This window comes from Pseudomonas saponiphila, assembly GCF_900105185.1.
In the GTDB taxonomy this organism is placed as follows: domain Bacteria; phylum Pseudomonadota; class Gammaproteobacteria; order Pseudomonadales; family Pseudomonadaceae; genus Aquipseudomonas; species Aquipseudomonas saponiphila.
Genome location: NZ_FNTJ01000001.1, coordinates 4,247,011 through 4,303,311, shown reverse-complemented (window position 1 = coordinate 4,303,311; position 56,301 = coordinate 4,247,011). Strand labels below are relative to the sequence as shown.

The 56,301-nt window shown below is 61.3% G+C and carries 47 protein-coding genes, 11 tRNA genes and 3 pseudogenes (2 of these 61 cut by a window edge); 45 read left to right on the top strand and 16 right to left on the bottom strand.

Annotated elements, in window-relative coordinates:
• Window positions 1–370, bottom strand: partial view of an MFS transporter gene (locus tag BLV47_RS20250; protein ID WP_092316497.1) — the start only. It extends 788 nt beyond the left edge of the window; only the first 370 of its 1,158 coding nucleotides appear in the window; it begins with the start codon at window positions 368–370; its stop codon lies beyond the left edge, outside the window.
• A gap of 571 nt (window positions 371–941) precedes the next feature.
• Window positions 942–1,017, bottom strand: a tRNA-Asn gene (locus tag BLV47_RS20245).
• Between the two features lie 270 nt (window positions 1,018–1,287).
• Here BLV47_RS20245 and BLV47_RS37100 point away from each other — a divergent pair.
• Window positions 1,288–1,519 (top strand): annotated as a pseudogene (locus BLV47_RS37100) (hypothetical protein).
• Between the two features lie 6 nt (window positions 1,520–1,525).
• Here the strand turns inward: BLV47_RS37100 and BLV47_RS20240 are convergent.
• Together BLV47_RS20240 and BLV47_RS20235 are read right to left on the bottom strand one after the other, a co-directional pair.
• Window positions 1,526–1,723 (bottom strand): hypothetical protein, encoded by a 198-nt coding sequence (locus BLV47_RS20240; protein ID WP_060841907.1) that lies wholly within the window; start codon window positions 1,721–1,723, stop codon window positions 1,526–1,528.
• Window positions 1,724–1,854: 131 nt separating this feature from the next.
• Window positions 1,855–3,051 (bottom strand): amino acid aminotransferase, encoded by a 1,197-nt coding sequence (locus BLV47_RS20235; RefSeq protein WP_092316495.1) that lies wholly within the window; start codon window positions 3,049–3,051, stop codon window positions 1,855–1,857.
• A 336-nt stretch (window positions 3,052–3,387) separates the two neighbouring features.
• Between BLV47_RS20235 and uvrB the strand changes: the two genes are divergently transcribed.
• Window positions 3,388–5,403, top strand: a complete 2,016-nt coding sequence (gene uvrB / locus BLV47_RS20230; protein WP_092316493.1) for an excinuclease ABC subunit UvrB — start codon at window positions 3,388–3,390, stop codon at window positions 5,401–5,403.
• 113 nt (window positions 5,404–5,516) lie between these two features.
• On the opposite strand, the gene BLV47_RS20225 is transcribed toward uvrB, so the two are convergent.
• Window positions 5,517–7,067: an MDR family MFS transporter gene (locus tag BLV47_RS20225; RefSeq protein ID WP_092316491.1), complete on the bottom strand. Its 1,551-nt coding sequence runs from the start codon at window positions 7,065–7,067 to the stop codon at window positions 5,517–5,519.
• Window positions 7,057–8,103 carry an HlyD family secretion protein gene (locus BLV47_RS20220; protein WP_092316489.1) on the bottom strand — a complete coding sequence of 349 codons (1,047 nt, stop codon included), beginning with the start codon at window positions 8,101–8,103 and terminating at the stop codon, window positions 7,057–7,059. The genes BLV47_RS20225 and BLV47_RS20220 overlap by 11 nt, the downstream gene beginning before the upstream one ends.
• A 233-nt stretch (window positions 8,104–8,336) precedes the next feature.
• On the opposite strand from BLV47_RS20220, the gene gltX reads away from it, so the two are divergent.
• The 12 genes from gltX (at window position 8,337) to BLV47_RS20160 (ending at window position 14,632) form a co-directional block, all read left to right on the top strand.
• Window positions 8,337–9,818 carry a glutamate--tRNA ligase gene (gene gltX / locus BLV47_RS20215; RefSeq protein ID WP_016965547.1) on the top strand — a complete coding sequence of 494 codons (1,482 nt, stop codon included), beginning with the start codon at window positions 8,337–8,339 and terminating at the stop codon, window positions 9,816–9,818.
• Window positions 9,819–10,095: 277 nt separating this feature from the next.
• Window positions 10,096–10,171 (top strand) — tRNA-Ala (locus BLV47_RS20210).
• Window positions 10,172–10,250: 79 nt separating this feature from the next.
• Window positions 10,251–10,326, top strand: a tRNA-Glu gene (locus BLV47_RS20205).
• A gap of 52 nt (window positions 10,327–10,378) precedes the next feature.
• A tRNA-Ala gene (locus BLV47_RS20200) sits at window positions 10,379–10,454 on the top strand.
• A 78-nt stretch (window positions 10,455–10,532) separates the two neighbouring features.
• Window positions 10,533–10,608 (top strand) — tRNA-Glu (locus BLV47_RS20195).
• A gap of 52 nt (window positions 10,609–10,660) precedes the next feature.
• Window positions 10,661–10,736, top strand: a tRNA-Ala gene (locus tag BLV47_RS20190).
• Between the two features lie 77 nt (window positions 10,737–10,813).
• Window positions 10,814–10,889 (top strand) — tRNA-Glu (locus BLV47_RS20185).
• A 183-nt stretch (window positions 10,890–11,072) separates the two neighbouring features.
• Entirely contained in the window at window positions 11,073–11,612 is a 540-nt protein-coding gene (locus tag BLV47_RS20180) for a TetR/AcrR family transcriptional regulator (protein ID WP_092316487.1), read from the top strand.
• Between the two features lie 29 nt (window positions 11,613–11,641).
• Window positions 11,642–12,475, top strand: a complete 834-nt coding sequence (locus tag BLV47_RS20175) for an alpha/beta fold hydrolase (RefSeq protein WP_092316485.1) — start codon at window positions 11,642–11,644, stop codon at window positions 12,473–12,475.
• Between the two features lie 46 nt (window positions 12,476–12,521).
• The gene (locus tag BLV47_RS20170) at window positions 12,522–12,956 is read left to right on the top strand and encodes an acyl-CoA thioesterase (RefSeq protein ID WP_092316483.1); all 435 of its coding nucleotides are present in this window, start codon (window positions 12,522–12,524) and stop codon (window positions 12,954–12,956) included.
• A 155-nt stretch (window positions 12,957–13,111) separates the two neighbouring features.
• Entirely contained in the window at window positions 13,112–14,071 is a 960-nt protein-coding gene (locus BLV47_RS20165; RefSeq protein ID WP_092316481.1) for a tRNA dihydrouridine synthase, read from the top strand.
• A gap of 114 nt (window positions 14,072–14,185) precedes the next feature.
• Window positions 14,186–14,632, top strand: coding sequence for an Hsp20 family protein (locus BLV47_RS20160; protein WP_060838399.1), 447 nt, complete (start codon window positions 14,186–14,188; stop codon window positions 14,630–14,632).
• 48 nt (window positions 14,633–14,680) lie between these two features.
• Here the strand turns inward: BLV47_RS20160 and BLV47_RS20155 are convergent, their stop codons facing one another.
• Complete coding sequence (locus tag BLV47_RS20155) at window positions 14,681–17,959, bottom strand: EAL domain-containing protein (protein WP_092316479.1); 3,279 nt, start codon at window positions 17,957–17,959, stop codon at window positions 14,681–14,683.
• 84 nt (window positions 17,960–18,043) lie between these two features.
• Entirely contained in the window at window positions 18,044–18,934 is an 891-nt protein-coding gene (locus BLV47_RS20150) for a LysR family transcriptional regulator (protein WP_092316477.1), read from the bottom strand.
• 153 nt (window positions 18,935–19,087) lie between these two features.
• On the opposite strand from BLV47_RS20150, the gene leuC reads away from it, so the two are divergent.
• From leuC to BLV47_RS20055, 19 genes are all read left to right on the top strand, one after another.
• Window positions 19,088–20,506: a 3-isopropylmalate dehydratase large subunit gene (leuC, locus tag BLV47_RS20145; protein ID WP_092316475.1), complete on the top strand. Its 1,419-nt coding sequence runs from the start codon at window positions 19,088–19,090 to the stop codon at window positions 20,504–20,506.
• Window positions 20,507–20,516: 10 nt separating this feature from the next.
• Window positions 20,517–21,161 carry a 3-isopropylmalate dehydratase small subunit gene (gene leuD, locus BLV47_RS20140; RefSeq protein ID WP_092316473.1) on the top strand — a complete coding sequence of 215 codons (645 nt, stop codon included), beginning with the start codon at window positions 20,517–20,519 and terminating at the stop codon, window positions 21,159–21,161.
• 99 nt (window positions 21,162–21,260) lie between these two features.
• Entirely contained in the window at window positions 21,261–22,025 is a 765-nt protein-coding gene (locus tag BLV47_RS20135; protein ID WP_092316471.1) for a class I SAM-dependent methyltransferase, read from the top strand.
• Window positions 22,026–22,076: 51 nt separating this feature from the next.
• Complete coding sequence (leuB, locus tag BLV47_RS20130) at window positions 22,077–23,159, top strand: 3-isopropylmalate dehydrogenase (protein WP_092316468.1); 1,083 nt, start codon at window positions 22,077–22,079, stop codon at window positions 23,157–23,159.
• A gap of 54 nt (window positions 23,160–23,213) precedes the next feature.
• Window positions 23,214–24,326, top strand: a complete 1,113-nt coding sequence (gene asd / locus BLV47_RS20125; protein ID WP_092316466.1) for an aspartate-semialdehyde dehydrogenase — start codon at window positions 23,214–23,216, stop codon at window positions 24,324–24,326.
• A 178-nt stretch (window positions 24,327–24,504) separates the two neighbouring features.
• Window positions 24,505–25,515 carry an aspartate-semialdehyde dehydrogenase gene (locus BLV47_RS20120; protein WP_092316464.1) on the top strand — a complete coding sequence of 337 codons (1,011 nt, stop codon included), beginning with the start codon at window positions 24,505–24,507 and terminating at the stop codon, window positions 25,513–25,515.
• Between the two features lie 202 nt (window positions 25,516–25,717).
• On the top strand, window positions 25,718–28,315 hold the full coding sequence (locus BLV47_RS20115; RefSeq protein WP_092316462.1) for a FimV/HubP family polar landmark protein: 2,598 nt from the start codon (window positions 25,718–25,720) through the stop codon (window positions 28,313–28,315).
• A 282-nt stretch (window positions 28,316–28,597) separates the two neighbouring features.
• Window positions 28,598–29,422 carry a tRNA pseudouridine(38-40) synthase TruA gene (gene truA / locus BLV47_RS20110; RefSeq protein WP_060838408.1) on the top strand — a complete coding sequence of 275 codons (825 nt, stop codon included), beginning with the start codon at window positions 28,598–28,600 and terminating at the stop codon, window positions 29,420–29,422.
• Window positions 29,423–29,486: 64 nt separating this feature from the next.
• Window positions 29,487–30,119, top strand: a complete 633-nt coding sequence (locus BLV47_RS20105; protein WP_092316458.1) for a phosphoribosylanthranilate isomerase — start codon at window positions 29,487–29,489, stop codon at window positions 30,117–30,119.
• Between the two features lie 259 nt (window positions 30,120–30,378).
• Window positions 30,379–31,299 (top strand): acetyl-CoA carboxylase, carboxyltransferase subunit beta, encoded by a 921-nt coding sequence (gene accD, locus BLV47_RS20100; protein ID WP_060838410.1) that lies wholly within the window; start codon window positions 30,379–30,381, stop codon window positions 31,297–31,299.
• Window positions 31,296–32,603, top strand: a complete 1,308-nt coding sequence (gene folC / locus BLV47_RS20095; protein ID WP_092316456.1) for a bifunctional tetrahydrofolate synthase/dihydrofolate synthase — start codon at window positions 31,296–31,298, stop codon at window positions 32,601–32,603. Before accD ends, folC begins: the two co-directional genes overlap by 4 nt.
• The gene (locus BLV47_RS20090) at window positions 32,587–33,246 is read left to right on the top strand and encodes an SPOR domain-containing protein (RefSeq protein ID WP_092316454.1); all 660 of its coding nucleotides are present in this window, start codon (window positions 32,587–32,589) and stop codon (window positions 33,244–33,246) included. The genes folC and BLV47_RS20090 overlap by 17 nt, the downstream gene beginning before the upstream one ends.
• 98 nt (window positions 33,247–33,344) lie before the next feature.
• On the top strand, window positions 33,345–33,902 hold the full coding sequence (locus BLV47_RS20085) for a CvpA family protein (protein WP_016968003.1): 558 nt from the start codon (window positions 33,345–33,347) through the stop codon (window positions 33,900–33,902).
• A 41-nt stretch (window positions 33,903–33,943) separates the two neighbouring features.
• Entirely contained in the window at window positions 33,944–35,449 is a 1,506-nt protein-coding gene (purF, locus tag BLV47_RS20080) for an amidophosphoribosyltransferase (protein ID WP_060838413.1), read from the top strand.
• A gap of 36 nt (window positions 35,450–35,485) precedes the next feature.
• Window positions 35,486–36,697 carry an O-succinylhomoserine sulfhydrylase gene (locus tag BLV47_RS20075; RefSeq protein ID WP_016968005.1) on the top strand — a complete coding sequence of 404 codons (1,212 nt, stop codon included), beginning with the start codon at window positions 35,486–35,488 and terminating at the stop codon, window positions 36,695–36,697.
• Window positions 36,694–37,470 (top strand): SDR family oxidoreductase, encoded by a 777-nt coding sequence (locus tag BLV47_RS20070; protein WP_092316452.1) that lies wholly within the window; start codon window positions 36,694–36,696, stop codon window positions 37,468–37,470. Before BLV47_RS20075 ends, BLV47_RS20070 begins: the two co-directional genes overlap by 4 nt.
• 176 nt (window positions 37,471–37,646) lie before the next feature.
• Window positions 37,647–37,722, top strand: a tRNA-Val gene (locus tag BLV47_RS20065).
• Window positions 37,723–37,780: 58 nt separating this feature from the next.
• Window positions 37,781–37,857, top strand: a tRNA-Asp gene (locus BLV47_RS20060).
• A gap of 101 nt (window positions 37,858–37,958) precedes the next feature.
• Window positions 37,959–38,035 (top strand) — tRNA-Asp (locus BLV47_RS20055).
• A 196-nt stretch (window positions 38,036–38,231) separates the two neighbouring features.
• Here the strand turns inward: BLV47_RS20055 and BLV47_RS20050 are convergent.
• Entirely contained in the window at window positions 38,232–39,515 is a 1,284-nt protein-coding gene (locus BLV47_RS20050) for an NAD(P)/FAD-dependent oxidoreductase (RefSeq protein WP_060838416.1), read from the bottom strand.
• A 187-nt stretch (window positions 39,516–39,702) separates the two neighbouring features.
• Here BLV47_RS20050 and BLV47_RS20045 point away from each other — a divergent pair.
• Window positions 39,703–39,779, top strand: a tRNA-Val gene (locus BLV47_RS20045).
• A gap of 602 nt (window positions 39,780–40,381) precedes the next feature.
• On the opposite strand, the gene prfH is transcribed toward BLV47_RS20045, so the two are convergent.
• Window positions 40,382–40,999, bottom strand: coding sequence for a peptide chain release factor H (gene prfH / locus BLV47_RS20040; protein ID WP_092317332.1), 618 nt, complete (start codon window positions 40,997–40,999; stop codon window positions 40,382–40,384).
• A pseudogene (locus BLV47_RS20035) lies at window positions 40,999–41,979 on the bottom strand (RNA ligase RtcB family protein); the annotation flags it as partial. The gene prfH and the pseudogene BLV47_RS20035, both read right to left, overlap by 1 nt.
• 221 nt (window positions 41,980–42,200) lie before the next feature.
• Here BLV47_RS20035 and istA point away from each other — a divergent pair.
• Window positions 42,201–43,886 (top strand): IS21 family transposase, encoded by a 1,686-nt coding sequence (gene istA / locus BLV47_RS20030; RefSeq protein ID WP_062838241.1) that lies wholly within the window; start codon window positions 42,201–42,203, stop codon window positions 43,884–43,886.
• Entirely contained in the window at window positions 43,774–44,523 is a 750-nt protein-coding gene (gene istB, locus BLV47_RS20025; RefSeq protein ID WP_062838242.1) for an IS21-like element IS1474 family helper ATPase IstB, read from the top strand. Before istA ends, istB begins: the two co-directional genes overlap by 113 nt.
• A 93-nt stretch (window positions 44,524–44,616) precedes the next feature.
• Here istB and BLV47_RS35630 read toward each other — a convergent pair.
• Window positions 44,617–44,778: pseudogene (locus BLV47_RS35630) on the bottom strand (RNA ligase RtcB family protein); the annotation flags it as partial.
• A 382-nt stretch (window positions 44,779–45,160) separates the two neighbouring features.
• Between BLV47_RS35630 and BLV47_RS20020 the strand changes: the two are divergent.
• From BLV47_RS20020 to BLV47_RS20005, 4 genes are all read left to right on the top strand, one after another.
• Entirely contained in the window at window positions 45,161–45,511 is a 351-nt protein-coding gene (locus BLV47_RS20020; RefSeq protein ID WP_092316448.1) for a hypothetical protein, read from the top strand.
• 329 nt (window positions 45,512–45,840) lie between these two features.
• On the top strand, window positions 45,841–46,470 hold the full coding sequence (locus BLV47_RS20015; RefSeq protein ID WP_092316446.1) for a lytic polysaccharide monooxygenase auxiliary activity family 9 protein: 630 nt from the start codon (window positions 45,841–45,843) through the stop codon (window positions 46,468–46,470).
• 45 nt (window positions 46,471–46,515) lie between these two features.
• Window positions 46,516–47,982 (top strand): carbohydrate-binding protein, encoded by a 1,467-nt coding sequence (locus BLV47_RS20010; protein ID WP_092316444.1) that lies wholly within the window; start codon window positions 46,516–46,518, stop codon window positions 47,980–47,982.
• A gap of 271 nt (window positions 47,983–48,253) precedes the next feature.
• Entirely contained in the window at window positions 48,254–48,694 is a 441-nt protein-coding gene (locus tag BLV47_RS20005; protein ID WP_092316442.1) for a VOC family protein, read from the top strand.
• A gap of 236 nt (window positions 48,695–48,930) precedes the next feature.
• On the opposite strand, the gene csrA is transcribed toward BLV47_RS20005, so the two are convergent.
• On the bottom strand, window positions 48,931–49,125 hold the full coding sequence (csrA, locus tag BLV47_RS20000) for a carbon storage regulator CsrA (RefSeq protein ID WP_007920550.1): 195 nt from the start codon (window positions 49,123–49,125) through the stop codon (window positions 48,931–48,933).
• A gap of 264 nt (window positions 49,126–49,389) precedes the next feature.
• Here csrA and BLV47_RS19995 point away from each other — a divergent pair, with 264 nt between their 5' ends.
• Window positions 49,390–49,740 (top strand): penicillin-binding protein activator LpoB, encoded by a 351-nt coding sequence (locus tag BLV47_RS19995; RefSeq protein ID WP_092316440.1) that lies wholly within the window; start codon window positions 49,390–49,392, stop codon window positions 49,738–49,740.
• Between the two features lie 51 nt (window positions 49,741–49,791).
• Here BLV47_RS19995 and BLV47_RS19990 read toward each other — a convergent pair whose 3' ends face one another.
• The 3 genes from BLV47_RS19990 to BLV47_RS19980 form a co-directional block, all read right to left on the bottom strand.
• Window positions 49,792–50,481 (bottom strand): endonuclease, encoded by a 690-nt coding sequence (locus BLV47_RS19990; protein ID WP_092316438.1) that lies wholly within the window; start codon window positions 50,479–50,481, stop codon window positions 49,792–49,794.
• A gap of 4 nt (window positions 50,482–50,485) precedes the next feature.
• Window positions 50,486–50,755, bottom strand: coding sequence for a DUF1654 domain-containing protein (locus tag BLV47_RS19985; RefSeq protein ID WP_092316435.1), 270 nt, complete (start codon window positions 50,753–50,755; stop codon window positions 50,486–50,488).
• A 192-nt stretch (window positions 50,756–50,947) separates the two neighbouring features.
• Window positions 50,948–52,036, bottom strand: a complete 1,089-nt coding sequence (locus BLV47_RS19980; RefSeq protein WP_047303134.1) for an asparaginase — start codon at window positions 52,034–52,036, stop codon at window positions 50,948–50,950.
• Window positions 52,037–52,374: 338 nt separating this feature from the next.
• Here BLV47_RS19980 and BLV47_RS19975 point away from each other — a divergent pair, with 338 nt between their 5' ends.
• The 4 genes from BLV47_RS19975 to BLV47_RS19960 form a co-directional block, all read left to right on the top strand.
• Window positions 52,375–52,827 carry a hypothetical protein gene (locus BLV47_RS19975; RefSeq protein WP_092316433.1) on the top strand — a complete coding sequence of 151 codons (453 nt, stop codon included), beginning with the start codon at window positions 52,375–52,377 and terminating at the stop codon, window positions 52,825–52,827.
• Window positions 52,828–53,098: 271 nt separating this feature from the next.
• Entirely contained in the window at window positions 53,099–54,055 is a 957-nt protein-coding gene (locus tag BLV47_RS19970; protein WP_092316431.1) for a sugar ABC transporter substrate-binding protein, read from the top strand.
• 57 nt (window positions 54,056–54,112) lie between these two features.
• On the top strand, window positions 54,113–55,666 hold the full coding sequence (locus BLV47_RS19965) for a sugar ABC transporter ATP-binding protein (RefSeq protein WP_092316429.1): 1,554 nt from the start codon (window positions 54,113–54,115) through the stop codon (window positions 55,664–55,666).
• Window positions 55,663–56,301: the 5' portion of an ABC transporter permease gene (locus BLV47_RS19960; protein ID WP_092316427.1), read on the top strand. 339 nt of this gene lie beyond the right edge of the window; only the first 639 of its 978 coding nucleotides appear in the window; the start codon lies at window positions 55,663–55,665; its stop codon lies off the right edge, out of view. The genes BLV47_RS19965 and BLV47_RS19960 overlap by 4 nt, the downstream gene beginning before the upstream one ends.

Sequence of the window (56,301 nt, the reverse complement as noted above, 5' to 3'; positions counted from 1 at the left end):
CCTCGGCCATTTCATTGACCCAGGTTTCCCCGAGAATGATGATCAGCCCGGCCCCCAGGCCCATGGCGACCCGGGCCAGGCCGAGGCTGTAGAGACTGGCATCGGGCAGTTCCAGAGCCGCCACGCTCAGCGCACAGAGGCTGAAGCACAGCAGATAGATCTGGCGCCGGGTCAGGCGCTGGCCCAGGGCATTGACCAGAAAGGCCGAGAGCATCATTCCCGCCGCAGGCAGTGCCGACATGATGCCGATCTGGTTGTTCGAAGCGCCGGCCTGATACAGGCGCAGGGCGAGGATCGGCACTGTGGAGCCTATGCTCAGGCCGACAATGGAAATGCCCAGGATCAGGGCGGCTAACAAGGCTTTATTCATCTTCAAGACCCGCGCCATTAACTCAGGCGCTAAAAAAATAGAGGTGTCGCGGACGCCGCGTGACAGCATCCGCCGAGATACGGGCGATAACCGGGCCTGGGCCCATGGCGTAGGGCGCGGCTGCAGGCGAAGCGGTCAATGAAGTGGGGGGAGCTTCGAGACTCAGCCAGCTCCGGCCAGCGGCACCGGGCTCAATCGCGGTTAGCGACGGCTCTGGTGCGGGGAGAAGGTGAAGGCGAACAGCACGCTGCGGCGCCGCCGGTTGATCGCGCAATCATGCTGGGCAACCGCCAGGGTTGCCGAAGGGCTCATCGAAGGGGAGAGGCACGGGGACTGTGCTGGCAGGAACATCGTGGTCTGACTGGCCAAAAAAATAGGCGCACAGCCTACGTCAGGCCATTGCGACAAGGCAACCAGACCTTGGCATGAGTCATTCGGCTCGACAAAGCACTTATCCCGCATGCCGGACTGACATGCGGGTCGGAGAATCAATAGAGGAGAAGCGTTTGGGCTGACTTGCCGGAAGAGCAGGGCGCTCTTGTTGGGCTTGAGGCAAATCAGTACAGGAAGATGGCTCCACGACCTGGACTCGAACCAGGGACCCAGTGATTAACAGTCACTTGCTCTACCAACTGAGCTATCGCGGAATGCGCCGTATCTTACTGATTCAAAAAGGGAAGTCAACAAGCTGAGGAGATTTTTTTAAGCACGGCGCGAATCTGCATGATCTGCCGGCATGACTTCGAGGGTTTTGTCGGCTGGCGGGCCAACACGTGATCCGTTAGGGGCTGCCATGGCTGTCAGGAAGTGGTTGCACGGGCTAGCGGCCGCCAGCCGCACAGGTTGGCCTTTATGATCCGCTGCGATTTATCCCAGGTTCCTTCCCGGTTTTTCCCGCCTTGCTGCGGGCTAGCGTGATGGGCATCGAGCAGATCAGCCCGCTCAAAGGGCAGGGCTTCAGCCCAGCAAGCTGCTGGACGCCATCACCCAGGCCGGATCGGCGCCCGATCTGCAGGGTGCCGGCGGCAAGGTCGAGGTTTTGTCCTTGGACTGGAAAGCGCCCAGGCCATCAAGAGCCAGGTGGCCGAGGCGCTGTACGTGGCGTTTGATGCCGCCGCCGGTAAACGCTTGTCTGAGCTGACGAGTTGAGGCTGCTCAACCGCCGAAGGTCAGGCTACCGAGCATCAGTTTGGCCATCAGCGACGTGGCCGCCAGTTGCACCAGCCACAGAGCCAGCCCGCCGAGAAATACGCCGAGGGCGATTTGCAGCACCAGGCTCTTCTCGCGTTTCTGCGAGCGGGGCAGATAGTGCTCAAGTTCGTCGCGGTCGGCCCGCAGGTCATCGTTTTTCATCTGGATTCTCGATTGGCAGGGGAGGCGTGGCTTCAGTCTAGAGGATGCTGGGGGCTGGGCTGCAGAGTAGCGGCGCGCGCACAAAAAAGGGGAAGCACCCTGGCTTCCCCTTTTTGCGCAGCGGTGGTGGATCAGATCACCTGGAGGATGGCCTTGGTCACGACCTCGATGTTGCTCTGGTTCAACGCGGCGACGCAGATGCGACCGGTGTCCAGGGCATAGATACCGAACTCGTTGCGCAGGCGGGTCACTTGCTCAACGGTCAGGCCGGAGTAGGAGAACATGCCGCATTGGCGACCGACAAAGCTGAAGTCGTGCTCAGGGGCGCCTTTGGCCAGCAGGTCGACCATCTGGGTGCGCATGCCACGAATCCGCAGGCGCATTTCCGCCAGTTCCTGCTCCCACTGGGCGCGCAGTTCCGGGTTGTTCAGCACCGCGGCGACGATGGTTGCACCGTGAGTCGGCGGGTTGGAGTAGTTGGTGCGGATCACGCGCTTGACCTGGGACAGCACGCGGGCGCTTTCTTCCTTGGAGCTGCTGACGATGGACAGGGCGCCAACGCGCTCGCCGTACAGCGAGAACGACTTGGAGAAGGAGCTGGATACGAAGAAGGTCAGGCCCGACTCGGCAAACAGGCGCACGGCTGCGGCGTCTTCATCGATGCCGTCGCCGAAGCCCTGGTAGGCCATGTCGAGGAATGGCACGAGGTTTTTCGCCTTGACCACTTCCAGGACGTTTTTCCAGTCCTGCGGGCTCAGGTCGACACCGGTCGGGTTGTGGCAGCAGGCGTGCAGCACCACGATCGACTGGGCCGGCAGGGCATTGAGGTCTTCCAGCAGGCCGGCACGGTTCACGTCGTGGGTGGCGGCGTCGTAGTAGCGGTAGTTCTGCACCGGGAAGCCGGCGGTTTCGAACAGCGCGCGATGGTTTTCCCAGCTCGGGTCACTGATGGCGACCACGGCGTTGGGCAGCAGTTGCTTGAGGAAGTCGGCGCCGATTTTCAGGGCGCCAGTACCGCCAACGGCCTGGGTGGTGACTACACGACCAGCGGCCAGCAGGGGCGAGTCGTTGCCGAACAGCAGCTTTTGTACCGCCTGGTCGTAGGCGGCAATGCCGTCGATCGGCAGGTAGCCGCGGGAAGCGTGTTGAGCGGCGCGAATTGTCTCGGCTTCGACAACGGCGCGCAGGAGTGGAATGCGTCCCTCCTCGTTGCAGTACACGCCCACCCCAAGGTTGACCTTGTCGGTACGGGTGTCGGCGTTGAATGCTTCGTTGAGGCCCAGGATTGGATCGCGTGGTGCCATTTCGACAGCGGAGAACAGGCTCATTTTTACGGCGGCTCTGAATGGAGTGTGGAGGGACGTGTCGCGCTCCAGCCGAATGCACTAGAGCGGTGCACAAACGGGGAGCTAGTATAGAGGCCATCATCGCGGGGGGCGACAGCCGATTGACCTTTTGCGACAAGTTTTTCGCTTTATTTTTTGACCGTTAGTCTTATTGCAATATTCCGGGTGTTATCGGGTGTAAGACCTTTACCTTGAAAGCCGTGGTATCTGTCTCCACATCCAGCTCATTGCGTTTTTTTCCCCGGCGACATCGGTCGTACGCGGTCTTTCTCGTTCCTGTACGGTATCGCCGCGCACGAATGATCCCAGAGGTAGGTTATGTCCGAATTCCAGCTAGTCACCCGCTTTCAGCCTGCCGGCGACCAGCCGGAAGCCATCCGCCTGCTGGTCGAAGGCATCGAGGCCGGGCTGGCCCACCAGACCCTGCTCGGCGTGACCGGCTCGGGCAAGACCTTCAGCATCGCCAATGTGATTGCCCAGGTGCAGCGCCCGACCCTGGTACTGGCGCCGAACAAGACCCTGGCCGCCCAGTTGTATGGTGAATTCAAGGCGTTCTTCCCGAATAACGCGGTGGAGTATTTCGTTTCCTACTACGACTACTACCAGCCCGAAGCCTATGTACCGTCGTCCGATACCTTTATCGAGAAGGACGCCTCGATCAACGACCACATCGAGCAGATGCGCCTGTCCGCGACCAAGGCGCTGCTGGAGCGTAAGGACGCCATCATCGTTACCACGGTGTCCTGCATCTATGGCCTGGGCAGCCCGGAAACCTACCTGAAGATGGTCCTGCACGTGGACCGCGGCGACAAACTCGATCAGCGCGCCTTGCTGCGGCGCCTGGCGGACTTGCAATACACCCGCAACGACATGGACTTCGCCCGTGCCACCTTCCGCGTGCGCGGCGACGTGATCGACATCTACCCGGCGGAATCCGACTTGGAGGCGATCCGCATTGAGCTGTTCGACGACGAGGTGGAAAGCATCAGCGCCTTCGATCCGTTGACCGGTGAAGTGATCCGCAAGCTGCCGCGTTTCACCTTCTATCCCAAGAGCCACTACGTGACCCCGCGGGAAACCCTGCTGGATGCCATCGAGGGGATCAAGGTGGAGTTGCAGGAGCGCCTGGAATACCTGCGCGCCAACAACAAGCTGGTAGAAGCCCAGCGCCTGGAGCAACGCACCCGTTTCGATCTGGAGATGATCCTCGAACTGGGTTACTGCAACGGCATCGAGAACTACTCGCGCTACCTCTCCGGTCGTCCCGCCGGGGCCGCGCCACCCACCTTGTACGACTACCTGCCGGCGGATGCGCTGCTGGTGATCGACGAATCCCACGTCAGCGTGCCCCAGGTCGGCGCCATGTATAAGGGCGACCGTTCGCGCAAGGAAACCCTGGTGGAGTACGGCTTCCGCCTGCCGTCGGCGCTGGATAACCGGCCGATGCGCTTCGACGAGTGGGAAGGTGTCAGCCCACAGACCATCTTCGTCTCCGCCACTCCGGGCAACTATGAAGCGGAACACGCCGGGCGCGTGGTGGAGCAGGTGGTGCGCCCCACCGGCCTGGTGGACCCGCAAGTGGAAGTGCGCCCGGCCCTGACCCAGGTGGACGACCTGCTGTCGGAAATCACCAAGCGCGTGGCGCTGGAAGAGCGGGTGCTGGTTACCACCCTGACCAAGCGCATGGCCGAGGACCTGACCGATTACCTGGCCGACCACGGCATACGGGTGCGCTACCTGCACTCGGACATCGATACGGTGGAACGGGTGGAAATCATCCGCGACCTGCGCCTGGGCACGTTCGACGTGCTGGTGGGGATCAACCTGCTGCGTGAAGGCCTGGACATGCCGGAAGTGTCCCTGGTGGCGATTCTGGATGCCGACAAGGAAGGTTTCCTGCGTTCCGAGCGCTCGTTGATCCAGACCATTGGTCGTGCCGCGCGTAACCTCAACGGCCGGGCGATTCTCTATGCCGACCGCATCACCGGCTCCATGGAGCGGGCGATTGGCGAAACCGAGCGTCGGCGTGACAAGCAGATCGCCTTCAACCTGGCCAACGGCATCACCCCCAAAGGGGTGTTCAAGGACGTTGCCGACATCATGGAGGGCGCCACTGTGCCGGGCTCGCGCAGCAAGAAGCGCAAGGGCATGGCCAAGGCTGCCGAGGAAAGTGCCCGCTACGAAAACGAGCTGCGTTCGCCGAGCGAAATCAGCAAACGCATCCGTCAGCTCGAAGAGAAGATGTACCAATTGGCCCGCGACCTGGAGTTCGAGGCCGCGGCGCAGATGCGCGACGAAATCGCCAAGCTGCGCGAGCGCCTGCTCACCGTCTAACGCCACTCGATCCCTCGTAGGAGCCGGCTTGCCGGCGAAGAGGCCCTCAAATCCTGTGCAAGGGTTGGGGGGGCGATTCGCTGGCAAGCCAGCTCCTACAGGCCATTTGTGGGTCAGTGGGCTTCGCCGGCCTTGATGCCCTTGGGCAGGGCCTTGGTCAACAGCACCGCCAGCATGCTGATGCCCAGGGCAATGCCGACAAAATGGAAGGCGTCGTTGTAGGCCATGATCTGCGCTTGCTGGTGGGTGATCTCGCTGAGCTTGCCCAGGGCCGCGGATTCGCTGTCGAACTTGTCGGTGAGGGTCGCCAGGCGTTCCGCCACTTGCGGGTTGCTGGGCACCAGCGCTTCACGCAGGTAGTCGAAATAGGTCTTGGTCCTGGCATCCAGCAGGGTCGCCAGCAAGGCGATGCCGATGGCGCCGCCGAGGTTGCGCAGGATGTTGAACAGGCTCGAAGCCGAGCCCGCATCCTGGGGCTGTATGTAAGCCGTGGCGATCAGCGAAATGGTGACCATGATCAGCGGCTGGCCTAGGGCGCGGATGATCTGGATCTGGTTGAATTGCGGCCCGGCGAAGTCCGGATTGAGCACGCCTGAAGAGAAGCTCGCCAGCCCGAACAAGCCGAACCCCAGGGCGCATAGCCATTTGGGCGAGATGAACTGCATCAGCTTGGGCACCAGGGGAATCAGGAACAGCTGCGGTATGCCCATCCACATGATCACTTCGCCGATCTGCAGGGCGTTGTAATTCTGGATCTGCGCCAGGTACAGCGGCAGCAGGTAGATCGAGCCGTACAGGCCAACGCCCATGCCCAGGCTGGAAATGCTCGACAGGCCGAAGTTGCGATTGCGCAGGATGCCCAGGTTGATCAGTGGATTGGGCTTGGAAACCTGGACGATGACGAAGGTGATCAGGCTGACCAGGGCGATGCTGCCCAGGGTCACGATCAGGTTCGACTCCAGCCAGTCCTTGCGGTGGCCCTCTTCAAGAAACACCTGCAGGCAGCCCAGGCCCAGGCCGAGGGTCAGGATGCCGGTGTAGTCGGTGCTTTTGAGCAGTTCCCAGTGGGCTTGCTTTTTTTCCAGGCCGTACAGCAGGCCGGCGATCATCAGCAGGCCCGGCGGCACGTTGATGTAGAAGATGTATTCCCAGCCCCAGTTTTCCGTCAGCCAGCCACCCAGGGTCGGGCCGATGGAGGGGGCGAAGGTGGCGGTCATGGCGAACATGGCCATGCCCTTGGCCCGATGGTGCTCGGGGAGCTTGATCAGGGTCAGGGTGAACGCCAGGGGAATCAGCGCGCCGCCGGTAAAGCCCTGCAGGGCGCGGAACACGATCATGCTTTCCAGGCTCCAGGCCATGGAGCAGAGCAGGGAGGCGATCAGGAAACCCACCGAAACCCAGGTCGCCAGCCGCCGGGCCGAGAGCAACTGCACCAGCCAGGCAGTGAGGGGAATCATGATGATCTCCGCCACCAGGTAGGAGGTGGAAATCCACGAGCCTTCCTCAAGGGTGGCGGAGAGGGCGCCCTGGATATCCTTCAGCGAGGAGTTGGTGATCTGGATGTCGAGCACCGCCATGAAGGCGCCGAGCATGGCGCTCATGACCGCTATCCAGTCGCGTCGGCTGGGTTCCGTCAGCGGGCGCAGCAGTTGATCACCGGCCATCGACAGGGTCTTTGACGTTCACTTTGACCGTGACCGACATCCCCGGCCGGATCTTGCCCTGCAGGGGGTTGTCGGGGGCGAAGGTCAGTTTCACCGGAATGCGTTGTACCACCTTGGTGAAGTTGCCGGTGGCGTTGTCCGGTGGCAGCAGGCTGAACTGTGCGCCCGAGGCGGCGAACAGGCTGTCGACCCGGGCCTGGATCGGGGTGTCGCCGTAGGCGTCGAAGGTCAGCTCGGCCTGTTGTCCGGGTTGCATGTGGCCGATCTGCGTCTCCTTGAAGTTGGCTTGAACCCAGATGTCCTGGTCCGGAACGATCGACAGCAGGTAGGCGCCGGCCTGTACCACCTGGCCGCTGCGCGCCGCACGCTGGCCGATGATGCCGCTGATGGGGGCGTGGATTTCGCTGCGGGTCAGGTTCAATTGCGCCTGGGCCAGGTCGGCCTGAGCATTGGCAATCTGAGCGTCGAGGCGCTTGATCTCGGCGTTCAGGGCGTTGACCTGTTGGCGCTGGCCTTGCAGGTCGGCTTCAGCCTTGGCCACCTGGGAGCGGGCGATGTGGTTGTCGGCGGAAAGGGTGGTGACCCGTTCCTCGGAGACATAGCCGGGCTTGCGCAGGGTCTGGGCTCGGGACAGGTCGATCTGCGAGCGGCCGAGGCTGGCCTGGCTCGATGCCACCTGAGCCTGGCTGGCGGCGATCAGGCTGGCTTGTTGGGTCAGTTTGCTCTGGGCCTGCAGGCGTTCGGCTTCACGGGTGGCGAGAGCGGCCTGGGCGCGGTCCACCGCCAGCTGGAAGTCCTGACCTTCCAGGCGTATCAGCAATTGGCCTTTCTCTACGTGCTGGTTGTCCTGCACTCGTACTTCTTCAATCCGTGCGCTCAGTTGGCTGGAAACCCGGGTGATTTCGCCCTGGACGTAGGCGTTATCGGTGGTTTCATAAAAACGGCCGTGGAACCACCAATGGGCGAACAGCCCCAGGGTGATCAGCAGGACCAGAGACAGGAAAACAAACAGGCGACGCTTGAGTTGGGCAGGCATGGGCAGACTGTAGTCGAGAAAAAGTGTAAGGAAATCTATCAGCCGGCGAATCTGGCATATAGCCACTGGGTGGTAAATGCCGCCTGTTGATTATTGGCCATTCAGCGGGCTGGTAGCGGCCTGTAGTCGCAACCTTGGCTTAAATGCCCTCCTCACTGGAGCGGTGCTGGTGTCGCCTGTTACCATTCGCCCCCTGTTTTATTCCTCGTTTTTCTATCTGTTCGAGACCAGCCATGACCACCGTTCGCACGCGCATCGCGCCATCGCCTACCGGGGACCCCCACGTAGGTACCGCTTACATCGCTTTGTTCAACTATTGCTTTGCCAAGCAGCATGGCGGTGAGTTCATTCTGCGTATCGAAGACACCGATCAGTTGCGCTCGACCCGCGAGTCCGAGCAGCAGATCTTCGACGCCTTGCGCTGGTTGGGCATCAATTGGAGCGAAGGGCCGGATGTCGGCGGTCCTCACGGCCCGTATCGCCAGAGCGAGCGCGGTGACATCTACCAGAAGTACGCCCAGCAATTGGTGGACCTGGGGCACGCCTTCCCGTGCTTCTGCACTGCCGAAGAGCTGGACCAGATGCGTGCCGAACAGATGGCCCGTGGCGAAACCCCGCGTTACGACGGCCGTGCGCTGCTGCTGTCCAAGGAAGAAGTGGCCCGGCGCCTGGCGGCCGGCGAGCCTCACGTGATCCGCATGAAGGTGCCGACCGAAGGCGTCTGCGTGGTGCCGGACATGTTGCGTGGCGACGTCGAGATCCCGTGGGATCGCATGGACATGCAAGTGCTGATGAAGACCGACGGCCTGCCAACCTACTTCCTGGCCAACGTGGTCGATGACCACTTGATGGGCATCACCCACGTACTGCGCGGCGAGGAATGGCTGCCTTCGGCGCCGAAACTGATCCTGCTCTACGAATACTTCGGTTGGGAGCAGCCGCAGCTGTGCTACATGCCGCTGCTGCGCAACCCGGACAAGAGCAAGCTGTCCAAGCGCAAGAACCCGACCTCGGTGACCTTCTACGAGCGCATGGGCTTCATGCCCGAGGCCATGCTCAACTACCTGGGGCGCATGGGCTGGTCGATGCCGGATGAGCGCGAGAAGTTCTCGTTGCAGGAAATGGTCGACAACTTCGATCTGTCGCGGGTATCCCTGGGGGGGCCGATCTTCGATATCGAGAAGCTGTCCTGGCTCAATGGCCAGTGGCTGCGGGATCTGCCGGTGGAAGAGTTCGCCAGCCGGGTCCAGACCTGGGCGCTGAACCCCGAATACCTGATGAAGATCGCGCCGCATGTGCAGGGCAGGGTCGAGACATTCAGCCAGATCGCGCCTTTGGCCGGCTTCTTCTTCGCTGGTGGCGTGACCCCGGATGCCAAGTTGTTCGAGTCCAAGAAGCTTTCTGGTGATCAGGTGCGGCAGCTGATGCAGTTGATCCTGTGGAAGCTCGAAAGCCTGCGTCAGTGGGAGAAAGACAGCATCACCGCGACCATTCAGGCGGTGGTTGAATCCCTGGAACTGAAGCTGCGCGACGCCATGCCGCTGATGTTCGCGGCCATCACTGGCCAGGCCAGTTCGGTATCGGTGCTTGATGCCATGGAGATTCTGGGGCCGGACCTGACCCGTTTCCGTCTGCGTCAGGCCATCGACCTGCTCGGTGGCGTGTCGAAGAAAGAGAACAAGGAATGGGAAAAACTGCTGGGCGCCATTGGCTAAGGCGCCTTTGCGGGACGGTTGCGCCAGGGGCGGCGATCTTTTCGGCTACGCTTGAAGTCCAGGCGCAGACGGTTTGATCGTCGCCCTTGGCGTTTTCTGCCGGCTTGTAATGGCCCTTTTGCGGGAGTTGATATGGGCCGGCAAGGCCGCAAAAGCCAGGTTTTTCGGGGCGGGGCGGTAAGTGGTTGTTATCCCGGCAAATTTTTTTTCAAAAAGCGGAAAAAAAATTGACAGCCTTCAGATCCCCCCTTAAGATTCGCCCCGTCCTCACCGACGAGGGGCTATAGCTCAGCTGGGAGAGCGCTTGCATGGCATGCAAGAGGTCGACGGTTCGATCCCGTCTAGCTCCACCAATTTACAGTTCAAGGCCTGGCCACACCGGCCTTGAATTGATCGGTACTCAGCGCCGATCAGTTGTATAGAAGGGTTTGCGTCCCCTTCGTCTAGTGGCCTAGGACACCGCCCTTTCACGGCGGTAACAGGGGTTCGAGTCCCCTAGGGGACGCCAGTTTCACACAAGCGATGTTGCAAGATGTCGCTGCGCCGCGAGGCGAAAATCCGGGGCTATAGCTCAGCTGGGAGAGCGCTTGCATGGCATGCAAGAGGTCGACGGTTCGATCCCGTCTAGCTCCACCAATTTTACAGTTCAAGGTCTGGCCACACCGGCCTTGAATCGACCGGTACTCAGCACTGGTCAGCTGTCAGAAGGTTTGTGTCCCCTTCGTCTAGTGGCCTAGGACACCGCCCTTTCACGGCGGTAACAGGGGTTCGAGTCCCCTAGGGGACGCCAGTTTCACACAAGCGATATTGCAAGATATCGCTGCGCCGCGAGGCGAAAATCCGGGGCTATAGCTCAGCTGGGAGAGCGCTTGCATGGCATGCAAGAGGTCGACGGTTCGATCCCGTCTAGCTCCACCAATTTACAGTTCAAGGTCTGGCCACACCGGCCTTGAATCGACCAGTACTCAGCGCTGGTCAGCTGTCAGAAGGTTTGTGTCCCCTTCGTCTAGTGGCCTAGGACACCGCCCTTTCACGGCGGTAACAGGGGTTCGAGTCCCCTAGGGGACGCCACGATTACCCGCTCTGCGGGATTTTTAAGGGTCATTCAATCATTGAATGGCCCTTTTGTTTTTCTGGTGCCCAGCCAGCTCCCGCTCTCTCCCTGAATCTGTACTTCTGACCGATGGTCACACTGGCGACTTGCGGAAAATTATTATGAGCATAATATTCTTTTCGTAATATTCGGAGGCAACGATGAACGACAAAAAAGCTCAAACCCGCGAACGTATTCTCCAGGCCGCCAGTTCCGCGCTGATTCAGCGGGGTCCTGCGGAACCCAGCGTGGGTGAAGTAATGGGCGCGGCCGGGCTGACTGTAGGCGGCTTCTATGCGCACTTTGAGAGCAAGGATGCGTTGATGCTCGAAGCCTTTACCCAATTGCTCTCCCACCGCCGCGGCTTGCTCGACGAGATGGACTCAAGCCTCAGTGGCGAGGAGCGCAGGGCGCTGACGGCGGCTTTCTACCTGTCGCGCAAGCATCGCGACTCCACGGAGCAGGCCTGCCCGATTCCGGCGTCCGTGGGCGAGTTTGGGCGGTTGCCCGAGAGTTTTCGCAAAGCCTTGAATGAACACATGGAGTTGATGGTGGCGCAGTTGGCCACTTGCCCGGAGGACACGGACAAGGCCCTTGCGGACATGGCGTTGATGGTGGGAGGGCTGTCCCTGGCGCGGGCCCTGGGCCCGGGGGAGTTGTCCGATCGTTTGTTGCGTGCCGCCAAGTCGGCAATTCAATGACCTGAAGTTCGGTTGCGAGGTGGTGAGAGATGAGCGGATTGAGCTGGATTCGTGGCGTCAATGGCACCCTTGGCTGGGTGGCTCCTCAATGGGTGGCAAACCGGATGCGCCAGCTGTTCATGACACCTCGCGAGCTGCCGCCGCGGGACTGGGAACTGCCGCTGCTGGCGCGCGCCGAGCGACTGACCCTGCGCTTTGGGCTTTCTGCCTTGCGTTGGGGGCAGGGGCCAACGGTGATGCTGATGCATGGCTGGGAAGGGCGACCCACCCAGTTCGCCAGTCTGGTCGATGCGCTGGTGACGGCCGGTTATACCGCGGTGGCGCTGGAGGGGCCGGCCCATGGCCGTTCTCCGGGGGATGAGGCCAATGTGGTGCTATTCGCCAGAGCGATGCTGGAGGCCGCCGCAGAGTTGCCGCCGTTGCGTGCGGTGATCGGCCATTCCATGGGCGGCGCCAGCGCCATGCTCGCCGTGCAATTGGGGCTGCGTAGCGAAACCCTGGTCAGCATTGCTGCACCCGCCCGCATCCTCGGCGTATTGCGCGGTTTCGCCCGTTACATGGGCTTGCCGCCCCGGGCGCGCTCGGCCTTTATTCGTCAGGTGGAGAAAGACGTCGGCATGCGCGCGGCAAGCCTGGATGTGGCCCAGTATCAGCTGGACATGCCGGGTCTGATCGTTCACGCGGAGGATGATCGCTTCGTGCCGGTCCAGGAGTCGGAGCTGATCCATCAGGCCTGGTTCGACAGTCGCCTGTTGCGCTTGAGCGAGGGTGGCCATCAGCGGGTGCTGGCCGATCCGCGGGTGGTCGAAGCAGTGCTTGCCCTGGTTACCGGGCTCCATCTGCAAGCGCGCCAATCTGCTTGAGCATCCGCTACACTGCCCCGGTCAAAAATCTGGCCGGGAGTAGGGCATGAGTTGGGATCTGGCAACGCCATTCGTCATCGATCTGCAGGTGGCGGCCGAGGATATCGATGGTCTGGGGCACGCCAACAATGCAGTTTATGTTTCTTGGCTGGAGCGTTGTGCCTGGCGGCACTCCCAGCGCCTGGGGCTGGATCTGGCGGAGTATCGCCGGCTGGATCGGGCGATGGCCGTGGTGCGACACGAGATCGACTACCTGGCTGCCGCATACGAAGGGGATGAGTTGCAACTGGCTACCTGGATCGTCGATTGGGACCAGCGTCTGAAGATGGCCCGGCGTTTCCAGTTGGTTCGTCCGAGCGATGGCAGCACCCTGTTGCGGGCTCAGACCACCTTCGTCTGCATCGAGCTGTCCAGCGGTAAACCCAAGCGCATGCCGGCCGAGTTCCTCGAAGGCTATGGCCCGGCCCTGCAAGGCTCCTGACACCTGCTCGTGCCTGTGTCGGAAGCGGCTTGTCAGCGAAGGCGTCCACCCGGGCTTGTTCGCGGCTCACAAGTCCCTACAAAACTCCTGTTCAAGGGCGAAACCCAGTAAACTGGCGGACGTTTTTTCGCCCGTTTTTTCGTTGAGTGTGTTTCATGCAAATTGCCCTGGCGCCCATGGAAGGGTTGGTCGACAACATCCTGCGGGATGTATTGACCCGTGTTGGCGGGATCGACTGGTGTGTCACCGAGTTCATCCGCGTCAACGACCGTCTGTTGACGCCTGCCTATTTCCACAAGCTCGCGCCCGAGTTGCTGCACGGTGCGCATACCGCTGCCGGAGTGCCGTTGCGCGTGCAGTTGCTGGGTTCGGATCCGGTGTGCCTGGCCGAGAACGCCGCGCTGGCCTGTGAGCTGGGCAGTGAGGTCATCGATTTGAACTTCGGTTGCCCGGCCAAGACCGTCAACAAGTCCCGGGGCGGGGCGGTGCTGCTCAAGGAGCCCGAGCTGCTGAACCAGATCGTCGAGCATGTGCGGCGCGCGGTGCCGGCGCACATTCCGGTGACGGCAAAAATGCGGCTGGGTTTCGACAGTCCGGACGGCTCGCTGGTGTGCGCGACCGCGTTGGCCGAGGGCGGTGCCGAGCATATCGTGGTTCACGCCCGGACCAAGGTCGATGGCTACAAGCCGCCGGCTCACTGGGAGTGGATTCCCCGGGTCCAGGAGGTGGTCAAGGTGCCGGTGTTCGCCAACGGCGATATCTGGAGCGTCGAGGATTGGCGGCGCTGCCGGGAGATCAGTGGTGTCGAGGACATCATGCTCGGCCGTGGCTTGGTGTCGCGTCCCGACCTGGCGCGACAGATCGCCGCTGCCCGGGCGGGCGAAGAGGTGGTGGCCATGTCCTGGGCCGATCTGCAGCCCCTGCTCCAGGAATTCTGGGCCCAGGTGGTGGTGCAATTGACGCCGCGTTCGGCGCCGGGGCGGCTCAAGCAGTGGCTGGCCATGCTGACCCGCAACTACCCGGAGGCGGTGGAATTGTTTACTGCTCTGCGCCGGGAAACCGATCTGGACCAGGTGGGGCGCCTGTTGGGTGTGGCGCGCAGCGAGGCGGCGTAAAAAATTCAAAAAAGGGCTCTTGAAATGCCGGGGCCGATCCCTATCTCTTGGGTACGCGACGCCGAATTCGGGTCGCGGAGATAACCACTCGCTGAAATATCAGGAGATAGACCCATGAGTACTGCATTTTCCCTGGCTCCACTGTTCCGTTCCTCTGTTGGCTTCGACCGTTTCAACGACCTGTTCGAATCGGCGTTGCGCAATGAACCGGGCAGCAGCTATCCACCCTACAACGTTGAAAAACACGCCGACGACCAATACCGCATCGTCATCGCGGCAGCCGGTTTCCAGGAAGAAGACCTGGAACTGCAAGTGGAGAAAGGCGTGTTGACCGTGAGTGGTGGCAAGCGCGATGCCAATGAAAGTGTCACCTACCTGCACCAGGGCATTGCCCAGCGTGCATTCAAGCTGTCCTTCCGTCTGGCCGACCATATCGAGGTCAAGGCCGCGGCCCTGAGCAACGGTCTGTTGAACATCGACCTGCTGCGGGTCGTGCCGGAAGAGGCCAAGCCAAAGCGCATCCCGATCAACGGTGCGCAGCAGCCGGCTCTGCAACACTAAGACCGCTGCAAAAGAAGGGCGCCCTGGTGGCGCCCTTTTTCGTGCCTGTCATTTCAGCAGTTTCTTGAATTCGCCGAGGGGAAGCGGCTGGCTGTGCAGGTAGCCCTGGTACAGATGGCAGTCCAGCCCCTGGAGGAATTCCAGTTGCTGCGGGGTTTCCACGCCTTCGGCGATGACCTTCAGGTTCAGGCTGCGGGCCATGGCGACGATGGCGCGGATGATTTCCGCATCGTTGGGGTCATGGGTGGCGTCGCGGACGAAGGACTGGTCGATCTTCAGGGTGTCCACCGGCAGGCGCTTGAGGTAGGTCAAGGACGAATAACCGGTGCCGAAGTCATCCATGGCGAAGCTGACGCCGAGCTTTTTCAGGCGGCGCATCTTGCTGATGGTGTCGTCCAGGTTCTGGATCACGATGCCCTCGGTGATTTCCAGCTTGAGCAGCGACGAGGGCAAGGCGTACTCGGTCAGGCTGTGTTCGATTTTCTCGACAAAGTCGGCCTGGCGGAACTGGCGCGGACTGATATTGACGCACAGGCTGAAGTGATAAGGATCCACCAGGCCCTCTGCCATCAGTTGGCTGAAGGCCAGGCAGGCTTCATCGAGAATCCAGGTGCCGACTTCAAGGATCAGCCCGCTGTCCTCCAGTACCTTGATGAACTCGGTCGGTGATTGGGCACCCAGTTCTGGATGCTGCCAGCGCACCAGGGCCTCGGCGCCGACGATGCGGTTGTCGCGGGCGTCGACCTGGGGCTGGAAGTGCACGCTGAATTCGCCGCGGGACAGGGCCAGGCGCAGGTCGGTTTCCATGCGCAGGCGCTCGCTGGCGGCCTTCTGCATGGTGTTGTGATACATCTGCGTGGTGTTGCGCCCGGAGTCCTTGGCCCGGTAAAGGGCGATGTCGGCGCGCTTGAGCAGGTCGGTGGGGGTCGATCCGTGATCGGGGATCAGCGCCACGCCGATACTGGGGGTGACCTGCAGCCGCTGGCCGTCGAGGAACATCGGTTCCGAGAGCAGTTCGCGCAGGGTTCCCGCCAGGTGCCGTACCTGCTCGCTGACCTCATTGCGCGAGCCTTCCAGGCCGCTGAGCAGTACCACGAATTCGTCGCCGCCCAGGCGTGCCACGGTGTCCTCCATGCGTACGCTGGCTTCCAGCCTGGCGGTGATGATCTTCAGCACGGTGTCGCCCACCGGGTGGCCCAGGGAATCGTTGATGTGCTTGAAGTGGTCCAGGTCGAGGAACAGCAGCGCGCCCCGCAGGTTGTGGCGCTTGAGCAGGGCGATCTGCTGGCTCAAGCGGTCCATCAACAGGGCGCGGTTGGGCAGGTTGGTCAAAGGGTCGTGGTAGGCCAGGTGGCGGATCTGCGCCTGGGCGTTCTTCAGCAGGCTGACATCCCGGGCCGTGAGCAGCAGGCATGGGGTTTCATTGAGGATGATCGGCTCCACCGACACTTCGAGGGTGAGGATTTCCCCGCGCTTGTTGCGCCCGAGCATTTCCAGGTGATGCACGCGTCCCTTGAGTCTGAGTTCCGCCAGCAGCGTGGCGAGCTGGCCTTCTTCGGCCCAGATGCCGACCTGGTACATGGTGTGGCCGAGCACTTCATCGGTGCGGTAGCCGGTCAGGCGGCAGAAGCCGTCGTTGACCTCCAGATAGCGACCGGTTTCGCGCTCGGTGATGGTGATAGCGTCGGGGCTGGAGTGGAAGGCCTTGGCGAATTTCTCCTCGCTGGCCTTGAGGGCGGCCTCGGAGCGCTGTTGCTGGGTGATGTCCCGCAACGTGGTGACGATGCACGGCTGTTTGTCGACGGTAATCAGGCGGCTGGAAATGATGCAGGTCAGCGAATGGCCGTCCTTGTGGTTGACCATCACTGCTACGTTATTCAGCGCCTGTTCGCGAATCACCTGCTCGATTCGCCGCAGCCGCGGGGCCGGGTCTTCCCAGAAGCCGATCTGCTCGGCGCTGCGGTCGATCACGTCGTCCTGGGTCCAGCCAAAGGTCTGGGTAAAGCTTGAGTTGATCTCGATGAACTGGCCGGTTTCCAGCTGGGTCAGGCAGATGGGGTCCGGGCTGACCTGGAACAGGCTGGCGAACTTCTCCTCGGAGGTGATCAGGCGCTGTTCGCGCTCCACCTGCTCGGTAATGTCCAGCAGCGTCCCGGCCATGCGCAGGGGATTGCCCGACTCGTCGCGATAGAGGCGGGCGCGGCTTTCGAGGTAGCGCGAGCTACCGTCTGCCAGCTGCACTCGGTAGGTCAGTTGGTAGTTGCCCGCCGGGCCTTCCCGCAGGCTGCGATAGGCATCGCGCATGCTGTCGCGTTCTTCGGTGGGTACGCCCTCGAAAAAGGCCTCGAAGGATTCGTGGAAGGGCGCCGGGGCCAGGCCATGCAATTGCGCGGCGCGCGCAGAGCCGTACAGCATGCCGCTGGGAATGTGCCAGTCCCAGGTGCCCAGTTGGGCCGAGTCCAGGGCCAGGTCGAGGCGCTCCTGGCTATCCTTGAGCGCCTGTTCGGCTCTTTTGCGCTCGCTGGTGTCGAGAAAGGTGCTGAGCAGGTAGGGCTTGCCTTCCAGTTCGATCTTCTGTGCGCTGAGGATGCCGTCGTGGATCTGGCCGTTGCTGGCGCGGAACTGCACTTCGAGGCTGGCAGCCTGGCCTTTCTTCTGCACGGCCTTGATCAGTTGGGCGCGCTGCTCGGGGTTGACCCACAGGCCGATCTCCAGGGTGGTACGGCCGATCACATGTGCGGCGGGCCAGCCGAACTGGCTTTCGAAATACTGGTTGGCCTCGCTGATCAGGCCATCTTCCAGGCGAGTCAGCAGCACCGTATTGGGGCACAGGTGAAACAGGGTGGCGAAGCGCTTTTCCGAGTTGCTGAGGGCTTCCTCGCGTTGGCGCTGGTGGGTGATCTCGCGGATCACCCCGATCATGCGGGGTTTGCCGTGCTTGTCCGGCAGTACGCTGCCGTTGATCTCCAGCCAGTGCAGGCTGCCATCGGGCCAGCGAATGCGATGGTGCATGGCGTGTTCCAGCGGAGCGCCCGCCAGCACCGAATGAAAGGCGCGTATTGTCCGGGCCCGGTCTTCGATGGGCAGCAGGTCAAGGTATTCGAGGTTGGCCGGCAGCGGCTGGCGCGGGTCGAAGCCAAACAGTGCCTGGGTGCCCCGGGACCAACTGATCTGCCCGCTTTCAATATCCCAGTACCAGGCCCCCAGCCGAGCGCCATTGAGGGCGGCAAGCAGCTGTGGCGCGCTTTCCCAGCTCTGCTCCGACTCCTTTGGGTCGATGGCATGGATACGCGGCATGGGTGGAATACGGTCAGCGGGTTTTGGCATGGGGGTCAGGCCTTGAGCTGAGTCATTCGTTTCACGCGAGGTGCTCATGGCGGTGCGGCGAGGCACGGGCACTACCCGGAAAAGCTATGCCGGGTTCCCTGGCCAATCGACTTGTGCATCCAGTAGGGCCATGAAAGCCCGCGCAGCGTTCGACAGCGTCCGTTCGGTGTGCAGGATATAGCCTAGCTGGCGTCGCAGTTGTATGCCCGGTAAAGGGATGCGCGCCACCTGATCATCGAGCATGGTGCGTGGCAGTACGCTCCAGGCCAGGCCGATGGACACCATCATCTTTATAGTTTCCAGATAGTTAGTGCTCATGGCGATGTTCGGCGTCAGGCCCTGAGCCTCGAACAGACGTTGGACGATATGGTGAGTAAAGGTGTTGCCGCCGGGAAATACCGCCGGATGCAGGGCAATGTCCGCCAGGCTGATCTGGCCATTGCTGACCAATGGATGCTCCGGGGCGGCGACGAAGTCCAGCGGGTCGTCCCACACGGCGCTTGTCCTGATCAGGCTGTGGGGTTCTGGTGCCAGGGTGATCACCGCCAGTTCGGCCCGGCCATGGAGAATTTCCTCGTAGGCCACCTCTGAATCGAGGAATTGAATGTCCAGCGCCACTTGCGGATAGCGCCGGGTAAAGGCCCGCAGCAGCGGCGGTAGGCGATGCAGGCCGATGTGATGGCTGGTGGCCAGGGTCAGGCGGCCGCTGACTTCGCCGTTGAGGTTGGTCAGGGCGCGGCGGGTGTCGTCCAGCACGTTGATGATCTGGTAGGCCCGGGGCAGCAGGGCGCGTCCGGCCTCGGTCAGGCCGATTTCCCGGCCCAGGCGGTCGAACAGCCGCACATTGAGCTGCTGCTCCAGGCCGGCGATGCGTTTGCTGATGGCGGGCTGGGTCAGGTGCAGGCGTTCTCCGGCGCCGGAGAAGCTGCCGGTTTCGGCAATGGCTATGAAGGCGTTGAGGTTGGCCAGGTCCATGGTTGCATTCCAGTTGGTTATCCAAAGCATGAAAAATATGAATTTGAGTTATTTAATCTAACGCCATAGCATCAGCCTCACAAGCCAAGGGGTTATTGATCGGCTCACGATCGGGGCCCGGGGCATAGAAACAAGCTGATGAGGAATGGTCCGATGGCCGGCAAGACGCTTTACGACAAGCTCTGGGATTCGCATTTGGTCAAGCAGCGCGACGATGGTTCGGCGCTGATCTATATCGATCGTCACATCATCCACGAAGTGACCTCGCCACAAGCTTTCGAAGGCCTGCGTCTGGCCGGGCGCAGGCCTTGGCGCATCGATGCCAACATCGCCACCCCGGACCACAACGTACCGACCACCCCCGAGCGCAAGGGCGGGATCGAAGCGATTGCCGACCAGGTTTCCCGTCTGCAGGTGCAGACCCTCGATGACAACTGTGACGAATACGGCATTGTCGAATTCAAGATGAACGACGTGCGCCAGGGCATCGTCCACGTGATCGGTCCGGAGCAGGGCGCCACCCTGCCGGGCATGACCGTGGTCTGCGGTGACTCCCATACCTCGACTCACGGTGCTTTCGGCGCTTTGGCCCACGGTATCGGCACCTCCGAGGTGGAGCACGTGCTCGCTACCCAGTGCCTGGTGGCCAAGAAGATGAAGAACATGCTGGTGCGCGTGGAAGGCACCTTGCCGTTCGGCGTGACCGCCAAGGACATCGTTCTGGCGGTTATCGGCAAGATCGGCACCGCCGGTGGCAACGGGCACGCCATCGAGTTTGCCGGCAGCGCGATCCGCGACCTGTCCATCGAAGGCCGCATGACCATCTGCAACATGTCCATCGAAGCCGGTGCCCGTGTCGGCCTGGTGGCGGCGGACGACAAGACCGTGGCCTACGTCAAGGGCCGTCCGTTCGCCCCTAAAGGCGCCGAATGGGACTTGGCCGTCGAGGCCTGGAAGGATCTGGTGTCGGATGCCGATGCCCGGTTCGACACCGTGGTCGAGCTCGACGCTGCGCAGATCAAGCCGCAGGTCAGCTGGGGCACCTCGCCGGAAATGGTCCTGGCCGTGGATCAGCGCGTGCCGGACCCGGCCAAGGAAATGGATCTGGTCAAGCGCGACTCCATCGTCCGTGCCTTGAAATACATGGGTTTGAGCGCCAATCAGGCAATCACCGACATCCAGTTGGACCGGGTCTTCATCGGCTCCTGCACCAACTCGCGGATCGAAGACTTGCGCGCCGCCGCGGTCATCGCCAAGGGCCGCAAAGTGGCTTCCACCATCAAGCAGGCGATCGTGGTGCCGGGTTCGGGCCTGGTGAAGGCCCAGGCCGAGTCGGAAGGCTTGGACAAGATCTTCCTCGAAGCCGGTTTTGAATGGCGCGAGCCGGGCTGCTCGATGTGCCTGGCGATGAACCCGGACCGCCTGGAGTCCGGCGAGCATTGCGCTTCCACCTCGAACCGCAACTTCGAAGGGCGCCAGGGCGCCGGTGGGCGCACCCACCTGGTGAGCCCGGCCATGGCCGCCGCCGCCGCTGTCAGCGGGCGTTTCGTCGACGTCCGTGAATTGATCTAAGGAGCGCAGCATGAAAGCTTTCACCCAGCACAATGGTTTGGTCGCGCCTTTGGATCGTGCCAACGTCGACACCGATCAGATCATCCCCAAACAGTTCCTCAAGTCGATCAAGCGCACCGGTTTCGGCCCCAACCTGTTCGACGAGTGGCGCTACCTGGATGTGGGGCAGCCTTACCAGGACAACTCCAAGCGCCCGCTGAACAAGGATTTCGTCCTCAACGCCGAGCGTTACCAAGGCGCCAGTGTGTTGCTGGCGCGGGAGAACTTCGGCTGCGGTTCCAGCCGCGAGCACGCGCCGTGGGCGCTGGAAGAGTACGGTTTTCGCAGCATCATCGCCCCGAGCTATGCCGACATCTTCTTCAACAACAGCTTCAAGAACGGCTTGTTGCCGATCATCCTCAGTGACGCGGAAGTGGATGAACTGTTTCAGCAGGTCGAAGCCACCCCGGGTTACCAGTTGCGTATCGACCTTGAGGCGCAAACCGTGACCCGTCCTGATGGCAAGGTGCTGAAATTCGAGATCGATGCGTTCCGCAAGCACTGCCTGCTCAACGGTCTTGACGACATCGGTCTGACCTTGCAGGACGGCGACGCCATCGCCGCCTTTGAAGCCAAGCACCGGGCCAGCCAGCCCTGGTTGTTTCGCGACGCCTGATCGTCGGCAAGTCGGTGCCTGCAGAATCCCGCAGGTGCCGGCCTTGCAGGAGCTGGCTTGCCAGCCAACGCTGTCCCCCTTGTCCAGAAGGATCGTGCCATGACCAGCAACGCCCACAGCCAGGTAGTACAGAAGCAATTTGGTGAACAGGCTTCGGCCTACCTGAGCAGCGCTGTACACGCTCAAGGCGCCGAATTCGCCCTGCTACAGGCCGAGGTGGCGGGCCAGGAGCAGGCGCGGGTCCTGGATCTTGGGTGCGGTGCCGGTCATGTCAGCTTCCATGTGGCGCCGCTGGTCAGGGAGGTGGTGGCCTACGACCTCTCCCAGCAGATGCTGGATGTGGTGTCGGCAGCTGCACAGGAGCGTAATCTGCACAACATTCGCAGTGTGAAAGGGGCCGCCGAACGCTTGCCATTTGCCGACGGTGAGTTCGATTTCGTCTTCAGTCGTTATTCTGCTCACCACTGGAGCGACCTGGGCCTGGCCCTGCGGGAAGTGCGCCGGGTGCTCAAGCCCGGTGGTGTGGCGGCATTCATCGATGTGTTGTCGCCGGGCAGCCCGCTGCTGGACACTTACCTGCAAAGCGTCGAAGTGCTGCGCGATACCAGCCATGTGCGCGATTATTCGGCGGGTGAATGGTTGCGCCAGGTCAGTGAAGCGGGGCTGCACACTCGCAGCACCACTCGGCAACGGCTGCGCCTGGAGTATCAGTCCTGGGTCGAGCGCATGCGCACCCCCGAGCCGCTGCGGGTGGCGATCCGCGAGCTGCAGCAGGCGATGGGCAACGAAGTGCGCGAATATTTTGAGATTGAGGCCGATGGTTCGTTCAGTACTGATGTACTGGTGCTGTGGGCCGAGCGATAGAACTTTTCCGGTTGCGCCTAGGGGCCGGCCGACAGAGCAAACGAGGAACGCATGAGCAAGCAGATTCTGATTCTCCCAGGTGATGGTATTGGTCCGGAAATCATGGCCGAGGCGGTCAAGGTGCTGGAGTTGGCCAATGACAAGTACCGCCTGGGCTTCGAGCTGAGCCACGACGTGATTGGTGGCGCCGCCATCGACAAGCACGGCGTGCCTCTGGCTGACGAAACCCTGGACCGCGCTCGTGCCGCCGATGCGGTGTTGCTGGGGGCGGTGGGCGGGCCGAAATGGGACAAGATCGAGCGCGACATTCGTCCTGAGCGCGGTCTGTTGAAGATCCGCGCGCAACTGGGCCTGTTCGGCAACCTGCGTCCGGCGATTCTCTACCCGCAACTGGCAGATGCCTCGAGCCTGAAACCGGAAATCGTTTCCGGCCTGGACATCCTCATCGTTCGCGAACTGACCGGCGGCATTTACTTCGGCGCCCCTCGTGGCACCCGCGAGCTGGAAAACGGCGAGCGCCAGTCCTACGACACCCTGCCTTACAGCGAAAGTGAAATCCGCCGCATCGCCCGGGTGGGTTTCGACATGGCTCGCGTGCGCGGCAAGAAACTGTGCTCGGTGGACAAGGCCAACGTCCTGGCCTCCAGCCAGCTGTGGCGTGAAGTGGTCGAGCAAGTCGCCCAGGACTATCCGGATGTCGAGCTGAGCCATATGTATGTCGACAACGCCGCCATGCAACTGGTGCGTGCGCCGAAGCAGTTCGACGTGATCGTCACCGACAACATGTTCGGCGACATTCTTTCCGACGAAGCCTCGATGCTCACCGGTTCCATCGGCATGCTGCCGTCGGCGTCCCTGGATGCCAACAACAAGGGCATGTACGAGCCGTGCCACGGTTCGGCGCCGGACATTGCCGGGCAGGGCATAGCCAACCCGCTGGCGACCATCCTCTCGGTGTCGATGATGCTGCGCTACAGCTTCAACTTGACCGACGCAGCGGACGCCATCGAACAGGCGGTGAGCCGGGTACTGGATCAGGGTTTGCGCACCGGAGACATCTGGTCGGCCGGTTGCACCAAAGTCGGTACGCAGGAAATGGGCGATGCAGTAGTCGCCGCGCTGCGGAATCTGTAATCTTTCGGGCCCACTGCGTAGACAGTGGCCCACTTTTGTAAAGGTGTAGTTGCGATGAAACGTGTAGGTCTGATCGGTTGGCGCGGTATGGTCGGTTCCGTGCTCATGCAGCGGATGCTGGAAGAGCAGGACTTCGATCTTATTGAACCGGTGTTTTTCACCACTTCCAATGTCGGTGGCCAAGGGCCGTCGGTGGGCAAGGATATTGCTCCGCTGAAGGACGCCTACAGCATTGAAGAGTTGAAAAGCCTCGACGTGATTCTGACCTGCCAGGGTGGCGACTACACCAGTGAGGTCTTCCCCAAGCTGCGCGAAGCGGGCTGGCAGGGCTACTGGATCGACGCCGCATCCAGCCTGCGCATGCAGGATGACGCGGTGATCATCCTCGACCCGGTGAACCGCAAGGTCATCGACCAGCAACTGGATGCCGGGACCAAGAACTACATCGGCGGCAACTGCACCGTCAGCCTGATGCTGATGGGCCTGGGCGGCTTGTTCGAAGCCGGCCTGGTGGAGTGGATGAGCGCCATGACCTACCAGGCGGCCTCCGGTGCCGGCGCGCAGAACATGCGTGAGCTGATCAAGCAGATGGGCGCGACCCATGCGGCGGTTGCCGATGACCTGGCCAATCCGGCCAGCGCCATCCTCGATATCGATCGCAAGGTGGCCGAGGCCATGCGCAGCGATGCCTATCCGACCGAGAACTTTGGCGTGCCGCTGGCCGGCAGCCTGATTCCGTGGATCGACAAGGAACTGCCCAACGGCCAAAGCCGCGAAGAGTGGAAGGCCCAGGCCGAAACCAACAAGATCCTCGGCCGCTTCAAGAGCCCGATTCCGGTGGACGGCATCTGCGTGCGTATCGGCGCCATGCGCTGCCACAGCCAGGCGCTGACCATCAAGCTCAACAAAGACGTGCCGATCGCCGATATCGAAGGGCTGATCAGCCAGCACAATCCCTGGGTCAAGCTGGTGCCGAACCAGCGTGACATCAGCATGCAGGAGCTGAGCCCGACCAAGGTCACCGGCACCCTGAACATTCCGGTTGGTCGTCTGCGCAAGCTGAACATGGGTTCGCAGTTCCTCGGTGCCTTCACCGTGGGCGACCAGTTGCTGTGGGGCGCGGCCGAACCGCTGCGGCGCATGCTGCGGATCCTCCTGGAACGTTGATCCACTGAGGGGCTGAAAGAACCCGCGCCCGAACCAGGGCGCGGGTTTTTTTATGCTTGCCTTCGCAGGAGCAGGCTGCCCGGCTAAGTTGGCCGTCCCTGCCGCCGGCCTCCGCGAATTGCCTCGTCACCCTGTGCCGGGTAAAGTGCCGCTCCCCCGTTTCACCTGAGGTAGCGCCATGACTCCATCCTTTGATATTGCCGTGATCGGTGCCACCGGTACCGTTGGCGAAACCCTGGTGCAGGTACTCGAAGAGCGCGATTTCCCGATTGCCAACCTGCACCTGCTGGCCAGCAGCGAGTCGGCCGGTCATTCGGTGCCGTTTCGCGGCAAGAACGTGCGTGTGCGTGAGGTCGACGAATTCGATTTCAGCAAGGTGCAACTGGCATTTTTTGCCGCAGGTCCAGCGGTAACCCTGAGCTTCGCGCCTCGTGCTACCGCGGCCAACTGCGCAGTGATCGACCTTGCCGGCGCTTTGCCGTCGACCCAGGCGCCCAATGTCGTGCCTGAGGCCAACGCCCAGGTGCTGGTCGGCCTGCCCAAGCCCGTGCAGCTGAGCAGCCCTAGTGCCGCGGCGACCGCTTTGGCGGTGGCTCTGGCGCCTTTGCAGGACTTGCTGGACATTCAGCGGGTGAGCCTGACCGCCAGTCTGGCCATCTCCAGCCAGGGGCGTGAGGCAGTCAGCGAACTGGCTCGACAAACCGCCGAGCTGTTGAATGTACGCCCGCTGGAGCCGCGCTTCTTTGACCGCCAGGTGGCCTTCAATCTGCTGGCCCAGGTTGGCACGCCGGATGCCCAGGGTCATACCCTGTTGGAAAAGCGCCTGGTCAGGGAACTGCGTGAAGTGCTGGGGCAGCCTTTATTAAAGATTTCTGTCACTTGCATTCAAGCGCCGGTGTTTTTTGGCGATAGCTATAGCGTGACTCTGCAGTCGGGTGCCGATGTCGATCTGGCGGCGGTAAACGCGGCGCTGGAGGCCGCTCCGGGCCTGGAATTGGTGGAAGCCGGTGATTATCCCACCGCTGTGGGTGACGCCGTGGGCCAGGACGTAGTCTATGTGGGGCGGGTTCGTTCCGGCATCGATGATGCGGCGGAACTGAATCTGTGGCTGACCTCGGACAATGTCCGCAAAGGTGCGGCCTTGAACGCTGTGCAGCTGGCTGAATTGTTGATAAAAGACCTGCTGTAAAAGATACTTGGCAACAATTTGCAGAATGAATCTAGCTGGGCGCTATGCTTGGCAAGTTGCTGGAGGTGAGTGGCCGTCAGGTGCTCCCGGGGCATGCAGAAAATAATCCCGCGTGGTGGTCGTGGCCACCACGCAGTGCCTTATGGCAGCCGCTACAAAACCTTCTCGCTGGCCGAGGAAAGTTCAAACAAAGGATGAGGCTATGGTTCAAGTTCGCAAACTGGTGTTAGCAATAGCGGCCGCCTCGGCGCTGTCCTCCGGTATGGCGCAGGCGCTTGGGCTTGGGGAGCTGACCCTGAAGTCGAGTCTGAACCAGCCTTTGGTAGCCGAAATCGAATTGCTCGATATCAAGGACCTGACTGCCGCTGAAGTGGTACCCAGCCTGGCCCCGGCAGAAGAGTTCGCCAAGGCCGGCGTCGATCGTCAGGCCTTTCTCAATGACCTGAGTTTTACCCCCGTTCTCAATCCCGGCGGCAAGAGTGTGCTGCGGGTGACTTCGAGCCAGCCGCTGTCCGAGCCGATGGTCAAGTTCCTGGTGCAGGTGATGTGGCCCAACGGCCGCCTGCTGCGCGATTACAGCGTGCTGCTGGATCCTTCGAAATTTTCCCCGCAAGCTGCCGCTGCCGCCCAGGCTGCTCCGGTCGCAGGTCCGGCGGTGAATGCCCCGGTTACCCGGGGCAACAAAGTCAGCAAACCTGCGCAATACACCACCGCAGCCCGCGACACGCTGTGGGAGATCGCCGCGAAGAATCGCAATGGCGCGTCGATCCAGCAAACCATGCTCGCAATCCAGGCGTTGAACCCGGATGCCTTTATCGACGGCAACATCAATCGATTGAAAGCTGGCAGGGTCCTGCGTCTGCCTGACGTAGTACAGAGCACGGCATTGGCGCAGCCCAAGGCCATTGCCGAGGTGGCTGCACAAAACGCGGCCTGGCGCCAGGGGCGTCGTGCCGGAGCCCGCAGTCAGCAGCAGGTGGACGCCACCCGTCGTGCCGGTGCTGACAAGGCGCCCAAGCAGGTCAATACCAAGGACAACTTGAGCCTGGTCTCGGCGGAAAGCGGCAAGGCGCGGGGCAAGGGGGCGGCAGGTGACAGCAAGGCGCTGAACAACAAGCTGGCGGTGACTCAGGAAAGTCTCGACGCGACCCGTCGCGACAACGCCGAGCTCAAGGAGCGTATGGCGGATCTGCAGAGCCAGCTGGACAAGCTGCAGCGTCTGATCGAGTTGAAGAACAACCAGTTGGCCAAACTGCAGGCCGACGGCGCGGCGCCGGCTGCTCAGCCTGTACCGGCGATGCCTGCCGAGCTGGTGGCCAAGCCTGAGGCTGCGGCCCCGGTAGTGGCGCCAGTGGTTCCTGCGGCGCCAGTCAGCGAACCGGCTGCCGCTCCGGCAGTGGATGAGGTAGCCAAGACCGACGAAGACAAATATGGCGACCTGCTGACCAACCCGATCCTGCTGGGACTGGTAGGCGGCGGTGCGGTAGTGGCGGTTCTGTTGCTGTTGCTGTTGCTTGCGCGTCGACGCAAGGCCCAGCAGGAAGCGGAAAAGCACCTGCGCATGGCGCGGGCCTTGTCCGAGGAAAGCAATGACTTCACCGAGGAGCTGGAATTGCCGGAAGGCAGTTTCGAAGGCCTTGAAGTTCCACCACCGAGCGTCAAGCTGGCTCCAGCTCCAGCTCCAGCTCCAGCTCCAGCTCCAGCTCCAGCTCCAGCTCCGGCGGTGGCACCCATCCCGGCGGCACCGGTGGAGCGAGCCACGGACGTGCTGGGCCAGGCACAGAATCATATCGACGGTGGTCGTCTGAACCAGGCCGCTGCGCTGCTTGAAGAGGCGGTCAAGCTGGAGCCGCAGCGCAGTGATCTGCGCCTCAAGCTGATGGAGGTCTACGCGCATCAGGGTGATCGCAGCGCCTTTGTCGCCGAGGAGCGGCAACTGGTGGCCAATGGCGATAACCATGCCCAGGTCGAACAGCTCAAAAGCCGTTTCCCGGCGATGGTCGCAGTGGCTGCAACTGCTGGTCTGGCGGCCGCCGCGGTGGCGGCGGAGCTGGATGCCCAGTACGTCAAGGAGCTGTTGGACGAGCCGCAGTCCCCTGAGCCTGCTGCTCCTGTCGAGGGGCTGGATGCGGACTTCGACCTGAGCCTGGACGATCTGGAAGCAGCCTCGCCTGCGGTCGTGGTGTCCGAGCCTGCGATCGAGCTGGAAGACTTCCCGCTGGATGATGACCTGAGTTTCGGTTCGGTCCTGGAGCAGCAGACCGCCGCGCAGGAAAGCCTGGATGATCTTGGTGACTTCGATTTGGACCTGGGGGCCGATCTGCCCGCAGCGACCCAGGACGATGAGGATTTCCTGCTGAGCCTTGAGGATGATCTCAAGGATGTGCCGGCTGGCGATGTGCCTACCGTTACGGAAGCGGCGCTGGATGATCTGGACTTGTCGGCGGATTTCGATCTGTCCCTGGCCGATGAGATGGATGGGGCCACCGAGGCCAAGGATGCGTTCGCTTCCGAGCTGGATGATGTCAACGCCGAGCTGGATCGTCTGGCACAGAGTCTGGATCAGCCTGAGCCGGCGGTGCCGAGTTTCACGGCTGAAGATGCAGCGGCGGTGCCTGAAGAGGCCGACTTCGACTTCCTTTCCGGCAGCGATGAAGTGGCCACCAAGCTCGATCTGGCTCAGGCCTATATCGATATGGGTGACAACGACGGCGCGCGGGACATCCTTGGCGAAGTGCTCAGCGAAGGCAGTGAAGGGCAGAAGAGTGAAGCCCAGGAAATGCTGGCGCGACTGGCCTGAAGCCGGATCCCGCTTGACCAGAACGGCAGCCGATGAGGCTGCCGTTTTTGTTGGTGCCGTTTTTCCGGGGGGATGGGGTGGAGTGCCTGGATCGGGCGGGGCATTGCTCTCTTTGCCCGGTCCCGAGCGAGGCATGGCAATGAAATGGCGGTCGATGCGCTCAATCTTCAACTAAACCATGGCGGTGCATGGCGTCTGCTCCCTGCGGCCTTATAATGAGTGCCTTTGCGCATATCAGCAGGCTGTAAGTTCTTGGCAAATATAGATAACCCGGCTGCCGAAATGGCCGCCGAAGGCTTTTCCCGCATTGCTCTGGGTGTTGAATACAAGGGGTCGCGCTATCGCGGTTGGCAGCGTCAGGCTACTGGTGTGCCCAGCGTCCAGGAAACTCTGGAGAAAGCCTTGTCCAGAGTCGCGGACTCTCCCGTGCTGGTGTCCTGTGCGGGGCGCACTGATGCTGGTGTGCATGCCTGCGGTCAGGTGGTGCATTTCGACACCCAGGCCGTGCGTTCGATGAAAGCATGGGTGATGGGGGCCAATATCAACCTGCCCCACGACATCAGTGTCAGTTGGGCTCAGGAAATGCCCGCGCATTTCCATGCGCGGTTCAAGGCCATAGCCCGGCGCTATCGCTATGTGATCTACAACGATCAGATCCGTCCGGCTCATCTCAACGAAGAGGTCACCTGGAATCACCGCCCCCTGGATACCGAGCGCATGGCCCAGGCCGCGCAGTTTCTGTTGGGTACCCATGATTTCAGCGCCTTTCGGGCGGGGCAGTGCCAGGCCAAGTCGCCGATCAAGGAGATTCATCACCTGCGGGTTACCCGGCACGGCAAGATGATCGTCCTGGATATTCGTGCCAGTGCCTTCCTGCACCACATGGTGCGCAACATTGCCGGGGTCTTGATGACCATTGGCGCCGGCGAGCGTCCGGTGGAGTGGGCGCGGGAAGTGTTGGAGAGTCGGGTTCGTCGCGCGGGAGGGGTCACTGCCCATCCTTTTGGCCTGTACCTGGTTCAGGTCGAGTACAAGGACGAGTTTGCGCTGCCGGAGCGCTACATCGGGCCACATTTCCTTACCGGTTGGCCTGAACTTGACGGCTGACGCCCGGAAAAGCATTTGCTACCATCCGGAACTTTCCGAATTTGCCCCCCGAGGTTCACACGACATGTCAGCTGTTCGCAGCAAGATTTGCGGGATTACCCGCATAGAAGACGCGTTGGCGGCCGTGAAGGCGGGGGCTGACGCCATTGGCCTGGTGTTCTATGCCAAGAGTCCGCGGGCGGTGTCGGTGCAGCAGGCGCGGGCGATCATCGCCGCCTTGCCGCCGTTCGTGACCACGGTCGGGCTGTTCGTTAATGCCAGTCGTTGCGAGCTAGGGGAGATCCTCGATGCCGTACCGCTGGATCTGCTGCAGTTTCACGGCGATGAGTCGGCGGCCGATTGCGCCGGCTATCACCGTCCCTATATCAAGGCGCTGCGGGTCAAGGCCGGAGACGATATTGCTGCGGCTTGCCTGGCGTATCCGCAGGCCAGCGGAATTCTGCTGGATACCTATGTCGAGGGCGTGCCGGGGGGAACTGGCGAGGCTTTTGACTGGTCACTGGTTCCTCGGCAAGTGAGCAAGCCGATCATCCTGGCCGGCGGCCTCAGTGCGCAGAACGTTGCCCAGGCCATTGCCCAGGTTCGTCCTTATGCAGTGGATGTCAGTGGCGGAGTCGAGCAGAGCAAGGGCATCAAGGATCCGGCCAAGATCCGGGCATTTATGCAGGCCGTGCGTCGCAGCAGTGAGTCGATGTGACGGCTGGCAGTCTGCCGCCGTCCATAACACCACTGTACAAAACAGGCAGGCGTCGCCTTCAGGCGAGGCCGGAATCGAGTGGCAACCGCTCTATTGCGGGTTGTCGGGATGGCTGAGGAACGTTTCGTTGCAGGCAGGTCGAGCCCGGTGCTGACCGCGGTAGCGAAGTGAACATCGCCGCACACATGAATTTAGCTCAAGGGCATACGCGGGGTTGCGAACCAGAGCGTTCGGGCCGCCGGTACTGGAGAAAGAAAGCATGAGCAACTGGTTAGTAGACAAACTGATCCCTTCGATCATGCGTTCCGAGGTGAAGAAAAGCTCGGTGCCTGAAGGTCTGTGGCACAAGTGCCCATCCTGCGAGGCGGTGCTTTATCGCCCGGAGCTGGAAAAGACCCTGGATGTTTGCCCCAAGTGCAATCACCACATGCGTATCGGCGCGCGGGCGCGCATCGACATCTTCCTGGATGCCGAGGGGCGTGCCGAGCTGGGCGCCGATCTGGAGCCAGTGGATCGCCTGAAGTTTCGTGACGGCAAGAAGTACAAGGACCGCCTGACCGCGGCACAGAAGCAGACTGGCGAGAAGGACGCGCTGATTTCCATGAGCGGCACCCTGCTGGGCATGCCGGTGGTGGTCTCGGCCTTTGAGTTCTCCTTCATGGGCGGCTCCATGGGGGCGATCGTCGGCGAGCGTTTTGTTCGTGCGGCCAACTACGCCCTGGAAAACCGTTGCCCGATGATCTGCTTCTCCGCCTCTGGTGGTGCACGGATGCAGGAAGCGCTGATTTCCCTGATGCAGATGGCCAAGACTTCCGCGGTACTGGCACGCCTGCGTGAAGAAGGTATTCCCTTCGTCTCCGTGCTGACCGACCCGGTCTACGGCGGGGTATCCGCCAGCCTGGCCATGCTGGGTGACGTAATTGTCGCCGAGCCCAAGGCTCTGGTGGGCTTTGCCGGTCCGCGGGTCATCGAGCAGACCGTGCGGGAAAAACTGCCTGAGGGCTTCCAGCGCAGTGAGTTCCTCCTGGAGCATGGGGCGATCGACATGATCATTTCCCGTCAGGAGTTGCGTCCGCGCCTGGGCAACCTGCTGGCCCAACTGATGGGCCTGCCGACGCCTGAATTTGTCGCGGCACCCGTTGAACCTATTGTGGTTCCGCCGGCTCCAGCAAACCTATGACCCAACGTACCCTGGGCGATTGGCTCGCCTACCTTGAGCAGTTGCACCCTTCGGCCATCGACATGGGGCTGGAGCGCTCGCAACAGGTGGTGGCCCGGATGGGGCTGGGCAAGCCGGCGCCTCGGGTGATCACGGTTACCGGAACCAACGGCAAGGGCTCTACCTGCGCCTTTGTCGCCTCCCTGCTGCGAGCCCAGGGCTTGCGAGTGGGGGTCTACAGCTCACCGCACCTGCTGCGTTACAACGAGCGGGTGCAGGTCAATGGCCTTGAGGCTTCCGATCAGCAGCTGTGTGAAGCCTTTGCGGCGGTAGAGGCGGGGCGCGGTGATACTTCCCTGACCTATTTCGAAATGGGCACGCTGGCGGCGTTCTGGCTGTTCCAGCGGGCGGCGCTGGATGCGGTGGTACTGGAGGTCGGTCTGGGCGGGCGCCTGGATGCGGTCAATCTGGTGGATGCCGACCTGGCGCTGGTGACCAGCATTGGGGTCGATCATATCGAGTACCTGGGGGATTCCCGGGAGTCGGTGGCCTTTGAGAAGGCCGGGATCTTCCGTGCCGGCGCGCCCGCGTTGTGTGGCGACCTGAATCCGCCGCAGCCGCTGCTGGACAAGGCGCGGGAGCTGGGCTGTCCGTTTTTCCTCCGGGGGCGGGATTTCGATCTGGCACTTACCGAGAAGCATTGGCAGTGGCGCGGCCTGGATGCCCAGGGCCATCAGGTCGAGCTGCGGGATCTGCCGTTGCTTGATCTGCCCATGGAGAACGCGGCGCTGGCCTTGCAGGCTTATCTGCTCACCGGGTTGCCCTGGCAGCCTGAGCAAATTGGCGCGGCGTTGCAGCGGACCCGGGTTACCGGACGCCTGGATCGTAGGCAGGTCGAATGGCAGGGCAAGCGCCTGAGCCTGCTCCTGGATGTGGGGCACAACCCCCATGCCGCGCAGTACCTGGCCGAGCGCCTGGCACGTCGACCGCTGAACGGTCGGCGCCTGGCGGTATTTGGCCTGCTGGCGGACAAGGATCTGCCAGGAGTGGTGGGGTGTCTGCAGTCTTCGGTCCAGAGCTGGGCGGTGGCGCCGCTGGATTCGCCCAGGGCGCGTCCGGTGCGGGATCTGCAGGACGCACTGGAGGGTCTTGGCGCTTCGGTAGCGTCTTACGCCAGTGTTGCGGCGGCATTGGAAGCGCAATGCGCGCAAGCGACCACGGATGATGAAATTCTGCTGTTCGGATCTTTTTATTGTGTCGCCGAGGCGCTTGAGTGGCTCGCCCGGCGCTCCACGGAGGAAGCTGCACATGGCAATGCTGGATAACGTCTACAAGCAGCGAATGGTTGGAGCACTGGTTCTGGTGGCGTTGGCGGTGATCTTCCTGCCGATGTTGTTCTCGCGCGAGGATGAGCAGCGCCACGTAGCGGTTGAAGCACCTCCTGTGCCGCAGGCCTCGGCCATGCCGCAGGTCCAGGTTGAGCCTGTGGTGGTTCCCGAGCCCAAGGCGTTGCCTCAGGAGCCGGTGCCTGTCGAGGAGCCGGTGGTGCAGCAGGTTGCGCCTTCCATGCCGATTGCCCCGAGTGCGCCGGCGGTTGCTCCGGCGCCTGTGGTGGCCAGTAAACCGGTGCCAAAGCCTGCGCCTGTTCCGGCCCCAGCCCCAGCCCCGGCCCAGCCGATTGCCGCCGCCAAGCCTGACACCAGTCAGAGTCGGATCGACGCCAATGGCCTGTCTGTCAGCTGGTCGGTGCAGTTGGCCAGCCTGTCGAGCCGTGAAAGCGCCGAAAACCTGCAGAAGACCCTGCGCAGTCAAGGCTATAACGCCTATATCCGTTCTGCCGAAGGCAAGAACCGGGTATTTGTCGGACCGCTGATCGAGCGTGCCGAGGCTGATCGTCTGCGTGACCTGCTGGGTCGTCAGCACAACCTCAAGGGGTTTGTGGTGCGTTTCCAGCCGGAACGTGGCTGAGGCTATCTGGCTGATTTCAAAAGCACAGTGAATCGCAGCTTACCGACAGCCAAGCGCTCTGTTAAAATGCGCCGCCTTATCCGTCTGTAGGCTGCACTGTGCCATTTACCTGGGTTGACTGGGCGATCGTTGCAATAATCGCTATCTCCGCTTTGATCAGCTTGAGCCGCGGTTTCGTCAAAGAAGCCTTGTCGTTGCTTACCTGGATCATCGCAGGAGTCGTTGCCTGGATGTTTGGTGGCTCACTGTCCGAGTACCTCGGCGGTTATATCGAAACTCCCTCGGCTCGCGTGATCGCGGGCTGCGCAATCATGTTTGTCGCCACCTTGCTGGTGGGGGCAATGGTCAACTATCTCATCGGCGAATTGATTCGCGTCACCGGCCTTTCCGGGACCGATCGATTCCTCGGCATGGCCTTCGGCGCTGCGCGTGGCGCGCTGCTGGTGGTCGTGGCGGTCGGGCTCCTGAGCCTGGGGCCGGTACAGCAGGATTCCTGGTGGCAACAGTCGCGGCTGGTGCCACAATTTCTATTGGTCGCAGACTGGTCCAAGAACCTCATCCTGGGGTGGAGCAGTCAGTGGCTGGCCAGCGGTATCAGCGTACCCGCTGAAATACCGTTCAAGGAGCACCTCTTACCGGCCAAAACGCCTCAGTAAGATGGGTTCAGTTCAGTTTCATTAAGTAGGGGTTGCGTCGCATGTGTGGCATCGTCGGTATCGTCGGTAAGTCGAACGTCAATCAGGCGCTGTATGACGCGCTAACCGTCCTCCAGCACCGCGGCCAGGACGCTGCCGGTATCGTGACCAGCCATGATGGCCGGTTATTCCTGCGCAAGGACAATGGCCTGGTGCGTGATGTGTTCCAGCAACGGCACATGCAGCGCCTGGTGGGCCACATGGGTATTGGCCATGTGCGTTATCCAACCGCGGGCAGCTCGACCTCCGCCGAGGCTCAGCCGTTCTACGTCAACTCGCCTTATGGCATCACCCTGGCGCACAACGGCAACCTGACCAATGTTGAACAGTTGGCCAAGGAGATCTACGAGTCCGACCTGCGCCACGTCAACACCAACTCCGACTCCGAAGTGTTGCTCAACGTGTTCGCTCACGAGCTGGCCCAGCGCGGCAAGCTGCAACCGACCGAGGAAGACGTGTTTGCTGCGGTGACTGATGTGCACAACCGCTGCGTCGGTGGTTACGCGGTGGTGGCCATGATCACCGGTTACGGCATTGTCGGATTCCGTGATCCCCACGGCATCCGCCCGATCGTTTTCGGCCAGCGTCATACCGACGAAGGCGTGGAATACATGATCGCCTCGGAAAGCGTTTCCCTGGATGTATTGGGCTTTACCCTGATTCGCGACCTGGCCCCGGGCGAAGCGGTCTACATCACTGAAGAGGGCAAGCTCTACACCCGTCAGTGCGCGACCAACCCGCAGCTCACGCCGTGCATCTTCGAACACGTCTACCTGGCCCGTCCCGATTCGATCATCGACGGTGTCTCGGTGTACAAGGCGCGGCTGCGCATGGGCGAGAAGCTGGCCGAGAAGATCCTGCGCGAGCGTCCGCAGCACGATATCGACGTGGTGATTCCGATTCCCGACACCAGCCGTACCGCCGCGCTGGAGCTGGCCAACCACCTGGGGGTCAAGTTCCGCGAAGGTTTCGTCAAGAACCGCTACATCGGCCGGACCTTCATCATGCCGGGCCAGGCGGCGCGGAAAAAATCCGTACGCCAGAAGCTCAATGCCATCGAACTGGAGTTCCGCGGCAAGAACGTGATGCTGGTGGACGACTCCATCGTTCGCGGGACCACCTGCAAGCAGATCATCCAGATGGCCCGTGAAGCCGGCGCGAAGAACGTCTACTTCTGCTCGGCGGCTCCGGCGGTTCGTTACCCGAACGTCTACGGCATCGACATGCCAAGCGCCCATGAGTTGATTGCTCACAATCGTTCGACCCAGGACGTGGCTGACCTGATCGGTGCAGACTGGCTGATCTACCAGGATCTGCCGGACCTGATCGAGGCGGTCGGTGGTGGCAAGATCAAGATCGAGAACTTCGACTGCGCGGTGTTCGACGGCAAGTACGTCACCGGTGACGTCGACGAGGCCTATCTGAACAAGATCGAGAACGCTCGCAACGACGCGTCCAAGGCCAAGACCCAGGCGGTCAGCGCCATCATCGATCTGTACAACAACTGATTCGAGCATTTTAAGAAGACATTAGGAGTAGGCGGCATGAGTCAGGATTGGGATGCCGGTCGGCTGGATAGCGACCTTGAAGGCGTAGCGTTCGATACCCTGGCGGTGCGCGCCGGCCAACACCGTTCGCCGGAAGGCGAGCACGGTGATCCGATGTTCTTCACCTCCAGCTATGTGTTCCGTACAGCTGCCGACGCGGCTGCACGGTTCGCCGGCGAAGTGCCGGGCAACGTCTATTCGCGCTACACCAACCCTACGGTGCGCTCGTTCGAAGAGCGCATCGCGGCGCTGGAGGGTGCTGAGCAGGCGGTCGCCACGGCCACCGGCATGGCGGCTATTCTCTCGGTGGTCATGAGTCTGTGCAGCGCCGGCGATCATGTGCTGGTGTCGCGCAGCGTGTTCGGCTCGACCATCAGCCTGTTCGAGAAGTACTTCAAGCGTTTTGGTGTTGAAGTCGATTACGTGCCCCTGGCGGACCTGTCCGGCTGGGATGCGGCGATCAAGAGCAACACCAAGCTGCTGTTTGTCGAATCCCCCTCCAATCCGCTGGCCGAGCTGGTGGATATCGCCGCCTTGGCTGAACTGGCGCATGCCAAGGGCGCGATGCTGGTGGTGGACAACTGCTTCTGCACCCCGGCCTTGCAGCAACCCTTGAAGCTGGGCGCGGACGTGGTGGTGCATTCGGCCACCAAGTTCATCGACGGCCAGGGTCGTTGCATGGGGGGCGTGGTCGCTGGGCGCAGCGAGCAGATGAAAGAAGTGGTGGGCTTTCTGCGCACTGCGGGGCCGACCCTGAGTCCGTTCAATGCCTGGATCTTCCTCAAGGGGCTGGAAACCCTGAGCCTGCGGATGCGTGCTCACTGTGCCAATGCCCTGGCGCTGGCGCAGTGGCTTGAGCAGCAGGACGGTGTCGAGAAGGTGCACTACGCCGGACTTGCCAGCCACCCGCAACACGAGCTGGCCAAGCGTCAGCAGCGTGGTTTCGGTGCTGTGGTGAGCTTCGAGGTCAAGGGCGGCAAAGAGGGTGCCTGGCGCTTTATCGATGCCACTCGGCTGATTTCGATCACGGCCAACCTGGGTGACAGCAAAACCACCATCACCCATCCGAGCACTACGTCCCACGGCCGCCTGGCGCCGCAGGAACGTGAAGCGGCCGGTATTCGCGACAGCCTGATCCGCATTGCGGTGGGCCTGGAGGATGTGGCTGATCTGCAGGCCGACCTGGCTCGTGGGTTGGCAGCCTTGTGATCGAGTTGTCCACGCCTCAGGGTGGCGGCAACGGACGTGTCGCGCTGGTTACCGGTGCGGCACGAGGCATTGGCCTGGGTATCGCTGCCTGGCTGATCAGCGAAGGCTGGCAGGTGGTGCTGACCGATGTGGATCGGGACCGTGGCTCCAAGGTGGCCAGGGTGCTGGGGGAAAGTGCCTGGTTCATCAGCATGGATGTGGCTGACGAGGCGCAGGTTGCCCAGGGTGTGGCTGAGGTTCTGGGGCAGTTCGGACGCCTGGATGCCTTGGTCTGCAACGCCGCCGTGGCAGATCCTCACAACATCACCCTGGAGAGTCTGGATCTGGCCTACTGGAATCGCGTCATGGCGGTGAACCTGAGTGGGCCGATGTTGCTGGCCAAACGCTGTGCGCCGTATCTGCGCGCCCATGGCGGTGCGATCGTCAACCTGGCGTCCACCCGTGCCCGGCAATCCGAGCCTGACAGCGAAGCCTATGCGGCGAGCAAGGGGGGCTTGCTGGCCCTGACCCATGCCCTGGCAATCAGCTTGGGACCGGAGATTCGAGTCAATGCGGTAAGTCCGGGCTGGATTGATGCGCGTGATCCGGCGCAGCGCCGTGCCGAGCCTTTGTCCGATGCCGATCATGCCCAGCATCCTGCGGGCAGGGTAGGGACGGTGGAGGATGTGGCGTCGATGGTGGCCTGGCTGCTGTCGCGCAATTCGGGTTTTGTCACCGGCCAGGAGTTCGTGGTGGATGGCGGCATGACCAAGAAAATGATTTATCAGGCTTAGGGCTGTTAGGGCTGCACCAGGCTTTGAGTGGCAAGTGAGTAGTGCGGTTGCGTGTCAGCCGTTTTTTTCTTGTTACTTGCAACTGGGCGCTTGCCACTGTTTTTGAAAAAAACTTCAAGCCTGCTATTGACTTAGCTTCGTTACCTGCGTAAATTTCGCGGCCTCAGCGAAGCAAAGGGTGATTAGCTCAGCCGGGAGAGCATCTGCCTTACAAGCAGAGGGTCGGCGGTTCGATCCCGTCATCACCCACCATTTCTGAGTGTCTTTCGCAAGAAAGACGGAAGCTTCCACGGAAGCATCCAACCGACGCGCAGCGGTAGTTCAGTCGGTTAGAATACCGGCCTGTCACGCCGGGGGTCGCGGGTTCGAGTCCCGTCCGCTGCGCCATATTTTCCAAGTCAGGCTCGCCTGGTTTGAGATCGAAAAGCATCGAAGCTCTTCTTTCAGACGATTTAAACGATTCACCTGGACGCAAGTCCAAGCGATACGCAGCGGTAGTTCAGTCGGTTAGAATACCGGCCTGTCACGCCGGGGGTCGCGGGTTCGAGTCCCGTCCGCTGCGCCATATCTGCCTCAAGGACCACTGAACGCCTTGAAGCAACGAAACAAGCCATAGGCTTGATTCGCATCGATAGCAAAAGCCCTGGTCGCAAGACCGGGGTTTTTTGTTTTTGGGATTTGCCTTTTTGCAGTGCCTGTTGTTTGAGCATAAAAAACCGCCTGTTCGGCGGTTTTTTTGTGTCTGCGAAAAGCTCGGGCTGTCAGAAGCCAAGCTTGTCGCGAAGGCTGTAGTACCAGGCGCCCAGGGCTGTGAAGGGCGTGCGCAGCAACTGGCCGCCAGGGAAGGGGTAGTGGGGCAGGTCGGCGAAGGCGTCAAAGCGCTCTGCCTGGCCGCGCAAGGCCTCGGCCAGTACTTTGCCCGCCAGGTGGGTATAGGTCACGCCGTGGCCGCTGCAGCCTTGGGAGTAGTAGATGTTGTCGCCCAGGCGGCCTACCTGGGGCAGGCGCGACAGGGTCAGCAGGAAGTTGCCGGTCCAGGCGTAGTCGATCTTGACGTTTTTCAGTTGTGGGAACGCCTTGAGCATCTTTGGTCGGATGATCGCTTCGATGTTGGCCGGGTCGCGAGCGCCGTAGACCACGCCGCCGCCGAAAATCAGGCGCTTGTCGCCGCTGAGGCGGTAATAGTCCAGCAGGTAGTTGCAGTCCTCGACGCAGTAGTCCTGGGGGAGCAGGCTGGCTGCCAGCTCGTCGCCCAGGGGCTCGGTAGTGATCACTTGAGTGCCGCAAGGCATGGATTTGGCGGCCAGTTCCGGGATCAGATTGCCCAGATAGGCGTTGCCGGCGACGATGATGAACTTGGCGCGAACTTTACCCTGTGGGGTATGTACAACGGGATTGGCCCCGCGCTCGATGCGCACTGCGGGGGATTGTTCATAGATAGTGCCGCCCAGGGATTCCACGGCCGCCGCTTCGCCCAGTGCCAGGTTCAGCGGATGGATGTGCCCGCCGCTCATGTCGAGCATGCCGCCCTTGTATTGATCACAGGCGACGACTTCGCGAATCCGTCGCTCGTCCAGCAATTCCAGTTGCGTGTGGCCGTAGCGCTCCCACAGGCGCTTCTGCGACTCCAGGTGACCCATCTGCTTGCTGGTCAGCGCAGCGAACACGCCACCGTCTTTCAGGTCGCACTGGATCTGGTACTTGGCTACCCGCTCGCGAATGATCCGGCCGCCCTCGAACGCCATTTGCCCCAGCAGTTGTGCTTGCTTGGGGCCGACGCTGCGCTCGATCACGTCGATGTCGCGGCTATAGCTGTTGACGATCTGTCCGCCATTGCGCCCGGAGGCGCCAAAGCCGACCTTGGCAGCTTCCAGTACCGTTACGCGAAAGCCGTTTTCCAATAGAAACAGGGCGCTGGACAGACCGGTATAACCCGCACCGATCACGCAGATATCGGTTTCCACTTCGCCTTGCAGCAGCGGGCGTTCCGGGGCTGCATTGGCGGATGCGGCGTAGTAGGACTGTGGGTAGGGAATATGCGCCATCCTGCGACCTCATGTGTTTAATATATTTTACGAGTGCGCCGATGCTACCTGAGTTGTAAAAGCGCTACCAGACAGAAGGAAAAACTTCTTCCAGGTGCCGAAATTAAAAAATTCGCATATTCATAGGCTTAGCTGCAAAAAAGGTGTTGACACCCCTTTGGAATTCCGTAGAATGCCGCCTCACAGCAGGCACGTAGCTCAGTTGGTTAGAGCACCACCTTGACATGGTGGGGGTCGTTGGTTCGAGTCCAATCGCGCCTACCAAACAAAATCCGCTCTGCTGGGCGGTCTAGAAGGGGTTCACCGAGAGGTGAGCCCCTTTTTTGTTTTGCGCGTTTTTTACCGTGCTGCAAAAGCCGTTCAGTCCTCGCTGCACTCCCTGTCTTCCTCTTATAGCGCTGCTGATCGTGAAGGCAGTTTGAGTGTGCAGGCTAGTTTGGCGATGAGGCGTCAGAGCGTTTGGCAGAACACTCGCCAATTCTCAATCAGCGGTTCGGCGTTGTCGCCGGTTGCTCGTCGCATTAGCTCCGTCGGTACATCCGAGAGTTCTTCCCATGCTGCATCCATCCTGGTGTTTGTGGATCGTCCTGTGGGTTGATCCACTGTCGCTATGCCGTTGATTGTCGTTCATTCTCTGCGTCGCTCTTGAAGTGACGGAGCTTGGGTTGCCGATGCTTGCGTTGATCCTCGTCTTCGAAGGTTCCGCTGTTTGTCGGTTGCGCTGTTGCGAGTGCCCGTCCTGTTGCGGTGTCGGTTGCCGGGCGGGTTGAAGATCTTTTACGTGCGCACTGGTCTTTTCAAAACTGTGCTCGTCAGTTCTGCGGCAGGGAGTCGTGGTCCGGCACGACTCCCTGTGGGAGGGATGATCAGTTCTGAGGGGTGAACCCGTCACCGTTGAAGCTGCGCACCGGGTTACCGCGCTCAACGCTGTGGTGGGCATGGCGGCGTTGCAGGCGCAGCGCCTCGGCAGATTGCTGTTGCCGATCTGCCAGGCGTTGCAGAATCAGTAGGCGCGCAACGCGCTTGTTGTCGTGCTGGCTGCGTTCTGACTGCACTCTCACGCTGATACCACTGGCCAGGTGCGTGGCGCGCACCGCAGAGTCCGTGGTGTTCACATGTTGCCCGCCCGGGCCTGATGCACGCATGGCTTCAAAGCGGATGGTGCCGTCCATGCTGTCCTCTGGAGCCTTGAACAGTTGGCCGGCGAAATACCAGTTCTTGCGTTTGTATCCAGGGCGATAGGGGCTCTTGCAGGTCCATAGCAGGGTGCCGGTCCAGCGTTCGGCCAGTCGTGCAGCCTGTTCGCCGTCAAGGCTGACCAGTACCGATCTGTAGGTGCCCCGGCCTTGGCCAGCTACCTGCTCGACGAGGCTGGCGCGCACGCCTTGTGCCTCGGCTTCGCGATACAGGAGTTGCAGGGCCTTGGTCACCGCCAGTTCGCACTCGGCGGGCCCCTGGGCGCAAGACAGCTGTAACAGCAGCATCAGCAGCACCCTCGGCGTTTGTAGGTCAGTACCGGTTTGAGCCGCGCGATGATCTGCACCAGGCCGGCATCCCTCAGGCTGCCGATCACGCTGTCGATGTTCTTGTAGGCTTCGGGTGCTTCCTCGTACATCAAGCCTCGGTCTTCGCAGATCACTCGGCTGCCCAACTGAGTGCGCTTGAGCTGGTCGAAGCTGAAGCGCGTCGCCAGCCTGTCCTTGCAGTCGCTGCGCAGCCATTTGCGTCCGGCGCCGTGGGCCAGGGAGTAGAGGCTGGCAGCTGCCGGTATTGGATGAACCAGATAGCTGTAGTCGCCCCGGGAGCCCGGGATGACCACCGGACCCTGGTCCGACGGCGTAGCGCCCTTGCGATGCAGCCAGCCTGTAACTCCAGCGACATTCGCTGGCGATACCAGGTTGTGGTTGATGTCCAGGATCGAGCGTCCCTTGGCCCGCAGGTTGTGCAGCAGGCGTTCGGCGATCAATCGCCGGTTGGCTTCGGCGAAACGCAGGGCCGCATCGTGCTCTTGCAAGTACTGAGTGCTGGCGGCGCTGGCCATTACCAGGCCGTTGTGCCCGTGCTGGTCCACATGGCGCCGCAGGATGGCCTCTCCCAGGCCCCTGGAGCCGCTGTGCACCAGCAGCAACAAGGCTTTGGGGTTCAGTTCCAGGGCCTGCAGGGCGCTGGCGTCGTACACCTGGTCGAGCTGTTGCAGCTCGGCGAAGTGATTGCCGCCACCAATGGTGCCCAGCGAGTGTTCATGACCGTTTGCCGGCAGCCCCAGCTGCGTCCGTTCTTCATCCCACTGTTCATCCAGGGGGAGATCGATGTTGCCGATTTTCTTTTCCAGCTTGTCGAGGTTGAGGCGGCTGCTGGAAAGGTCGGTTTGCCACAGCGTCATGCCGCAGCCGATGTCGTTGCCCACCAGGGCCGGGTAGGCCATCTCGGTGGAAAAGAATGCTGCTCCCACCGGGTAGCTGCGGATTTCGGAGCACCGTGACCGGCCGTTTCGGTTGATCGTGACCGGTCATTTCGCTAACGCGTGACCGCTCATTTCGGTAGCAACGTGACCGATTTTCCGCCTGTTCCGAAACAGGTGGTCACGGCTTACCGAAATCGCCGGTCACGACTTAGCGAAAGCCTTCCCCTTCGTTGCGCATGACCTGATGCGCCGCCATCCTCGACCGATTTCGGGAGAGGAAGATGGCGGCGCCGCGAGTAGCCATGCGAAACATCAAAGAATGTCTGCGCCTCAAGTTTGAGGCCGGCTTGTCCCACGAGAAGATTGCCCGTGCCTTGCAGCTGTCCAAGGGCGTGGTTAGCAAGTACATCGCGGCGGCGCGGGTGGCCGGGCTGGACTGGCCGGCGCTGGTGGCCATGGACGAGGCCGCGCTGGCGGCCGCCTTGTTTGCACCGACGTCGACGAACAAGCCGCGCGGTGAGCGAGTGCTGCCCGATGTGCTGAGCATCCACCGCGAGTTGCGACGCAAGGGCGTGACCTTGCAGCTGCTGTGGGAGGAATATCTCGCCGCGCATGCGGGCCAGCCGACCTACCGCTACACCCAGTTCGTCGAGCACTACCGGCGCTACGCCCAGACGCTCAAACGTTCGATGCGTCAGCTGCACCGTGCGGGCGAGAAGCTATTCATCGACTATGCCGGGCCGACGCTGCCGGTGGTCGACCCGGCCACCGGCGAAGTGCGCCGGGCGCACATCTTCGTCGCCGCCCTGGGCGCCTCGAATTACACCTATGCCTGCGCGACGCCAGGCGAAACCCAGGTGGACTGGCTGACCTCGCTGGGCCAGGCTCTGACCTACTTTGGCGGCGTGCCGGAAATGGTTGTGCCGGACAATCCGCGCGCCCTGGTCGCCCAGCCGGATCGCTACGAGCCGGGCCTGAACCGGGCCACGCTGGAGTGCGCGCGTCATTACCAGACGGTGATCCTGCCGGCACGGCCACGCAAGCCTCAGGACAAGGCCAAGGCCGAGGTGGCGGTGCAGGTGGTCGAGCGCTGGATCATGGCGCGGCTGCGCCATCGGCAGTTCTTCAGCCTGCATGCGCTTAACCAGGCCATCGCCGAGCTGCTGGAGGATCTGAATCGGCGCCCGTTCAAGCGGCTCGATGGCTGCCGGCGCGACTGGTTCGAGCGCCTGGATCGCCCGGCCTTGCGAGCGCTGCCGGTGCATCCCTACGAGGTCGCCACCTTCAAGCGCTGCAAGGTCAGCATCGACTACCACATCGAGGTCAATGGCAGCTTCTACAGCGTGCCCTCCGCCCTGGCCCGGCAGAACGTGGACGTGCGACTGACGGCACACACCCTGGAAGTGCTGCATGGCAACCGGCGGGTGGCCAGCCACCTGCTGCTGGGGCGACGCGGCGCTTACAGTACCCAGCGCGAGCACATGCCCGCGGCGCACCAGGCGCATCGCGAATGGACGCCACAACGCCTGCTCGACTGGGGCGCGCGGATCGGCCCCTACACGCGCCAACTGATCGATCACCAACTGACCCACAAGCCGCACCCGGAGATGGGCTACCGCGCCTGCCTCGGCCTGCTCTCGCTGGCCCGGCGCTATGGCAATGCACGCCTGGAAGCCGCTGCCGAACGTGCCGTACACCTGCGCGCCTTCACCGGGCGCAGCGTGCGCAACCTGCTCCAGCAAGGCCTGGATCAACAGCCGCTGCCCCAGCGTGCCGCCGAAACGACCTTACCCGGCGACCACGAGAACGTCCGTGGCGCCGACTACTACCAACCCCCGCAACAGGAGCTGTTCGATGATGCCGCAACACACCCTGAATCAACTGCACCAGCTACGCCTGGACGGCATGGCCCGCGCCCTGGAAGAGCAATGGACGCTGCCGGCCAGCCACAGCCTGAGCTTCGATGAACGCCTCGGCCTACTGCTCGACCGCGAACTGGCCTGGCGTGACAACCAGCGCCTGGTACGGCTGCGCAAGAAGGCCAAGCTCAAGTACGCCAACGCCTGCCTGGAAGATCTCGACCGCCGCACCGGACGCGCCCTGGACGAGCGTCTGATCGCCACCCTGGCCAGTGGCGACTGGATCCGCCAGCAGCACAACCTGCTGCTGACCGGCCCGACCGGTGCCGGCAAAACCTGGCTGGCCTGCGCCCTGGGCAACCAGGCCTGCCGCCAGGGCTATAGCACCCTGTACCTGCGCACCCCGCGCCTGCTGGAACAACTGCGCATCGCTCATGGCGACGGCAGCTTCGGCCGTACCCTGCAACAGCTGGCAAAGGTCGACGTCCTGGTGCTGGACGACTGGGCGCTAGCCCCGCTGGAGGAAGGAGCCCGGCATGACCTGCTGGAGGTGATCGACGACCGCGCTGGCAGCCGCTCCACCATCCTGACGAGCCAACTGCCCATCGAGCACTGGCACGGCTGGATCAACGACCCGACCCTGGCCGATGCCATCCTCGACCGCCTGGTGCACAACGCCTACCGACTGACGATGAAAGGCGAGTCGCTGCGCCGAAAAAAAGCCGAGGAACAAGCCGCATCGTGACCGATGCGATTACAATCCAGAACCCGCGCAACCGGGGTGGAAGCACCGGTCACGTATTAGCGAAACGCTCGGTCACGTTCACCGAAATCCGCAGTAGCCGCGGCCTGGGTGCAGGTCCGGCATGCCGACCACCTGGCGCATGCCGGGCAGTTGAGCGGTGGTTTGCAGTTGCTGGAGCGCTTTATCTTCGATCCAGGTGGTGTCTGAGGCGATCAGTGAGACGCCGTTCGACAAATGACGGATGCAAGTGTCCATGTCCAATTCCTGATTGGAAAAAAATAGTCAGGGAGTGGCAGGACGAAGCGGGATTAAGCGAAGGCGCTAGCAGGTAGCGGATACAGCGTTTAAACCAGGCACGTCCTGCAAGGGGTGATCAGCTGTTGCATGGTGGATCTCCTTGGCAAAAGTGTGGGAAGGGGCGCGAAGGTTAAACCTTCAGCTGGATCATGACAATGGGGAGTCCCGAATATACAACGCCGGTCCTTGTGGCAAGGCCCGTCAAGCCATGGCCTGGGGCGAGGCCGTTGCTGCGGGCTGTCAGAATGGCGCTTGCCTTGCAGTAGGTTTTTTCTGCGGTCTGACGCCTTTTTTCTGTCGCCTGAGCGATACTCTCGCGTTTTATGGATGAGGTGACGGCATGCGGGTGTTGATGGCGATGATGGTTGCGGTTTTGTTGGCCGGCTGTGCGGGTTCCACCATGGATGACGCTCGGGCCAGAACGCCCAACAAGACCCTGAGCTCGGCCAAGGCCGATCAACTGGTGGCGCAGTGCGTGCAGTTCGCCTGGCAGGATGAAGCGGTCTTTGGTGTTGACGCTGCGGCTTATCTGCAGCCGGGCAAGGGCGGTGGCTATACGGTGTATACCCGCGCCGCCGAATCCTTCGCGGACATCAAGATCGAGCCTTCCGGGACCACCATTCACTACTACGCGGTCGAGGACAACGCGGTCTCTAAGCGCCGCCTCGCGGCGTTGGCAACCTGCCTATAAGCAATGGATCGTTTCAGGCGTTTTCAGGGCAAACCCGGCAATGGCCGGGTTTGTTTTTTCTGCTGGGTGCTTTTTCGATGTTAGTTGGGCTGTCTGGGGCTTCTCATAAAGTTAAAGAGCAAGTCTTGCTGTAGAAAAGCGTGTAATACATTGACTCTTCAAGTTGTCAGTTCAAATCGGGAAGTCCAGGGTTTAATGGGGCTGGCGCCGACTTTTGCAAATTGTCCCGGGTGGTTAGTTTGCGAGCGCATGAAAAAAGTCGATAAAAGTGCGCTAAGTTAAAGGTGCTCAACGAGGAGCGAACTTAATTAATCAATGGAGTGAAATATATGAATAAGCCACAAGCTCAACTTAAACATGGCCGCATCGTGTCGCCTTCCAGTCGTGGCTCGGTCGCGGTGGAACTGGGTCTGCTGGGGACCTGGCAGGTGAATGAGATGGAAGGAGGAAAAAATTTCCCGTCTCTGGTTGCCGGCCCTTTCCCGAAACCCTACGACAGCGATGTGGCAAGCGTCGTACCACCCGCAGACGGTCATATTCTCAGCGGTGGCAAGGTTGATGAGCGCGACTGCATCAACTTCACCAACGATGAGATGTCGAAGAAACTCAACCGTGCATTCAACTGGCCGCTGCTCAGTGTCGATCCGGGGCAAGTCTTTCGCGTGCAGTGGGAATACACCGCACCTCACGTTACCCGTGGTTATAGCTGGTTCATCACCAAAGATGGCTGGGACCCGAAGCAGCGTATCAGTCGTGCACAACTGGAACCCAAGGCTTTTTATCAGGACTTTTATACTGAAGTTCCATTCGACAAGTTTGGCTCGGTGCTGAAGGCCAAGACCCATCATGAAGTTGTACTGCCGAAAAACAAGAAAGGCCATCATGTTGTGGTGTTGCTGTGGATCGTTGCCAATACTGGCAACGGGTTCTATCAGGCGTTCGATCTGGACTTCAAGTAAGTTGCAGGCTTAGAGCATTATTTATCCGTTCTGAAGGATTAGAGCATGAATAAAATTGACTTTACATCGATCAAGACTCAGCCCGCGGATGCCGCATCTCTGATGCCGAGCATTGCCGGCAAGAAGATCCTCATGGGCTTCTGGCACAACTGGGCCGCCGGTCCTGCTGATGGTTACCAGCAGGGGCACTTCGCCAATCTCAATCTGCTGGATGTGCCCAAGGAATATAACGTGGTGGCGGTGGCCTTCATGAAGGGGCACGGCATTCCTACGTTCAAGCCTTACAACCTGTCGGATGAAGAGTTCCGGCGTCAGGTGGGCGTGCTCAATAGCCAGGGGCGGGCGGTGCTGATCTCTCTGGGCGGCGCCGATGCGCATATCGAATTGCACAAGGGCAACGAGCAGCCCCTGGCCAGCGAGATCATCCGCTTGGTGGAGACTTACGGTTTCGATGGCCTGGATATCGATCTGGAGCAGAGCGCTATCGACTTCGCTGACAACAAGAGCGTGTTGCCGGCCGCGCTGAAGCTGGTGAAGGATCATTACGCCGGCCAGGGCAAGCACTTCATCATCAGCATGGCCCCCGAGTTTCCGTACCTGACCAGCAATGGCAAATACGTGGCGTACCTGCAGGCCCTGGAGGGCTACTACGACTTTGTCGCGCCGCAGTATTACAACCAGGGCGGCGATGGGCTCTGGGTGCAGGAGGTCAATGGCGGGCAGGGGGCGTGGATCGCCCAGAACAACGACGCCATGAAGGAGGACTTTCTGTTCTACCTGACCGACAGCCTGGCCTCGGGTACGCGTGGTTTCACCCGGATTGCCGCGGACAAGCTGGTGATCGGTTTGCCGAGCAACGTCGATGCGGCAGCCACCGGATATGTCATCGAACCTGCGGCGTTGAACAATGCGTTCAGGCGCTTGCAGGAGAGTGGGCACGCCATCAAGGGCTTGATGACCTGGTCGGTGAACTGGGACGCCGGAGTCAATCGGCAGGGCGTGCATTACGACTGGGAATTCCGCAACCGTTACGCACCGTTGATCCATGGTAATGGCGGCGAGCCGGAGAGGCCCGGGGCGCCGGGCAATCTGCTGGTGCAGGGGACCACTCGCAGCAGCGTCAGCTTGAGTTGGGGAGCTTCCGGCGGCCGGCTGCCGGTGGAGTTCTATACCCTGTACCGCGATGGCAATGCGGTGGGCAAGACGGCGACTGCAGCCTATGAGGACAAGGGGCTGAATGCGGATACTCAGTACAGCTACTTTGTCACGGCTACTGACACTCAGGGCCGGGAATCCTTGCCCAGCCGCAGCTTGAGCGTCAGGACCGCGGGAGGTGTGGTCGATCCGAGCTTTCCCGAGTGGCGTACCAGCCAGCGCTACATGAGGGAGGAAGGCGTGACTTATGAAGGCAATCGCTATCTCTGCCTTCAGGAGCACACCTCCAACCCGGGGTGGACGCCTTCCGTGGCATTCACGTTATGGAGCAAGGTGCTGCTGGAGCGTCATGCTTGAGGCCTAGAGGTCAGTGCCCGAGGGCATGATCGGGCGGCCCGCGCGGATATTGTCGATCCGAATGCGGGCCGCTTTTTGCGTTTTTCCGGGGCTGTTCGGATTGCCTCATTCCTTGGTATCACGCCTGCGCAGACGCTGATACGGGTTACCGTCGCAGGTCCTTGCCTCGCGTGAGCTTGGCTCAGTTGTAATCATTGGTAAGCGATGCTGCTTTCGGGCTTGGCTTGGTGGTAGGTTCGCGGCTCGATTGAATGAGCAAGGAAAGCCCTCGATGTTTCAAATGAATAACCTGGTTCCGGAAATGCTGGTCAGCCATCTGGAACGCAGCCTGTGTTTTTACCGCGATACCCTGGGTTTCAAGGTGGAGTATCAGCGTCCCGAACATTTCTTTGCCTTTCTTTCATTCAACGGTGGGCAATTGATGCTGGAACAGGATGATCAGGAGGAGTCGGAGTGGCGGGTAGGCCCCTTGCAGGCACCCTTTGGTCGCGGCATGAACCTGTCCATCGAGTGCCCGGATATTCGCCAGCTGGCATTGGCGCTGAAGCAGGCCGGTATCGCCTTGCGCAGGGACATCCAGGAATGCTGGTATCGCCATGATGAGTTGCTGCATGGTGAATTGAACCTGCTGGTGCAGGATCCTGATGGCTACCTGCTGCGGTTTACCGAGGACCTGGGGTTCAAGCCGGTGGAGCCGTCAGCAGGCGCCTGACCGCTGTGCCCGGGTGCGACGCCTGCATCGTTGCGGCGCCGCGGGCCGGGAGGCAGCGGCAGGATGGGTTGCCAGAAAGGGGCGTTGTTCAGTGGTTGACGAAAATCCGCTGCGCGGGAATCTGTTGTGGCCGCTGTCCGTAGAGGACAGGCGGTGTAGGGGGAGAAGCTCAAGATGAACAAGGCACGCGCCGCACCAGCCTTGGATTGCAGGCGAGGAGCGGGTGCTCATTGAGTTCAAGGGGTTTCGCGCTTGTCCGGGGCAGTGAGTCCGGCCTGAATGCGTTGATAGATTTCTTCGCGGTGTACCGCGACATCTTTTGGCGCGTTGATTCCGATGCGGACCTGTTGGCCGCTGACGCCGAGGATGGTGATCGTAATGTCGTCACCGATGTTTATGCTTTCACCGACTTTGCGGGTGAGTATCAGCATGATCTTCTCCTTGATAGCTTTGTAGGGCACCAGATTCAAACAGTGCAGAGGTCGGTCTTAGGTATAGATTAGTGCGAAGTTCCACTGAGTGGGTGCCTCTTTCTGACGCGCAGGCGATCTATTAATTCCCCAGGCGCAACTATACATAGGCAATAAATATCATTCTTCCTGTTTCGGCCTGATTTTGTGACGAGGTCTCTGGTGGCTGGAGTGCTAAAATCGCCGCCTCAGACTTTCTAGGGGTGGGTTGTGCGCACAGTAGCGATGATGATGGCGGTGCTGGCCTTGGCCGGATGCGGCGAAGGCAAGCAGGTCGAAGCAAACAAGACTGCGGCGGCGCAGGTTCAACCGGTTCAGGCGTCCAACGCGCCGCAGTGGGATGTGCTGGTGGGCAGCGAGTTGCCTCAGGCGGTAAGCGATCTGACCGGCTGGCTGATCGAGCACGGGATCATTTCCAATGTGCTGACCGTTGGGGGCAAGCGCCTGGTGGTGGTCGGTCCGTTTGCTTCCCAGGCCGAAGCCGAGGCCAAGAAGAATGAAGTGATCGAAAAGCTGGTCAAGGCCAAGAAGCGCGATATCGACGTCACTGTCATCGAGCATCAAACCGCGCAATAAGCCTGTTTGCACAGGATCCAGAATCGCCCGCGTTCAGCGGGCGATCTGCTTTCAGCCGCAGGCCTTGAGGTTGACCGCGCCGACGAACTCATTGCCGCGCCCCATGACACAGGCCACGCTCTGATTGCGCTGGCGTTCCCAGTCTTGCACCGGGTAGGTCTTGTTCCAGGCTTCGAAGAGCTGGAGGTCCTGCTTCGACAGGCGCAGGCCGTACTGCTTGCTCATGTAGAAGTAGGTGCGGGCAATCATGCCGCGAATCGACGGCCGTGGCATGACCTTCTTGGCCTTGAAGTCGACCTGGGTCAGGCACGAACCGTACTGGCCCGATTGCTCCGGCAGCCAGCCGAAGCTGAAGTTGCTGCGGTCGCCATTCACTTCGCCAATGCTCGGTACCAGGTTGTGCAGGTCGGCTTCGGCGCGCTGATAGACCGTATCGGTGCGCGTGCAGTTCTTGCGTCCGCCTTGCTGCCAGCACTGGCGCTGATGGCCGATCTGCCAGGCCGGCACTATGTGTTCCCACTCGATGCGTTCGGCGCGTTTGGCGTTCTTGCGCGGTACGTAGCCGCAGGCCGCCAGGTTCACCCGATTGCCGGTGTACTTGCAGCCGCAATAGAACTCGGTGGATTGTGGGGCATAGAGCTTCCAGGCGACCTTCTTGGCTTCGCTGAAGGTACGGGGCGCATCGGCTTGGGCGGTACAGGCGAGAAACAGCAACAGCAGGGCAAAACAACGAACACTCATCGACTCAGTCTTCCTTCGGCACAACCCAGAAAATCTGCACGCCGCCGTCGTCGCGATAGGCGAGGGTAACGTTGTCGTTTTCGGCGATTTCTTCCAGCAGGCGCTCCCACTCGTCCTGGGGTTCGTCGGCGAGGCGGAAGATCAGCGCGGCCTTGGCTTTCTGTGCGGTGGGGGAGTTGATGATTTTCTGGATGCGTACACCCAGGCGTTCGTAGGAACTGAGGGGCGTTTGGGTCGTGGCCACGGAACAATCCTTATTAAGCTGTACGAACATACAGTATTTAACTGTAGGAAATTTCGCAACTGCTTAAAATTCAAGAAGTTCTTCTGACCACGTTTTACGCATTTGTCTCACGAGGCGAGCAGATATTTTTACTGGGAGGGAGGAGGCGGTAGCGGGACCACCCGCCCGGGCGGGCGAGTGGTTGCAAGCGTGCTCGACCGGGGCCGGTCGAGCAGGGTTCTGTCAGTATTCCCAGAACATGCGTTGCAGTTCCTTGCTGTCCTGAGTCTTGGTCAGGGCGACCATGGCCAGGATGCGGGCTTTCTGCGGGTTCAGGTCATGAGCCACGACCCAGTCGTACTTGTCGTCAGGTTGTTCGGCGTTGCGCAGGACGAAGCCACCGGCATTGACGTGGGAAGAGCGGATGATCTGTACACCGTTCTTGCGCAGTTCCTGCAGGGCGGGGACTACACGGGAAGACACCGAACCGTTGCCGGTGCCGGCGTGGATGATGGCTTTGGCGCCGCCCTGGGCCAGGGCTTTGTAGGCTGTGTCGCTGACGTTGCCATAGCCGTAGGCGATTTCTACGTCAGGCAGGCTCTTGATGTTCTTGATGTCGAATTCCGAATCCATGGTGTGGCGCTTGGCCGGCAGGCGGAACCAGTAGGATTTGCCTTCCACCACCATGCCCAGCGGGCCCCATGGGCTCTTGAAGGCTTCGGTCTTGATGTTGATCATTTTGCTGACATCGCGGCCGGACTGGATTTCATCGTTCATGGTCACCAGTACGCCTTTGCCGCGAGCATTCTTGCTGCCGGCGACGGCCACGGCGTTGTACAGGTTGAGCATGCCGTCAGCGGACATGGCGGTGCCTGGGCGCATGGAGCCGACCACTACGATTGGCTTGTCGGTCTTTTCCACCAGGTTGAGGAAATAGGCGGTTTCTTCCAGGGTGTCGGTGCCGTGGGTGATGACGATGCCATCAACGTCCTTGCTGTCGGCCAGTTCGGCAACGCGGCGACCCAATTGCAGCAGGTTTTCGTTGGTGATGCTTTCCGAGGCGATCTGCATGACCTGCTCGCCACGCACGTTGGCCAGCTGGTTCAGTTCCGGGATGCCGGCGATCAGTTGTTCGATACCGACCTTGGCCGCCTGATAGGTGGCGCTGTTGGCCGCGCTGGCGCCGGCGCCGGCGATAGTGCCGCCGGTGGCGAGGACTACGACGTTGGCGAGTTTCTGCTGGGTTTCAGCTTCTTTGGCCTGCAGAGCGGCAGGCAGAAGCAGGAGGAGGGCCAAAGCGCCCGGGGCGAAGGATTTGAAGGCAGATTTCATTATTTTCTCTCTAGTAGTGAGACGGTGCTGATGCAGGTTCATCTAGAAACACCTCGGCGGCAGATCTGTTTGCGCCGGGGCAGCGAGGATTGAGCAGGATCTGTACCAGCGCTACCTTGGTCGGTTAGGTATTTTAAGTTACTGATTCATATCAATTTTATTTCTGTTTGTGGTCGCGTTGAGTCAAGCGGCGTCCGGTTTTCCGAACATTTGTGCAGCGCTGTGTTCGGCTATCCGAAAATACTCGTCGTCAGTCCTGAAGCGACTTCTTGCATATTCATTAAAGAATGTTCAGCGGCGGTCGATGATCCTTCTAGGATTTTTCACAAGGAGTTCCCATGTCACTGTCAGTCGGATTTCCAGGGGCAGGAGCCATTCTGATCAATGGCAAGTCACCCGCGACCATCAATGCATTGAACGATGCCACCGCCGAGCAGGCGTCTAGCGCGCTGGGCACCGACGAGTCGGGTAGCTTGCGAGTCGGTTCCAGCAAGCAGGCCGAACAGTCTGAAAGCAAAAGCTCAAGCTCAGACAATCACAGCATCGTGGTAAAGATGCTGCTCAAGCGCATGGAGGAACTGCAGCAGCAACTTCGAGAGCAGCAACAGCAGCTGGCTGCCGCCCAGGCCGCCAACTACCCAACCCCCGAGGCCAAGCAGACGACAGTCATGGCCATTCAAGGGCAGGTCGCGGCTACCAACGGTGCCCTGGCAGAGGTTTCGGCCAATCTGGTGCGGGAGTTGGCCAAGGAGTCTTCCTCCTCCGGTGGTCTGGTGAATACCAGCGCCTGAATCATCAGCCTGTCCGGGAGCATTTTCGGACAGGTTCTTCTCCAAGCGGCCGGCTGCGAATGGCTGCTTAGGCTCTCTGATTGCAGATTGAACCGCGTTGACAAACTCTGGCGAGGTTCGCATAGTTCGTTTTACGCAAACGTTTGCGCGGTGCTCGGGAAGCGCTGATCGTCTATCTTTCCGAGGCATGGCGCCGGCCAGCGCCACCGCTAACCTGGTGGCACCGCCGGGCGAACGCTGCTCACAATAATCATAAGATCGGAGTGAACCCATGAAGCTGCCCTTTGCTGGACGTCTACTCGCTGTCGCCGTTTTGGCCGCTGCATCCGCTGCCCTTCCTGTCTCTTCGGCTCTGGCCGACACCCCGCAGAAACCCAAGGTCGCCCTGGTCATGAAATCCCTGGCCAACGAGTTCTTCCTGACCATGGAAGACGGTGCCAAGGCTTATCAGAAAGAGCACTCCGGCGATTTCGACCTGGTGTCCAACGGCATCAAGGACGAAACCGATACCGCCAACCAGATCCGTATCGTCGAGCAGATGATTGTCTCCAAGGTCAACGCCCTGGTGATCGCTCCCGCCGACTCCAAGGCGATGGTGCCGGTGATCAAGAAGGCGGTGGACGCCGGGATCACGGTGATCAATATCGATAACCAGCTCGATCCCGGGGTGCTCAAGAGCAAGAACATCAGCGTGCCTTTCGTCGGGCCGGACAACCGCAAGGGCGCACGCCTGGTGGGTGAGTACCTGGCCAAGCAACTCAAGGCCGGGGATGAAGTCGGGATCATCGAAGGCGTCTCCACCACCACCAATGCGCAACAGCGCACCGCCGGCTTCAAGGACGCAATGGAGGCCGCGCAGATCAAGGTGGTGTCGCTGCAATCGGGTGACTGGGAGATAGACGCCGGCAACCGCGTCGCCTCGGCCATGCTCAGCGAGTATCCGAATCTCAAGGCGTTGCTGGCCGGCAACGACAGCATGGCGGTAGGGGCGGTGTCCGCTGTGCGGGCCGCCGGCAAGGCGGGCAAGGTCCAGGTAGTGGGCTACGACAATATCAACGCCATCAAGCCGATGCTCAAGGATGGCCGGGTCCTGGCCACTGCCGATCAGTTCGCCGCCAAGCAGGCGGTGTTCGGTATCGAGACGGCGCTGAAGATCCTCAAGGGCGAGAAGGTCGACAGCGGTGCCAATGGCGTGATCGAAACTCCGGTTGCGCTGGTCACCAAATAGTCGTTGCGACGGCCCAACGGCGCTCGCCCGCAAGGGTGAGCGCATGGAGAGTTTCCTATGTCAGTTTCCGCTGCGAACGCTGTCCTTTCGGTCAGCGGTATCGGCAAGACCTATGCACAACCGGTATTGACCGGCATCGACCTGACGCTGCTGCGCGGGGAGGTGCTGGCCCTGACCGGGGAAAACGGTGCCGGCAAGAGTACCCTGTCGAAGATCATCGGTGGCCTGGTCAGTCCGACCATCGGGCACATGCAGTTCAATGGTCAGGACTATCGTCCCGCTAGCCGCACCCAGGCCGAGGACCTGGGTATCCGCATGGTCATGCAGGAGCTCAACCTGCTGCCGACCCTGTCGGTGGCCGAAAACCTGTTTCTCGACAACCTGCCCAGCAATGGCGGCTGGATCAGCCGCAAGCAACTGCGCAAGGCGGCGATCGAAGCCATGGCCCAGGTCGGCCTGGACGCCATCGATCCTGACACCCTGGTGGGCGAGTTGGGCATCGGCCATCAGCAAATGGTGGAGATTGCCCGCAACCTGATCGGCGACTGCCATGTGCTGATTCTTGATGAGCCCACGGCCATGCTCACGGCTCGCGAGGTGGAGATGCTTTTCGAGCAGATCGCCCGTCTGCAGGCTCGGGGTGTATCGATCATCTATATCTCCCATCGCCTGGAAGAACTGTCCCGGATTGCCCAGCGCATTGCCGTATTGCGCGATGGTTGCCTGGTCTGTGTCGAGCCCATGGCCAACTACAACAGCGAGCAGTTGGTGAACCTGATGGTGGGGCGCGAGCTGGGCGAGCATATCGATCTGGGTGAGCGCAAGATCGGCGCCCCGGCGCTGACGGTGAGCAACCTTTGCCGTTCGGACAAGGTTCGCGATGTGTCGTTTGCGGTGCGCAGCGGCGAGATCTTCGGGATTTCCGGGCTGATCGGGGCAGGGCGTACTGAGCTGTTGCGCCTGATCTTCGGCGCCGATGCTGCCGACAGCGGCAGCATTGCCCTGGGGACGCCGGCGCGGCCTGTGAGCATTCGCTCGCCGGTGGACGCCGTGGCCAACGGTATTGCCCTGATCACCGAGGACCGCAAGGGAGAGGGCCTGCTGCTGACCCAGTCGATCAGCGCCAATATCGCCTTGGGCAATATGCCGGCGATTTCCCGTCGTGGCCTGGTCAATGGCCAGGACGAGGAGCAGTTGGCTCGGCGGCAGATCGACGCCATGCGCATTCGCAGTTCCAGCCCGGCGCAACGGGTCAGTGAATTGTCCGGCGGCAACCAGCAGAAAGTAGTGATCGGTCGCTGGCTGGAGCGCGACTGCTCGGTGCTGCTGTTCGACGAACCCACTCGCGGCATCGATGTCGGCGCCAAGTTCGATATCTACGGCCTGCTGGGCGAGTTGACCCGCCAGGGCAAGGCTCTGGTGGTGGTGTCCAGCGACTTGCGCGAGTTGATGCTGATCTGCGACCGCATCGGCGTGCTGTCTGCCGGACGTCTGATCGACACCTTCGAGCGTGACAGCTGGACCCAGGACGAATTGCTTGCCGCCGCCTTTGCCGGCTATCAGAAACGAGATGCGCTGCTCAATGAAGTGGCGCCTAGGAACGCACCATGAATACTGCACCTGCAAGCGGCAAGCGAGGCGGCCATTACTACGGCCTCGGCACTTACCTGGGGCTGGCGGGGGCCTTGTTGGGGATGATTGTTCTGTTCTCCCTGCTCAGCAGTCACTTCCTCTCCTATGACACGTTCAGCACCCTGGCCAACCAGATTCCCGACCTGATGGTGCTGGCGGTGGGCATGACCTTTGTGCTGATCATCGGCGGCATCGATTTGTCCGTTGGCTCGGTGCTGGCCCTGGCCGCTTCGACGGTCAGCGTGGCGATCCTCGGCTGGGGCTGGAGCGTGGTACCTGCGGCGTTGCTGGGCATGGCGTGTGCGGCGCTGGCGGGAACCATCACCGGATCGATCACCGTGGCCTGGCGCATTCCGTCGTTCATCGTTTCCCTGGGGGTGCTGGAAATGGCCCGGGGCGTGGCCTACCAGATGACCGGCTCGCGCACCGCCTATATCGGCGACGCCTTTGCCTGGCTGTCGAATCCGATTGCCTTTGGCATTTCGCCGTCGTTTATCATTGCCCTGCTGATTATCTTTCTGGCCCAGGCGGTGCTGACGCGCACTGTGTTCGGCCGCTACCTGATCGGCATCGGTACCAACGAAGAAGCGGTGCGCCTGGCGGGGATCAACCCC

What these genes read in the sequence shown, in the direction of transcription:
- csrA (WP_007920550.1), bottom strand. Translation starts at nt 49,125, where the DNA reads ATGCTGATACTCACCCGCAAAGTCGGTGAAAGCATAAACATCGGTGAC.
- BLV47_RS20135 (WP_092316471.1), top strand. Translation starts at nt 21,261, where the DNA reads ATGACCAGCAACGCCCACAGCCAGGTAGTACAGAAGCAATTTGGTGAA.
- BLV47_RS19980 (WP_047303134.1), bottom strand. Translation starts at nt 52,036, where the DNA reads ATGAAATCTGCCTTCAAATCCTTCGCCCCGGGCGCTTTGGCCCTCCTC.
- BLV47_RS19975 (WP_092316433.1), top strand. Translation starts at nt 52,375, where the DNA reads ATGTCACTGTCAGTCGGATTTCCAGGGGCAGGAGCCATTCTGATCAAT.
- gltX (WP_016965547.1), top strand. Translation starts at nt 8,337, where the DNA reads ATGACCACCGTTCGCACGCGCATCGCGCCATCGCCTACCGGGGACCCC.
- BLV47_RS20015 (WP_092316446.1), top strand. Translation starts at nt 45,841, where the DNA reads ATGAATAAGCCACAAGCTCAACTTAAACATGGCCGCATCGTGTCGCCT.
- BLV47_RS19970 (WP_092316431.1), top strand. Translation starts at nt 53,099, where the DNA reads ATGAAGCTGCCCTTTGCTGGACGTCTACTCGCTGTCGCCGTTTTGGCC.
- BLV47_RS20180 (WP_092316487.1), top strand. Translation starts at nt 11,073, where the DNA reads ATGAACGACAAAAAAGCTCAAACCCGCGAACGTATTCTCCAGGCCGCC.
- BLV47_RS20160 (WP_060838399.1), top strand. Translation starts at nt 14,186, where the DNA reads ATGAGTACTGCATTTTCCCTGGCTCCACTGTTCCGTTCCTCTGTTGGC.
- uvrB (WP_092316493.1), top strand. Translation starts at nt 3,388, where the DNA reads ATGTCCGAATTCCAGCTAGTCACCCGCTTTCAGCCTGCCGGCGACCAG.
- BLV47_RS20075 (WP_016968005.1), top strand. Translation starts at nt 35,486, where the DNA reads ATGAGTCAGGATTGGGATGCCGGTCGGCTGGATAGCGACCTTGAAGGC.
- BLV47_RS20225 (WP_092316491.1), bottom strand. Translation starts at nt 7,067, where the DNA reads ATGGCCGGTGATCAACTGCTGCGCCCGCTGACGGAACCCAGCCGACGC.
- BLV47_RS20155 (WP_092316479.1), bottom strand. Translation starts at nt 17,959, where the DNA reads ATGCCAAAACCCGCTGACCGTATTCCACCCATGCCGCGTATCCATGCC.
- BLV47_RS20150 (WP_092316477.1), bottom strand. Translation starts at nt 18,934, where the DNA reads ATGGACCTGGCCAACCTCAACGCCTTCATAGCCATTGCCGAAACCGGC.
- folC (WP_092316456.1), top strand. Translation starts at nt 31,296, where the DNA reads ATGACCCAACGTACCCTGGGCGATTGGCTCGCCTACCTTGAGCAGTTG.
- accD (WP_060838410.1), top strand. Translation starts at nt 30,379, where the DNA reads ATGAGCAACTGGTTAGTAGACAAACTGATCCCTTCGATCATGCGTTCC.
- BLV47_RS20010 (WP_092316444.1), top strand. Translation starts at nt 46,516, where the DNA reads ATGAATAAAATTGACTTTACATCGATCAAGACTCAGCCCGCGGATGCC.
- BLV47_RS20005 (WP_092316442.1), top strand. Translation starts at nt 48,254, where the DNA reads ATGTTTCAAATGAATAACCTGGTTCCGGAAATGCTGGTCAGCCATCTG.
- BLV47_RS20120 (WP_092316464.1), top strand. Translation starts at nt 24,505, where the DNA reads ATGACTCCATCCTTTGATATTGCCGTGATCGGTGCCACCGGTACCGTT.
- BLV47_RS19985 (WP_092316435.1), bottom strand. Translation starts at nt 50,755, where the DNA reads ATGTTCGTACAGCTTAATAAGGATTGTTCCGTGGCCACGACCCAAACG.
- BLV47_RS19965 (WP_092316429.1), top strand. Translation starts at nt 54,113, where the DNA reads ATGTCAGTTTCCGCTGCGAACGCTGTCCTTTCGGTCAGCGGTATCGGC.
- BLV47_RS20220 (WP_092316489.1), bottom strand. Translation starts at nt 8,103, where the DNA reads ATGCCTGCCCAACTCAAGCGTCGCCTGTTTGTTTTCCTGTCTCTGGTC.
- BLV47_RS19995 (WP_092316440.1), top strand. Translation starts at nt 49,390, where the DNA reads ATGATGATGGCGGTGCTGGCCTTGGCCGGATGCGGCGAAGGCAAGCAG.
- leuB (WP_092316468.1), top strand. Translation starts at nt 22,077, where the DNA reads ATGAGCAAGCAGATTCTGATTCTCCCAGGTGATGGTATTGGTCCGGAA.
- BLV47_RS20175 (WP_092316485.1), top strand. Translation starts at nt 11,642, where the DNA reads ATGAGCGGATTGAGCTGGATTCGTGGCGTCAATGGCACCCTTGGCTGG.
- BLV47_RS20240 (WP_060841907.1), bottom strand. Translation starts at nt 1,723, where the DNA reads ATGAAAAACGATGACCTGCGGGCCGACCGCGACGAACTTGAGCACTAT.
- BLV47_RS20170 (WP_092316483.1), top strand. Translation starts at nt 12,522, where the DNA reads ATGAGTTGGGATCTGGCAACGCCATTCGTCATCGATCTGCAGGTGGCG.
- BLV47_RS20020 (WP_092316448.1), top strand. Translation starts at nt 45,161, where the DNA reads ATGCGGGTGTTGATGGCGATGATGGTTGCGGTTTTGTTGGCCGGCTGT.
- prfH (WP_092317332.1), bottom strand. Translation starts at nt 40,999, where the DNA reads ATGCTGCTGTTACAGCTGTCTTGCGCCCAGGGGCCCGCCGAGTGCGAA.
- BLV47_RS20165 (WP_092316481.1), top strand. Translation starts at nt 13,112, where the DNA reads ATGCAAATTGCCCTGGCGCCCATGGAAGGGTTGGTCGACAACATCCTG.
- BLV47_RS20105 (WP_092316458.1), top strand. Translation starts at nt 29,487, where the DNA reads ATGTCAGCTGTTCGCAGCAAGATTTGCGGGATTACCCGCATAGAAGAC.
- leuD (WP_092316473.1), top strand. Translation starts at nt 20,517, where the DNA reads ATGAAAGCTTTCACCCAGCACAATGGTTTGGTCGCGCCTTTGGATCGT.
- leuC (WP_092316475.1), top strand. Translation starts at nt 19,088, where the DNA reads ATGGCCGGCAAGACGCTTTACGACAAGCTCTGGGATTCGCATTTGGTC.
- BLV47_RS19990 (WP_092316438.1), bottom strand. Translation starts at nt 50,481, where the DNA reads ATGAGTGTTCGTTGTTTTGCCCTGCTGTTGCTGTTTCTCGCCTGTACC.
- purF (WP_060838413.1), top strand. Translation starts at nt 33,944, where the DNA reads ATGTGTGGCATCGTCGGTATCGTCGGTAAGTCGAACGTCAATCAGGCG.
- asd (WP_092316466.1), top strand. Translation starts at nt 23,214, where the DNA reads ATGAAACGTGTAGGTCTGATCGGTTGGCGCGGTATGGTCGGTTCCGTG.
- truA (WP_060838408.1), top strand. Translation starts at nt 28,598, where the DNA reads ATGGCCGCCGAAGGCTTTTCCCGCATTGCTCTGGGTGTTGAATACAAG.
- BLV47_RS20050 (WP_060838416.1), bottom strand. Translation starts at nt 39,515, where the DNA reads ATGGCGCATATTCCCTACCCACAGTCCTACTACGCCGCATCCGCCAAT.
- istB (WP_062838242.1), top strand. Translation starts at nt 43,774, where the DNA reads ATGATGCCGCAACACACCCTGAATCAACTGCACCAGCTACGCCTGGAC.
- BLV47_RS20090 (WP_092316454.1), top strand. Translation starts at nt 32,587, where the DNA reads ATGGCAATGCTGGATAACGTCTACAAGCAGCGAATGGTTGGAGCACTG.
- istA (WP_062838241.1), top strand. Translation starts at nt 42,201, where the DNA reads ATGGCGGCGCCGCGAGTAGCCATGCGAAACATCAAAGAATGTCTGCGC.
- BLV47_RS20115 (WP_092316462.1), top strand. Translation starts at nt 25,718, where the DNA reads ATGGTTCAAGTTCGCAAACTGGTGTTAGCAATAGCGGCCGCCTCGGCG.
- BLV47_RS20235 (WP_092316495.1), bottom strand. Translation starts at nt 3,051, where the DNA reads ATGAGCCTGTTCTCCGCTGTCGAAATGGCACCACGCGATCCAATCCTG.